Annotated in this window: 56 protein-coding genes; 48 read left to right on the plus strand and 8 right to left on the minus strand. The window is 36.7% G+C overall.

The features are described from left to right. The 13 genes from E7Z81_RS09785 to E7Z81_RS09845 all read left to right on the plus strand — a co-directional run. On the plus strand, positions 1 to 279 hold a 279-nt coding region (locus E7Z81_RS09785; protein WP_292747102.1), incomplete at its 5' end, for a transposase. A gap of 127 nt (positions 280 to 406) precedes the next feature. Further along, complete coding sequence (locus E7Z81_RS09790) at positions 407 to 976, plus strand: hypothetical protein (RefSeq protein WP_292747106.1); 570 nt, start codon at positions 407 to 409, stop codon at positions 974 to 976. A 127-nt stretch (positions 977 to 1,103) separates the two neighbouring features. Further along, positions 1,104 to 1,346, plus strand: coding sequence for a hypothetical protein (locus E7Z81_RS09795; RefSeq protein ID WP_292747109.1), 243 nt, complete (start codon positions 1,104 to 1,106; stop codon positions 1,344 to 1,346). A 52-nt stretch (positions 1,347 to 1,398) separates the two neighbouring features. Further along, entirely contained in the window at positions 1,399 to 1,869 is a 471-nt protein-coding gene (locus E7Z81_RS09800; RefSeq protein WP_292747112.1) for an SseB family protein, read from the plus strand. 173 nt (positions 1,870 to 2,042) lie between these two features. Beyond that, complete coding sequence (locus E7Z81_RS09805; RefSeq protein WP_292747115.1) at positions 2,043 to 2,276, plus strand: hypothetical protein; 234 nt, start codon at positions 2,043 to 2,045, stop codon at positions 2,274 to 2,276. Between the two features lie 10 nt (positions 2,277 to 2,286). Next, a complete protein-coding gene (locus E7Z81_RS09810) occupies positions 2,287 to 2,457 on the plus strand; it encodes a hypothetical protein (RefSeq protein ID WP_292747118.1) in 171 nt (56 codons plus the stop codon). Positions 2,458 to 2,466: 9 nt separating this feature from the next. After that, a complete protein-coding gene (locus tag E7Z81_RS09815; RefSeq protein WP_292747121.1) occupies positions 2,467 to 3,117 on the plus strand; it encodes a hypothetical protein in 651 nt (216 codons plus the stop codon). 144 nt (positions 3,118 to 3,261) lie between these two features. After that, positions 3,262 to 4,176 (plus strand): HIRAN domain-containing protein, encoded by a 915-nt coding sequence (locus E7Z81_RS09820; RefSeq protein WP_292747124.1) that lies wholly within the window; start codon positions 3,262 to 3,264, stop codon positions 4,174 to 4,176. A gap of 86 nt (positions 4,177 to 4,262) precedes the next feature. Next, positions 4,263 to 4,982, plus strand: a complete 720-nt coding sequence (locus E7Z81_RS09825) for a CPBP family glutamic-type intramembrane protease (protein ID WP_292747127.1) — start codon at positions 4,263 to 4,265, stop codon at positions 4,980 to 4,982. A gap of 25 nt (positions 4,983 to 5,007) precedes the next feature. Beyond that, positions 5,008 to 6,474: an AAA family ATPase gene (locus E7Z81_RS09830; protein WP_292747130.1), complete on the plus strand. Its 1,467-nt coding sequence runs from the start codon at positions 5,008 to 5,010 to the stop codon at positions 6,472 to 6,474. Beyond that, on the plus strand, positions 6,464 to 7,537 hold the full coding sequence (locus tag E7Z81_RS09835; RefSeq protein ID WP_292747133.1) for a zinc ribbon domain-containing protein: 1,074 nt from the start codon (positions 6,464 to 6,466) through the stop codon (positions 7,535 to 7,537). Before E7Z81_RS09830 ends, E7Z81_RS09835 begins: the two co-directional genes overlap by 11 nt. A gap of 57 nt (positions 7,538 to 7,594) precedes the next feature. Then, entirely contained in the window at positions 7,595 to 7,861 is a 267-nt protein-coding gene (locus tag E7Z81_RS09840; RefSeq protein ID WP_292747136.1) for a winged helix DNA-binding protein, read from the plus strand. An 8-nt stretch (positions 7,862 to 7,869) separates the two neighbouring features. Next, positions 7,870 to 8,703: an HIRAN domain-containing protein gene (locus tag E7Z81_RS09845; RefSeq protein ID WP_292747139.1), complete on the plus strand. Its 834-nt coding sequence runs from the start codon at positions 7,870 to 7,872 to the stop codon at positions 8,701 to 8,703. On the opposite strand, the gene E7Z81_RS09850 is transcribed toward E7Z81_RS09845, so the two are convergent. Next, positions 8,695 to 8,985, minus strand: a complete 291-nt coding sequence (locus tag E7Z81_RS09850) for a MarR family transcriptional regulator (RefSeq protein WP_292747140.1) — start codon at positions 8,983 to 8,985, stop codon at positions 8,695 to 8,697. The two genes, E7Z81_RS09845 and E7Z81_RS09850, sit on opposite strands and share 9 nt — an antisense overlap. A gap of 176 nt (positions 8,986 to 9,161) precedes the next feature. Between E7Z81_RS09850 and E7Z81_RS09855 the strand changes: the two genes are divergently transcribed. From E7Z81_RS09855 to E7Z81_RS09890, 8 genes are read left to right on the plus strand one after another with little or no spacing between them, the layout of a single operon-like run. Next, positions 9,162 to 10,094 carry an SseB family protein gene (locus E7Z81_RS09855; protein ID WP_292747141.1) on the plus strand — a complete coding sequence of 311 codons (933 nt, stop codon included), beginning with the start codon at positions 9,162 to 9,164 and terminating at the stop codon, positions 10,092 to 10,094. 33 nt (positions 10,095 to 10,127) lie between these two features. After that, positions 10,128 to 11,036, plus strand: coding sequence for an SseB family protein (locus E7Z81_RS09860; protein WP_292747143.1), 909 nt, complete (start codon positions 10,128 to 10,130; stop codon positions 11,034 to 11,036). A gap of 26 nt (positions 11,037 to 11,062) precedes the next feature. Beyond that, positions 11,063 to 11,692, plus strand: coding sequence for a hypothetical protein (locus E7Z81_RS09865; RefSeq protein ID WP_292747145.1), 630 nt, complete (start codon positions 11,063 to 11,065; stop codon positions 11,690 to 11,692). 1 nt (position 11,693) lies between these two features. Next, complete coding sequence (locus tag E7Z81_RS09870; protein WP_292747148.1) at positions 11,694 to 12,005, plus strand: zinc ribbon domain-containing protein; 312 nt, start codon at positions 11,694 to 11,696, stop codon at positions 12,003 to 12,005. A 4-nt stretch (positions 12,006 to 12,009) separates the two neighbouring features. Beyond that, positions 12,010 to 13,128 carry a zinc ribbon domain-containing protein gene (locus E7Z81_RS09875; RefSeq protein WP_292747151.1) on the plus strand — a complete coding sequence of 373 codons (1,119 nt, stop codon included), beginning with the start codon at positions 12,010 to 12,012 and terminating at the stop codon, positions 13,126 to 13,128. A gap of 2 nt (positions 13,129 to 13,130) precedes the next feature. Then, positions 13,131 to 13,583 carry a GNAT family N-acetyltransferase gene (locus tag E7Z81_RS09880; RefSeq protein ID WP_292747154.1) on the plus strand — a complete coding sequence of 151 codons (453 nt, stop codon included), beginning with the start codon at positions 13,131 to 13,133 and terminating at the stop codon, positions 13,581 to 13,583. Further along, on the plus strand, positions 13,580 to 13,873 hold the full coding sequence (locus E7Z81_RS09885) for a hypothetical protein (protein ID WP_292747156.1): 294 nt from the start codon (positions 13,580 to 13,582) through the stop codon (positions 13,871 to 13,873). Before E7Z81_RS09880 ends, E7Z81_RS09885 begins: the two co-directional genes overlap by 4 nt. Further along, positions 13,870 to 14,163 (plus strand): hypothetical protein, encoded by a 294-nt coding sequence (locus E7Z81_RS09890; RefSeq protein WP_292747158.1) that lies wholly within the window; start codon positions 13,870 to 13,872, stop codon positions 14,161 to 14,163. Before E7Z81_RS09885 ends, E7Z81_RS09890 begins: the two co-directional genes overlap by 4 nt. A gap of 24 nt (positions 14,164 to 14,187) precedes the next feature. Here E7Z81_RS09890 and E7Z81_RS09895 read toward each other — a convergent pair whose 3' ends face one another. Both E7Z81_RS09895 and E7Z81_RS09900 read right to left on the minus strand, forming a co-directional pair. Next, positions 14,188 to 14,541, minus strand: a complete 354-nt coding sequence (locus E7Z81_RS09895; RefSeq protein WP_292747161.1) for a hypothetical protein — start codon at positions 14,539 to 14,541, stop codon at positions 14,188 to 14,190. 39 nt (positions 14,542 to 14,580) lie between these two features. After that, positions 14,581 to 15,675, minus strand: a complete 1,095-nt coding sequence (locus tag E7Z81_RS09900) for a cation diffusion facilitator family transporter (RefSeq protein WP_292747164.1) — start codon at positions 15,673 to 15,675, stop codon at positions 14,581 to 14,583. A 107-nt stretch (positions 15,676 to 15,782) separates the two neighbouring features. On the opposite strand from E7Z81_RS09900, the gene E7Z81_RS09905 reads away from it, so the two are divergent. The 17 genes from E7Z81_RS09905 (at position 15,783) to E7Z81_RS09985 (ending at position 32,095) form a co-directional block, all read left to right on the plus strand. Continuing rightward, positions 15,783 to 16,322 (plus strand): glutathione peroxidase, encoded by a 540-nt coding sequence (locus E7Z81_RS09905; protein ID WP_292747167.1) that lies wholly within the window; start codon positions 15,783 to 15,785, stop codon positions 16,320 to 16,322. 126 nt (positions 16,323 to 16,448) lie between these two features. Beyond that, positions 16,449 to 16,874: a universal stress protein gene (locus E7Z81_RS09910; protein WP_292747170.1), complete on the plus strand. Its 426-nt coding sequence runs from the start codon at positions 16,449 to 16,451 to the stop codon at positions 16,872 to 16,874. 8 nt (positions 16,875 to 16,882) lie between these two features. Next, positions 16,883 to 17,269 carry a hypothetical protein gene (locus tag E7Z81_RS09915; RefSeq protein ID WP_292747173.1) on the plus strand — a complete coding sequence of 129 codons (387 nt, stop codon included), beginning with the start codon at positions 16,883 to 16,885 and terminating at the stop codon, positions 17,267 to 17,269. A 42-nt stretch (positions 17,270 to 17,311) separates the two neighbouring features. Beyond that, positions 17,312 to 18,382, plus strand: coding sequence for a glycosyltransferase (locus tag E7Z81_RS09920; RefSeq protein ID WP_292747176.1), 1,071 nt, complete (start codon positions 17,312 to 17,314; stop codon positions 18,380 to 18,382). 4 nt (positions 18,383 to 18,386) lie between these two features. Further along, complete coding sequence (locus E7Z81_RS09925) at positions 18,387 to 19,448, plus strand: glycosyltransferase family 2 protein (protein ID WP_292747179.1); 1,062 nt, start codon at positions 18,387 to 18,389, stop codon at positions 19,446 to 19,448. A gap of 44 nt (positions 19,449 to 19,492) precedes the next feature. Continuing rightward, positions 19,493 to 20,596: a glycosyltransferase gene (locus E7Z81_RS09930; RefSeq protein WP_292747182.1), complete on the plus strand. Its 1,104-nt coding sequence runs from the start codon at positions 19,493 to 19,495 to the stop codon at positions 20,594 to 20,596. 5 nt (positions 20,597 to 20,601) lie between these two features. Further along, positions 20,602 to 21,546: a hypothetical protein gene (locus tag E7Z81_RS09935; RefSeq protein WP_292747184.1), complete on the plus strand. Its 945-nt coding sequence runs from the start codon at positions 20,602 to 20,604 to the stop codon at positions 21,544 to 21,546. Positions 21,547 to 21,560: 14 nt separating this feature from the next. Beyond that, entirely contained in the window at positions 21,561 to 22,802 is a 1,242-nt protein-coding gene (locus tag E7Z81_RS09940) for a glycosyltransferase (RefSeq protein ID WP_292747186.1), read from the plus strand. Positions 22,803 to 22,815: 13 nt separating this feature from the next. Then, positions 22,816 to 23,928 (plus strand): glycosyltransferase family 2 protein, encoded by a 1,113-nt coding sequence (locus E7Z81_RS09945; RefSeq protein ID WP_292747189.1) that lies wholly within the window; start codon positions 22,816 to 22,818, stop codon positions 23,926 to 23,928. 1 nt (position 23,929) lies between these two features. Continuing rightward, complete coding sequence (locus tag E7Z81_RS09950; RefSeq protein WP_292747191.1) at positions 23,930 to 25,027, plus strand: glycosyltransferase; 1,098 nt, start codon at positions 23,930 to 23,932, stop codon at positions 25,025 to 25,027. Positions 25,028 to 25,088: 61 nt separating this feature from the next. Then, the gene (locus tag E7Z81_RS09955; protein ID WP_292747194.1) at positions 25,089 to 26,411 is read left to right on the plus strand and encodes a UDP-glucose/GDP-mannose dehydrogenase family protein; all 1,323 of its coding nucleotides are present in this window, start codon (positions 25,089 to 25,091) and stop codon (positions 26,409 to 26,411) included. Position 26,412: 1 nt separating this feature from the next. Next, entirely contained in the window at positions 26,413 to 27,702 is a 1,290-nt protein-coding gene (locus tag E7Z81_RS09960; protein WP_292747197.1) for a glycosyltransferase, read from the plus strand. Positions 27,703 to 27,888: 186 nt separating this feature from the next. Beyond that, positions 27,889 to 28,713 (plus strand): amino acid ABC transporter substrate-binding protein, encoded by an 825-nt coding sequence (locus tag E7Z81_RS09965; RefSeq protein ID WP_292747200.1) that lies wholly within the window; start codon positions 27,889 to 27,891, stop codon positions 28,711 to 28,713. A gap of 31 nt (positions 28,714 to 28,744) precedes the next feature. Further along, the gene (locus E7Z81_RS09970) at positions 28,745 to 29,395 is read left to right on the plus strand and encodes an amino acid ABC transporter permease (RefSeq protein ID WP_292747203.1); all 651 of its coding nucleotides are present in this window, start codon (positions 28,745 to 28,747) and stop codon (positions 29,393 to 29,395) included. Positions 29,396 to 29,407: 12 nt separating this feature from the next. Further along, positions 29,408 to 30,091: an amino acid ABC transporter ATP-binding protein gene (locus E7Z81_RS09975; protein ID WP_292747206.1), complete on the plus strand. Its 684-nt coding sequence runs from the start codon at positions 29,408 to 29,410 to the stop codon at positions 30,089 to 30,091. Positions 30,092 to 30,357: 266 nt separating this feature from the next. Beyond that, complete coding sequence (locus tag E7Z81_RS09980) at positions 30,358 to 31,029, plus strand: zinc ribbon domain-containing protein (RefSeq protein WP_292747209.1); 672 nt, start codon at positions 30,358 to 30,360, stop codon at positions 31,027 to 31,029. A gap of 97 nt (positions 31,030 to 31,126) precedes the next feature. Beyond that, positions 31,127 to 32,095: a glycosyltransferase family 2 protein gene (locus tag E7Z81_RS09985; protein WP_292747211.1), complete on the plus strand. Its 969-nt coding sequence runs from the start codon at positions 31,127 to 31,129 to the stop codon at positions 32,093 to 32,095. Here E7Z81_RS09985 and E7Z81_RS09990 read toward each other — a convergent pair. Further along, a complete protein-coding gene (locus E7Z81_RS09990; protein ID WP_292747215.1) occupies positions 32,085 to 32,957 on the minus strand; it encodes a hypothetical protein in 873 nt (290 codons plus the stop codon). The two genes, E7Z81_RS09985 and E7Z81_RS09990, sit on opposite strands and share 11 nt — an antisense overlap. A gap of 36 nt (positions 32,958 to 32,993) precedes the next feature. Here E7Z81_RS09990 and E7Z81_RS09995 point away from each other — a divergent pair, with 36 nt between their 5' ends. After that, entirely contained in the window at positions 32,994 to 33,572 is a 579-nt protein-coding gene (locus E7Z81_RS09995; RefSeq protein ID WP_292747218.1) for a flavin reductase family protein, read from the plus strand. A gap of 3 nt (positions 33,573 to 33,575) precedes the next feature. On the opposite strand, the gene E7Z81_RS10000 is transcribed toward E7Z81_RS09995, so the two are convergent. Continuing rightward, positions 33,576 to 33,860 (minus strand): hypothetical protein, encoded by a 285-nt coding sequence (locus E7Z81_RS10000; protein ID WP_292747221.1) that lies wholly within the window; start codon positions 33,858 to 33,860, stop codon positions 33,576 to 33,578. 131 nt (positions 33,861 to 33,991) lie between these two features. Between E7Z81_RS10000 and E7Z81_RS10005 the strand changes: the two genes are divergently transcribed. From E7Z81_RS10005 to E7Z81_RS10020, 4 genes are all read left to right on the plus strand, one after another. Further along, positions 33,992 to 34,465, plus strand: a complete 474-nt coding sequence (locus E7Z81_RS10005) for a MarR family winged helix-turn-helix transcriptional regulator (RefSeq protein ID WP_292747224.1) — start codon at positions 33,992 to 33,994, stop codon at positions 34,463 to 34,465. Continuing rightward, positions 34,458 to 35,849: an MATE family efflux transporter gene (locus E7Z81_RS10010; RefSeq protein WP_292747227.1), complete on the plus strand. Its 1,392-nt coding sequence runs from the start codon at positions 34,458 to 34,460 to the stop codon at positions 35,847 to 35,849. Before E7Z81_RS10005 ends, E7Z81_RS10010 begins: the two co-directional genes overlap by 8 nt. A 199-nt stretch (positions 35,850 to 36,048) precedes the next feature. Further along, positions 36,049 to 37,500: a hypothetical protein gene (locus E7Z81_RS10015; protein ID WP_292747229.1), complete on the plus strand. Its 1,452-nt coding sequence runs from the start codon at positions 36,049 to 36,051 to the stop codon at positions 37,498 to 37,500. A gap of 71 nt (positions 37,501 to 37,571) precedes the next feature. Beyond that, the gene (locus E7Z81_RS10020) at positions 37,572 to 38,024 is read left to right on the plus strand and encodes a hypothetical protein (RefSeq protein ID WP_292747232.1); all 453 of its coding nucleotides are present in this window, start codon (positions 37,572 to 37,574) and stop codon (positions 38,022 to 38,024) included. Positions 38,025 to 38,064: 40 nt separating this feature from the next. Here E7Z81_RS10020 and E7Z81_RS10025 read toward each other — a convergent pair whose 3' ends face one another. After that, complete coding sequence (locus E7Z81_RS10025; protein WP_292747235.1) at positions 38,065 to 39,111, minus strand: LicD family protein; 1,047 nt, start codon at positions 39,109 to 39,111, stop codon at positions 38,065 to 38,067. Positions 39,112 to 39,423: 312 nt separating this feature from the next. Here E7Z81_RS10025 and E7Z81_RS10030 point away from each other — a divergent pair, with 312 nt between their 5' ends. Genes E7Z81_RS10030 through E7Z81_RS10045 form a run of 4 tightly spaced genes read left to right on the plus strand, consistent with a single transcriptional unit; the run spans position 39,424 to position 43,841 of the window. Then, positions 39,424 to 40,209, plus strand: a complete 786-nt coding sequence (locus E7Z81_RS10030) for a GNAT family N-acetyltransferase (RefSeq protein WP_292747237.1) — start codon at positions 39,424 to 39,426, stop codon at positions 40,207 to 40,209. A gap of 50 nt (positions 40,210 to 40,259) precedes the next feature. After that, entirely contained in the window at positions 40,260 to 41,000 is a 741-nt protein-coding gene (locus E7Z81_RS10035; protein WP_292747240.1) for an aspartate/glutamate racemase family protein, read from the plus strand. Positions 41,001 to 41,005: 5 nt separating this feature from the next. Further along, positions 41,006 to 42,820 (plus strand): aminotransferase class I/II-fold pyridoxal phosphate-dependent enzyme, encoded by a 1,815-nt coding sequence (locus E7Z81_RS10040; RefSeq protein ID WP_292747243.1) that lies wholly within the window; start codon positions 41,006 to 41,008, stop codon positions 42,818 to 42,820. Between the two features lie 13 nt (positions 42,821 to 42,833). After that, on the plus strand, positions 42,834 to 43,841 hold the full coding sequence (locus tag E7Z81_RS10045) for a LicD family protein (RefSeq protein WP_292747246.1): 1,008 nt from the start codon (positions 42,834 to 42,836) through the stop codon (positions 43,839 to 43,841). Between the two features lie 260 nt (positions 43,842 to 44,101). On the opposite strand, the gene E7Z81_RS10050 is transcribed toward E7Z81_RS10045, so the two are convergent. Continuing rightward, entirely contained in the window at positions 44,102 to 45,130 is a 1,029-nt protein-coding gene (locus tag E7Z81_RS10050; protein ID WP_292747249.1) for an NADH-dependent flavin oxidoreductase, read from the minus strand. A gap of 83 nt (positions 45,131 to 45,213) precedes the next feature. On the opposite strand from E7Z81_RS10050, the gene E7Z81_RS10055 reads away from it, so the two are divergent. Next, positions 45,214 to 45,648 (plus strand): hypothetical protein, encoded by a 435-nt coding sequence (locus tag E7Z81_RS10055; RefSeq protein WP_292747252.1) that lies wholly within the window; start codon positions 45,214 to 45,216, stop codon positions 45,646 to 45,648. A gap of 48 nt (positions 45,649 to 45,696) precedes the next feature. On the opposite strand, the gene E7Z81_RS10060 is transcribed toward E7Z81_RS10055, so the two are convergent. Then, positions 45,697 to 46,659, minus strand: a 963-nt coding sequence (locus tag E7Z81_RS10060; protein ID WP_292747255.1) for a hypothetical protein, incomplete at its 5' end; no start/stop codon positions are given.

Here is a 46,659-nt window from a genome sequence, read left to right on the forward strand (position 1 = left end):
AATTTGATTTTTCCCCTATCTGAATTCATAAATAAATTAAAAAAGAAATTTGAATGGTACAAGCCAGAAGCTGAAGGAGTAGTGTTTGTTGATGCCAAAAATACCAGTAAAACATGCCACAAATGCGGCCATATAAATGAAAATTTAGATGTGAAAACACGAGATTGGATTTGCCCGAAATGCGGTGAAAAATTAGATAGGGATGTCAATGCTGCTATTAACATACTTAACCGGTGGAACCCCGGGGGATTGCCTAGAAAGCACTCAATAAACGATTGAGTAATAAAAACAAAACTCTAGGAATCCTCGCCTTCTTCAAGGCGAGGTTGTTCAAGAGGAATTCCTATCCATCAAGAAGGAAGCCTATGTCAATCACAGGCAAAAGGGAAAATCCCATAACATCTCCATGAGGGAATCACTGCTTAGCGAAGACGAATATGATGAATGCAAGGATGACCTGGATGAATTGCTTAGAAAAATAAGATTCAGAATAGTTCTCGAATCAATATCAAACAATAAAACTTCAACTGTTGCTGCACGAAATGCCGGCGTTAGTCTTGAAGAGGTGTATGACTGGTACTTTAAGGGTCGTGATGGTGTGGAGGAATATGTTGATTTCTATGAGGATTTCCACCACAGTTACGTAAGGCCAAGTGCCGTGCCGATTCAGGAAAAATTGGACAATGAAAATGCCTCCATCGACAATCTCATCAGAAGCAACAAGCATCTCTTTACCAAAAGGGATTTTGATATATGGCTGAAAAACGGAATCGTTAATGTTGGAGTATTCCATTTGGAAAAGGATGACACTGAAGAGAATGATGATGACACAGAAACCGATGATAATAATAATGAAGTAAAAGAAATAAACATCAACAAGTTCAGAAAAGCCAAAAAGTCAAGGTCATCTTTAGGAAAAATCATAGAAGAAGACTATGACGTGGAAGAGCTTAAAAGGCAAATCCTTAAAAAATGATAGGTGATTAACATGACAAAAACAGCCATCACACATAAATTTAAAAGTATCCAGATATTGAGAATATTCAAAAATAGACCTAAAACTGGTTTAAGATTTCCTACATACGGATTTGGAGGCTAATATTATGGAAGGTTTTTTCAATATTCTTATAATAATCCTTTTTATATTCGGAATTATTTCACTATGCTCTTCCCTGTTTAATGACACTCCGCAGAATTATACTAAAAAGAAATCATACAGCAGAAGGTCCACATATTCCCGAATTAATGATGAAGAGGAATATCATGACTATGATCCGAGCTGGGATGATGCATACTTTGAAAAGACCGGCATCGAGCCATGGTTTGATGACAACGGTAAAAGATAAGGAGGTTTTAATGTGTTAACAGGGTTAAAATATTCAAATTGGGGGTTTTACAATGATCTGTCCTAGATGCGACGGAAATTTCCGCAACAACAAGCCATGCGACACCTGCGGGATTACATATGAAGAGCTTATAAAATCAATACGCCATGACGAGATGAAAAAACTTTTCGTCAAAATAGGCGACATGATTGAACACCATGAAGATTTCACTGTTGAAGAGTCTCTTCTTGCCGTTGAGCTTAAAAATTCTTCACTGCTGATACCTGCAAAGATTGTTGACGGCGCTTTAGGCGCAATGACGGTTGAGGATGAAAAAAACAGAAGATTCATCACACTGTATACTGACATTGAGGAATATGAAAATGCGAAAACTGGCATAGAACCTCTTACCAATCCATTCAGTGAAATGGTTCATCTTTTGGATGATCGATTGGAGGGTTTTGTGATAAACAAGGATAGTGTAGCATGTGAAATTCCGAAAAATTTTCTAAAGAAATATTTTGCAGATGATTTAAGAACTTAAACCTGTAAGAGCTCGATGATAATATGGACGGAATAGTTATAAATCCCCAAAGCGATAATATACTACTAACAAAACTTGGCAATATTTCAAATGTTTTCAGTGGAAGGTGAGGCATAATGGATTCAGAAATACAACTAAGCATACAGGAGATAGTCCTCGATTACGAGGCACTGGTGAGATTTGAAGAGAGAATAATCACATTGGAGGAGATAGACAGGCTTGATGAGGAGGACTCAGAGGAATTTCTCGAAGACGTTGAAAGAATGGCATCCAAATACATTCCGAACTATCTTGAAATTCTCCCCGACAGGTTCTACTCCCCCAATTCATCAACAAAACAGAAAGCAATGATACTGAGCAATATGCTTCAGAAAAACTTCAAGGAAATATTCTATAAACTTGTATGAGGTGAACAATATGATTACATGCGACGTTTGCGGAAGACTGAATGATTCATCAAATGCGATATGCGCATACTGCGGCTCTGATTTGTCAGACAGTCCCGACTGGGACACATACGATGACGACATGCTCAACTTTGATGAGGCAGATGAAATGGGATACGCTGATTCTGACTTTTATGAATAAAGTGATTAGATGCCAACATGTCCTGGCTGCGGATCTCTAATAATGGAAGGCGACCCATACTGTTCCCACTGCGGAGCACATCTTTCATGGAATAATAATGACAGTAAACACGACCAGATTGACGGCGGATTCAACAATTATGTAAGAAGGCCTACAGGCGGCAACAGCGATTCCGAAAAGATTGATGAAGTTTTAAACAGCATGCATCTTTTTGATGCAAAAAAGAGACTTGGACTTAAAAGAAAGCTTTTGGAGTTTTACTCTGCCAGGGACTGCATCAACCTTAACTGCGTTGTCAACAACGGCGACTGCATATTTGCATTTACACGCAGTAACGGGTATGTTAAAACCGTTGACGAGTTTCACTACTACATGGACGATCCATTTCGAAAATCAATATTCGAGGATGCCTATTCACGCAACAGCTATGACGGGCTGTATAAAAATCCCAAGTTCAAAAGCTCTGTCGAGTCCAAGGGTATGGAATTTTTAGGATGTTACGGCGGATACAAGATTGAATACGATATGGCAAAGGATGAATTCAGGATGATTGATGAGGTTGAAGTCCAGGCATATTTCAGAGTCAACGGAAAACGAAGAATATTTGATTTGGATTTAAACACATTGACACTTTCAGACACATTCAGTGAGATTGACTGAGGTGGGCAAATGGCAAAGAAATGTTATTACTGCTCATATCCAAACAGTGACGATGCAGTTAAATGCGTCAGCTGCGGAGTGGAGCTTAAAAAGTACTGGGTAAATGAAACTTGTTGATGAAAGGTAATTTAAGGAGGAAATACGATGGGTGATGAATACGAACCGTACCAGTGGCAGGTGGGAGATCCCGCAGACTGGGGTGACAGCGTAGGCGTTCCGGACATTCCATATATGGGATATCTAAATAATGGCAATGACGATGATGAGTGTGAAAGGCCAGCTAATAAAAGCAGGGTCCGGCAGTTGTCTGATGAGGCATGGGATTATGTATGTGAGGAGAATTATGATGCTGCACTTTTAAAGATAAACAGTGCTCTTGATATTGATGACCGCCATCACAATGACTGGAACCGGAAGGCAATAATATTGGAAGGCCTTAACAGATACGAGGATGCATTTAGATGTTATGACGAGTCACTTAAACGTGGCGGGTCCAGTGTTGTTCGCTCCAACAAGGCATTCTGCATTAAATCCTATCTTTCAATCAAACTTATGAAAAACGAGATAACCCAGGATGAGCTGAACCTTATAAACGAGGCTTTAAAGATTCTTCCGGACAGTGAAAACAGCCATGACTTTTTATACTGCAAGGGTGAAATTCTCGAAAAACTGGCAAAACCGGTTGATGCCCATATATGCTTTCTTCTGGCGGCAAAGATGTATGATGATGTTGAAAAAGTGGAAAATCAGCGCAAAATCATTAAAAACTCCAGAAGCACACTGATTTGTGTTACCGGAACACAGCACTATAAGGGTTCAATGCCTTTAAAACCGGGCGTTATACTGGATTTGATTAAGGAGCCTGAAAACAGATATGACAAGGATGCAATCAGGGTTGAAATCAACGGTGAAACTGTGGGTTATGTTGCTAACTCAGATGCCACAACCGTTGAGGGAACCGTTAAGGCGTCAATGTTGGATATGCCTGAAAAATCTGCAATGGCGAAAGTGATGTTCATGTTCGCTTCAAGGTTCATCATTGCAGAAATTATTCAGTGAATAATTTCCAGGTTTTTTCCAAACATGCTGATATTTTCATGAACAAATAAAAATATTTATATCTTTTTTTTAATTAATTTATAATTATGACAGACTTTTTTAAATTCGAAACTGTAAAGGAAGACTTGCCGTTCTATAATGGTGTCCCGGAAATTCCGGCGTGGAGTTGGATTCTGTTGCTTGCAGGCCTAGTTGCATATGTCATGCTTGTCAAGCACATTCCAGTTGAACTTAACTACAAAATTTTCCCTATTGCCCTGATGCTTTCAACAACATTACCTATCCTGATTGTTGCAAGGGGAAACTACGGATACTTTTTTAAAAAAATAAGCATGGGAGATGTCAAATACATCATCCTGACAGTTATTTTAAGCTTTATATATTCAATAGTTTTTGGTGCCATTTTCTATATGGCAGAAGGTATGCCTCAGAGTATGCTTCAGTTAATGGGATACGAAATATCAATCAGCTATACTATTGAAGTTATTCTCCCTTTATTTATCCAGCTGATGGGTGAAGAGCTTTTCAAGGTCATCATAATCCTTATAATGATGCTTATACTGTATAAATTTTCAAAAAACCGTAAGGCATCCCTGGCCGTTTCAGTATTTGTTGCACTTGTGCTTTTCGGGCTCATGCATGCAGGTGAATACGGCTCATTCCTTCGTGTTATTGTAGTTCAGGGAATCGGATCAATATTTGATGTGCTTTTATATCTTAAAACCAAAAACGTATTTGCATCATACCTGTCACATCTTTTGTTTGACATTATTTCACTGAGCATAACCGGCCAATTATTATTTTAAATATGATTAATTATAAAATGTTAATATGATGTTGGAGTGGACAATTTGTAATAAATGCGGTAAAATCCTTGACAACTCACAGACTGCATGTCCGTCATGCGGAAGTGAAGTCGAAAAGGTGGGAATGGATTATCTGAGAGATTATCTGAACAATTTCAGGTTTCTGGTCAATACTGTAAATGTATTCTATGACTTTTCACCGTCAATGGAAAGAATGGAGAAGACCAACCTGGTAAGCGTTGTTCTGGATGATTTTTTCAAATGGTTCAGCTATCTCGGACTGGGTGATGATGTAATAACAGACAACGAACTTGAGTTTATAAACTCACTTCTTAACGTTAACTACACCAAGGATGATATTTTAAGCCTTACTGATTTAAAGGCGGGTGATGAAATCCCGTTGTCATTTGTTGCGTTGCATGAAATCGACCTTTTCGGGGCGAAGTATGACATGACTAACATAAACTCATGCGCCCAGCTTTATGAATGCTACAAGTTTCTTGGAAAGTTTTTCATAACAGTTGATGACGAGCTCAACGATGAAGTCCTTGAGCTTTATACATCATACATCCGAAAGCTTGAGGAATATATGGCTGAAAATGAAATAGACACAAATCCTGAAATACAGCCGATTGACATTCCCCAAAGCATTGAGGAAACCGAACCCGAAAAAACACTTGACGAATACATTGAAGAGCTAAACCGCCTTGTAGGTCTTGAAAAGGTTAAAAAGGATGTCAATTCACTGATTAATCTTGTAAGAATCAGGAAGCTCAGGTCAGACCGTGGCATAAAACAGCCTTCCATGAGTCTCCATCTGGTGTTTTCAGGTAATCCCGGAACCGGAAAGACAACTGTTGCAAGACTCTTATCCAAAATATATCATGCAATGGGACTTCTCTCAAAAGGCCATCTCATCGAAACCGACCGCTCAGGACTTGTGGGAGGATATGTGGGCCAGACCGCAATCAAGACTCAGGAGGTTATACAGTCTGCTCTCGGCGGAATACTTTTCATCGATGAGGCATACTCACTTAACCAGTCAAGCGAAAACGACTACGGAAAAGAGGCAATAGACACACTCCTAAAGGCAATGGAGGACAACCGTGATGATTTCATCGTTATTGTTGCGGGATACCCCGGTCTTATGGACAACTTTTTAAACTCAAATCCGGGTCTTGAATCAAGGTTCAACAAATTCATCTACTTTGACGATTACGATGCAGAGGAGCTCTACAACATATTCATGCTCATGGCAGGTGACGCAAACCTGAAACTTGACGAGGCGGCTGATGAATACATCAGACAGTACTGTGAGAAGATGTATGAAAACCGCTCAAAGAACTTTGCAAATGCAAGAGCTGTAAGGAATCTTTTCGAAGAGGTTCTCACCGCTCAGGCAAACAGGCTTGCGCCTAAAACAGACATTAGTGATGATGAACTTAACACTTTAACTTATGAGGATTTTTTGGTGGATGACAATGACATCTAAGATATGCAACAACTGCGGAAGCGAAGTGGATGAAAGCTCAAACTTCTGTCCCAACTGCAAGTCACAGTCCTTCAGAAAAAAGGCGGAAATCATTGAAGCAGATGACAGTGTAGTGCACAGGCTGTTTTACTGGAACTTCAACAACCGGTATATACTGGCAAAATCAAAGGTGCTCGGCGCATTTGTGGCAGTTACATTCATTATAGGGTGTTTTGCAACACCATTTCCTCTTGTTGTAGCTGCAATAGGTCTTGTAATAGCTTTGGCATTTTATGCCGGAGGATATCTTATCAGAAGAACAATTCTGAAACCTTCAGATGCACAGCTCGGATACAATGATTTCGGATTTGGAAGAGATGTTATAAACACTCTTTTTTACTGGCAGGACAAGAGGTCCGGTGAGTTCATCCTCTCAAAAACCAAAATCATTACTGTGGTAATATTCATTTTATGTGCTATATGGGCAACTACCGCTTCCATAAGTCTGGCATTTATGGTGGTTTTTGCATCAATATTCACAATTCCCGCATTTGCTGTAGGTTTTGTAATTCACAAGTTAACATACAAGCCTTCAACAAATCCTAGAATGATTAAAACCGCAAAAAAACCTAAAAGGGAAATCCCTAAAAAGGAACCTGAAGTCATTGAGGATGCATCCCGGGACGTTACAGATTCAGAGCTTTTAAGATACAAAAGGGAAATCGAAAACTTAAAAGAGAAATACGATGCAAAGGACGAGGCCGCAAGAAAGCTTATCGAAAAGCGTTTCGCACCGCCGCAGCTTACCTATACAAGGTTCATCACATCTGTGGACAATGCAAGGGATCTTTTCAAAAGTCAGGCTGCATCCGCACTGAACATCATTAACCTTTCAAGCGACTTTTCACCAAGAATAAAAAGCGAGCTTGACTCAAAAATAGAAATTCTCAATACAATCATTGCAAAGCTGGACGATTTGACAAACGAGCTTGTTGTAAGCATGGACGAGTCAAAAGAGGAGGATGTCCATAACCTTATTGATGATATGGATGATTTGATAAATTCCGTGGATACCTATAAATAACATTGTAGATAAGTATATATAATTTGGACTTAACAAGTTAATAATGTGGTCGATAATATGGATGATGAAACATTGAAGAAATTCGCATACGTAAACATATCAACCTACCGGGTAAGGGCTGTAAAGGCCCTTAAGGACGAGGACAAGACTCCAAGCCAGATTGCTCAGGATGCAGGAATCAGGATGAACCACATTTCCAATGTCCTAAGGCAGCTTAAAAATTATGAGGTTGCCGAATGCATAAATGAGGAAAGCAAAAGAAACAGAATCTATCGCCTTACAAGTGCAGGAAAGGAAATAGTGGACTATCTTGACAACGAGTAGTGATTCAGATGACATCCCAGAAAGACATTTCAAAGGAAACTCTTGACGGATGGACTAAAAAACAAGAAAAAAAGCAGGATAATATTTCAGAAATTTTAAGCCAGGAAGCGCTAAGGCTCAAATCAAAAAGAAGATACAACGAGGCACTGACCCTCATAAACCTGGCCATAGAACATGATGAGCTCAACAGTGAATACTACAATTTAAAAGGACTTATTTTACAGGATTTGCATAAGTTTCGCCAGTCTCTTGAAGCATTCGACAAATCCCTGGAAATTCAGGAAAGCGAAGAGGTAATGCTCAATAAGGTAAATGCTCAATACGGCTGGGCAAACTCACTTAACGACAAAAATCAGGCTTTGGAATTAATAACCGAAGCAATTGAAAACGCAGCATATCTGACCATGGATATCGACATGGAAAAGTTCTGGTATCTTAAGGGAAGCATACTGGACTGTCTTGGTGATAAAATTGCATCCAGAAAATGCTACATGATAGCTGAAAACATGACTGATGAGATATCTCAGCTTGACAAACATACCGATTACATTAACACAACTGATGATGCTCTCATATGCATTACTGGAACACAGTTCTATCAGGGACTTGAGCCTTTCAGTGAAGGTCTTGTGGTTGATCTGGTAAGGGACAGTGAAAACGAGCACGACCCCGATGCGGTGCGTGTTGAAGTCGGCGGGATGGCATTGGGCTATGTTGCAAACAGTCCTCATACGATGATTGAAGGTGTTAAAAGCGCCAGTGAAATAAAGGATATGAAATTTAAAAAAGCAGAGGTGAAGTTCCTCTATCTGTATGAGTATGTCATTGCAAAACTAATCTAGCTTCTGGTTGTCGATTCGATTAAGCACTTCAAGTGCCAGTGGTGTGTTTTGATATATTCTTCCCTTGCTTGCATTTTCATTTACGCAAACAACAAGATTTTTTTCTTTCAAATCATGAAGGGCATTGGATACCTGGGTGGTTCCAAGTCCTGTGGAGCGTGCTATTTCTGAAGGCATCAGAAAACTGCTTTCAAGAGTCTTCAGAGTTTTGTATCTTGTAGAGGATATTTTAATGAAACCTACCATATTCCATATTTCTTCTTCATCATATTGTTGTGACATGGTTAATTTTATGTTTGGGGTTAAATACAACCTTATTTATAAGATTGTATATGTCTTGTAATATGGTTGTTACTTCCTTGTACATTTGTATACCGCTTTAACAACAATCAATATACATTTACGTTTATAATATATTAGTAACATATATACTAAACATATAACAGGTGATGTAATTTATGGACAATTCACAGATTAAAAACAAACATTTAGGATATCTTTTGGAACATGTTAAACTGTATTTGGATGACAATGAAAAAATCCCGCTGGATTTGCTTCTGCATCTTTTCGGAGAGCTCAGGGTTTCCAACCTGCTGCTTCCGCTGTATTATGAGGACGGAGACGTTGTCTTTGAAAACATCACTTCAGATGACGGAAACACATACCTCCCTATTTTCACAACTCAGGAAGAGTTTGAAAAGCATACAGATGAGGAAAGCCCTTATGAAGCATGGGACCATGATTTTGACATGTATCTTGACATTGTAGAGCACAGCAATCTTGACGGTGTTGTTATTGACATTGAAAGCCTTGCCGTGAAACTGGACAACGAGTTTCTCTCACAGATTCCAACAGGAACTCCGGTAAAGTTCGGTGATGGCGAAGCCCTCAGCGATAAAGAATACAAGGAAATCTTTGAAAGCGTTACAAACGATGAGCTAATTGAATTTTTAAAATCAGACTTTAGCCGTAAAGATCTTGAACCGTTAATGGTTGAGCTTTCAAATGCACGTCTTTTAAATGCAGTGTTCAGTGATGAGCCTCTTGACGCATCAGCACGTGACGGAATCATAAGATGCAGTGACGTCGGCGGATTCGATTTGTTCTACATTGACGATGACCCGATTCATCTGGCTGTTCTTTTCACAAGCAAGAAGGAAATGCAGGAATCATTCGAAGGAACAGATTTAAACATATACGGTCAGGTAACAGTTCTCACAGACCTTTTCGATTTTGTTCTCAAAAACGACATGGACGGAATCATAATCAATCCGAATTCACTTGACTTCTATATACTGCGTGAGGAAATCATCTCACAGGCAAGGGGATTCGAACTCATAGCCGAAGACGACAGGTTTAAGGAAAGCCTTGAATACGCATTCCTAATCTAAAAGATTTTTAATCATCCGATACATAATACTTTAATGATGATAACACACAAACACCTAAGGAATGTAATTGAAGACATATATTCAAACGGAAACGAAGTGACTGAAATCCTTCTCACACGTCTTATTAACGAATTCAGATATTCCAATCTATATATTCCCGCTAAAAGGGAAAACGGCAAGCTGAATTTCATTATATATGATGATGAGGATTTAAAAATCACTCCGCTTTTCACTGACCTTGATGAATTCCGCAAGTTCTACAAAAGCGCAGACATTGAGGTTCTAAACAACTCCTTCGAGCTTTATCAAAACATACTGAAAACTTCAGATATCGAAGGATACATCCTCAATCCCGCTTCAGAGAAATATCTATTCAAAAAGGAATTCATTCTTGGCATCAAGAACATACCAAAGACTAATTTTTACTCAACCAATGCCTACAGCGAAGACGAACTTAAATCAATTATGGAAAGTGTCAACAATGATGATCTTGAAGGATTCATATCAAATCCACAAAACATCGGAGACTACGAGGCGCTTTTCGAAAGGCTTTCAAACTCAAGACTATTAGCACTTATGATATCAGACACTGACCTTGCACCATACATGAAGGACGGCGTCATAAACCAGCAGAATACAGGCCCTCTTGCCACCATGTATATGGACAATGTAGGGGGAAGCTATGCCGCTCTTTTTACCTCTGAAAGCAAGATAAATGACGTTAATGTCAGGGGATATAAATATTCACAGCTTGTAAATCTTGCAACCCTTGTGAACTTTGTTCTGTGCGAGGATATGGAAGGAATAATTCTCAATCCCGGAAGCGACAATGTGCTTATATCAAGGCTTAATCTTCTCATGTATTCACTGGGCTTTGAAAGGTTTGCTAATGACGAGAGACTGTGCGAGTCAATGTACTACTTATTTGACATTAAAATTTAAAACGATAGAAAACAATAGGTAATATTATGTCCGAGTTATCTGAACTGATTAAAATCAACAAGAATATTGAAGCTCAAAATGAGGAAATCATCCGACTTTTAAAAAAAATAGCCGGTGAGGACGGCAATGTCTCCGCACCGGCAGTCAATGTGATGAAACCCTATCCCGAACATCCCTTTGACTTTGACACTCTGGGATATGATGATCTTATTGATGAGGAGGAAGCTGAAGAGGAAGAGGAGATTACAGAACCTCATTTTGACGTGCCCCTTGATGTGGGTGAAGTCTATCTGATGGAAGACAAAAACCCCTACAAGATATCCATCAAAAATAATGAAACTATCATCGATAATTTAAACACTTTGGCAGGACCTAAGGATTATTATTTAGCAGAACTTGTAGCAAATGAATTGATGAAAAATAATTCAAGTTTTGAAGTATCTACAGTTATACTTCCAGAGTCAGTTATTGGAAACTTGCCAAAAACACTGGAACGCTGCATAGGTGAAGGAGCCAAAAAGGTCTACGGACCATGGAAGGCAATGATGGAACTTCTCAACGCACCTGACTATCTCCAGCACGAACTCCAGCTTGATTTCTACAAATCCGAAGAACACCTCATTGAAAGGGTATTCAAAGAAATTGGAAGTGAATAGCATGACAAAATTCTGTCCGTTCTGCGGTGAAGAGCTTGTTGATGATGCAAAGTTCTGCAAAAACTGCGGAAAGGATGTCTCATCATACACTGCACAGGGCACCGGTAATTTCACACCTGTACAGACAAGTGAAAAGAGCCATACACTGGCAATCGTTGCAGGATATATTTTAGCCCTGCTCATACCTCTTGGAGGAATAATAATCGGGATATATCTTATTACACGTGATGAAAGCCAAGCAAAATTTCATGCAAAACTAATCATTGCCCTGGCGGTAGTGGTATGGTTTATCAGCTTCATGATAATGTGGTGATCAATTGAACCTTAAAAACCTCTCCAGATATACACGAGTCGACATTGAAAAGACAAGGCTTGTTCAGGCGGCCCTTGAAAAAGAGGATATTGTAGAGCTTAGAAGCTATCTTATAAAAGCTGATGTGTGTTTTGACGCCGCATTCAGTGAACCTCTGGTCAAGTTCTGCCCCAAATGCAGGAAAAAATATCCCGAAAGCGAAAACTTCTGCCTTGAGTGTGCAGAAACTCTAAAAGAAATCAGGGACGTTAATGTAAAAGACATTGAAATAAAACCGAAATTCATCTGCAGGGGTTCAAGAACACTCAATGACTTTGGCCAAATTCTAAGCGACGAAAACCTTGAGATGATTGCATCAGCTGATTTCGACATCGAAAAGATTGCTCTTAAAATCAAAAGATCCGCACTTAGAAGACTTGATAAAACCATTAAAGAGAATGACATTCTTTTATCAGAGCTCGGCATTCTCGACAAGATTATTCTTTTTGCAAAATCATTCGTTGAGATGGAATACAAGTCATACGGACCCGAGCTTGGAATATACCAGTTCAACAAAATATTCATAGACGACAGACAGCTTGATGTTTTACAGATTACTACTTTGATTCATGAGCTTACACACTTTCTTGTAAAGGAAATTCTCACACAGATATTGTGCGTGATGCTTGACTCTAAAAAAACAACCGAACTGGAATCAGTAGTAACATTCATCATGTCCTATTCGCCGTTAAACCAGCTGGTTGATGAATATGCGGCACATACCGTTGAGGGAAGATTCACATTATACGGATATCAGGACTACTCATCATTTTTAAGCATTGAAAAGACAATTGATATTGCCAGAGAAGATATAGAAATGCTCAAGACTATCGGAAACAGCTTTGCAAACGTCATTAAAAACATTCTCGAATCATTCATCAACGATAAGCTTTTAGGTGAAATCAAAGACAAGTTCAGAGCTGAAATCATGGACCAACCGGACTATAACAATCTCAGACTTGAAAACTGCACACTCTTAAATAATGAAGGATTTAAACAGGCCATAATCCTTATCCTTGCTGAAGGATTTGCAGTTGCAATGGACAATGTCGAAACCCTTGAAAGCTACAACAGGATGTGGTGATTATGAAGGCAATGCTGAAGACATTTGATGAGCTTTCAAACCTGGAGCTCTATGATATATTAAGATTAAGGTCCGAGATATTTGTCGTGGAGCAGCAGTCAATCTACAATGACCCTGACGGATACGACATCGACGCATATCATTTAATAATTGAAGATAACGCTTCAGTTGTTGCAGCGCTCAGAATTCTTCCTGAAAAAACAAGGTTTGAGGATATATCAATCGGAAGACTTGTGGTCAAAAAACAGTACAGAGGCAAGGGTCTTGCAAGAAAGATAATGCAAATAGCCATAAAATTTATTATTAATGATTTAAAAAAAGATACAATTAGATTATCAGGTCAGACATACCTGAGCGAATTCTACACATCTCTGGGTTTTTCGAAAGTTTCAGCCGAATACCTTGAAGACGGAATTCTTCACAATGAATTTCTATATGAAAACGTGATATCATGAATGTAAAACAAAAGATTCTTGACTTGAACATGCAGCACACAGATAACGAAACAGCGATTGAAGATTTGCTGATTACCATTGTAACCAACTTTCAGCTTTTCGAGCCATGCAAATATCTGGCCGAAGATGAGGAATGGCTCAATATTGCAATGATTTCAGTGGAGGATGAAAGCCTCTCACAGGCAATGTCTATCAAGAAAAGCGAAATTGTAATGCTTGGAATATTCAACCCTGCCGAAATAGAAATGGCAAAACAGATAAAAACCGAACCTGAGGACTTTTACCAATGAAAGAACTGCTTTTTTACCCGGACTTTGACGTTGATGAAACAACCAGACAGATTACTGAAATAATGTCAAAATGGTCAATCCAGCTTCTTGACATAAACGGCCCCACATGGGTGGTCTATGACTATGACATGGATATTAAATACATAATAAGGTTTCTCATCAATTTCGATGATCTTGAAACAAGGATAAAGCTGGAAGACTTGAAGCTTAATGTCATACATCACATTGAGAGCCTGAGGGATGAAACCACATACAGGGACAATCTTGTAAATTCTGTATTTCTGGATTAAAAAAAAGAAAAGAAAGAATTAAATTTAATTAATTCTTGTGTTATAATATCTTACACCATCACTGTCATAAGTGTACCATCTGTTAACCTCATCATCGTATTTTTCACCAATAACAGGAACATAGGAGTCACTTTGAGGATTGTATACTTTATAGGTTGCGTTTGTGTTGTTTGTTCCATTTAATTTTGAATTATCACCGACGACAGTGGTATTGTTACCTGCCTTGTCAACGTCAATGACTGTCTTGTTGGTATTGTTTGTGGCATTTTTAGTAATGTCCACATTTGATGAATCTGAAACATAAACAAAAGCTGCAACAGCTATAAGTGCTATAACAAGAACTGCAATAGCAATTAAAATTATATTTTTGGTTTCCATTAAAATTCACCTACTTAATATTTATATTTAAACTAGTATTTAATCTGTAATGTCGTAATCATCAATTATGACATAATTATAGTTAGGATGTCTTGATTTTATTTCATCAAGTACCTTCTGCTTTATGGCGGCCCTGTCGGCATCAAAATCAACAATCAAATCAAAGGACACTGTATTGTCCTCTTCATATACTATAAAACCGTGGGTTTCGATAATCTCATCATACTGGGAGATGATGTCATCTAAATCGTCACGGATGTCCTTGTACTTGTCGTTTTTGGCATATACGCCCACAGCAACCAGAGGTATTGAGAACTCCTGATATATCTTGTACTGGAGCTTTGTTGTAAGTCTCTGAATATCCACGGTTGTAAGTGAATCGTCAATTTCAACATGCACTGAAGCCTGAATGTTTTCAGGTCCGTAATTGTGTATGAATAGATCATATGCGCCGTATACTTCTGGAACTTCACACAGTGATTCCTTGATTTTCACTGACAGCTCATGGTCTGCTCTTGCACCGAGCATGCTGTCCAATGTTTCTTTAAGCATGTCATAACCGGCTTTGAGAATCACGAATGAGATGAGCACACCCAGGATTCCTTCAAGTGATATGTGGAAAAACAGGGATATGATTGCAGCAACAAGTGTTGAAAGTGAAAGTATTGAATCGAAAAACGCATCGCTTCCTGAAGCTACAAGAGCCTGGGAGTTAATCTCTTCACCGACACTTTTAACGTATCTTCCAAGCATGAACTTGACGGCAACAGCAACCGCAATGATTACAAGAGAAACGGTAGTATAGTTTGTAACGTCAGGATTGAATATCTTTGGCCATGACTCCATAAGGGATGTGAATCCTGCCCAGAGAACAATAGCCACAATGATAACTGATGAGAAATACTCGATTCTTCCGTAACCGTATGGATGGTCCTTGTCAGGTGCCTTTCCGGAAAGCTTGGCTCCGATTATAGTAATTATTGATGACAATGCATCGGTAAGATTGTTGACCGCATCCAATGTAATCGCAATGGAATTGGTTAAAATACCGATTGTGGCCTTGAAGGCAACTAGAATAAGGTTTACTACAATTCCGATTATACTAGTTCTTACGATTTTAGCTTGTCTTGTCATGAAATTATATTTGAATTTAATTATAATTAAATCATTTGAAAAAGTACTATAAAAAAATTTAAATATGTTCATTCTACAATATATTTTTAAATCGTGGAGGAATAGCCATGAGCATATATGATTTTGAAGTGAAAGACGGTGAAGGAAACCCGGTTTCCCTAAGCCAATACAAGGATAAGGTACTATTGATAGTCAACTCAGCAACCAAATGTGGTTTCACACCACAGTACACAGAACTCAACGAAATTTACAATGAATTTAACGAACAGGGCTTTGAGATTCTGGATTTCCCATGCAACCAGTTTGGAAAACAGGCTCCGGGAACAACCGAGGAAATCACAGAAGTATGCCGATCAAAATGGCTTGTTCCATACACAATCTTCGACAAGATAGATGTAAACGGCGAAAACGCATCACCATTATTTGAATATCTCAAAAACGAACAGCCATTTACAGGTTTTACAGGCAGCGGTGCAGGCAAACTCAAGCTTGTCGTCAAGATGATAGACAGACATTACAAGGACAACAATAACATCAAATGGAATTTCACCAAGTTCCTTGTTGACCGCCAGGGTAATGTCGTTCGCAGATTCGAACCTACAGAAGACTTGAATGATGTAAAAGAAGCTATCCAAGCTCTTTTATAATCTACTTTTTTTTGGAAACTTAACATCACAGTATTATTCAGACATTTGAATATGTTCTAATATAAAAAAACATTATTAACTATTAAAGACATATATATTTTTACTTAAGATTGGGTGCAAGAATATATGTATAACAAGATTTTATTACCTACTGACGGTTCAGGCTATGCCGAAGAGGAAGTCGACAGAGTAACAAAACTGATTGCAGATGACGGTGAAATAATAGTCCTGTCCGTTGCTGGAAAAATTACCTCCGGTGCATTTCAGGGCAGAACAAAAGTCAAAAAAATCAACGCCAGAATGAAAAAGGAAGCCGAAGAGGCAGTAGCTAAAATGGAAGCCAAATTCGAAGATGGCCTAAATGTAAAAACCATGGTCAGGACTGGTTTTCCGGCAGAAACAATAAACAAGGTGGTTGAAGAGGAAGGAGTCGATTTAATCGTAATTTCAGCTTCCGGAAAAAGCGGACTTCAAAAATTGGTAATAGGAAGCGTAGCGGAAAAGGTTCTTAAAACAGCTGACATTGACGTTTTACTGATACACAACAAATAGGTGATGCAATGGACACTAAACGATTGGCGATATATGTTATCATAATTATTTTAATAGCCGCCGTCGGTTCATTCCTATACATCTCAGGAAATTCACACAACACCAAAGTGGAGGTTACAAGCAACAAAACACTCCAGAACGGAAAGTTCGTTGAAATTCTTCTGACTGATGAATACAGGAATGTATATCCGGGCGAAGTTGTTGATATAAAGATTTTGGATGATTCCGGATGGGCAAACAAGTACCAGGTAACCACAGACGACAACGGTGAGGCAAACGTGGAACTTGTCACATTTGAAAACGGTAACTACACCATTCACTGTGACTATAACGGAACAATGTTCAACAAGGAATCCCACACAGTTTATGATTTGGTTATTGATGACGGCTACTAGCTTTCATCATTTTTTTAATTTATTTTTTTAGAGGATTTTTTCATGGTTAAGGTATCTGTTGTAATTCCTGTTTATAATGTTGAAGACTTTCTTGGCGAATGCCTGGACAGTATTGTGAACCAGACACTTGAGGATATAGAGATAATATGCGTCAATGACGGTTCACCGGACAATTCACTTGACATACTTAATGAATACGCTTCACGTGATAAAAGAATAACCGTAATAGATCAGGAAAACGGAGGTCATGCAGTTGCAACAAACCGTGGAATCGACATGGCTCAGGGAGAATACCTTTTTTTAATGGACTCAGACGACATACTTGACCTTAAAGCATTGGAGCTTGCATACAATAGATGCATCCAAAAGAATGTTGACTTTGTTATCTTTCAGGCAATAAACTACTACATGGACAAGGACGAGCTGATTGAGGAGGAAAACTACAGCATGAACGCACTGGCCGATTACGTCGGTGAGTCAGTATTCAATTATAGGGACATCAGGGATTATGTCTTTGACATTACAGTAACACCATGGTCAAAATTATACAATAGAAAATTCATCGAAAAAAACAATATCAGATTCCCCGAAGGACTGGTGTTCGATGACAACGTATTTTTCTATGACGTTCTTTTTGCAGCAGAGAGAATCACATTTTTAAGAAAGCATCTCTTTAAAAGAAGATGGTATCCCACATCATCAACAAGGGCAGGGGACCTGAGGTTTTTAAACTACATCGACATATGCAACCTGATATGGGACGTATTTACAAGATACGGCGAGTTCGACTACTACAAAGACGAGCTTTTTGACAAAAAGGTGTCAACCGTATACTACTGGTACAAAAACATAAAACCCGAATTCAAGGAGACATTTTTTAAGGAGATGAAAAAGGACTACCAAAAACTTGCAGATGATGAGAAGTTCTTAAAATACTTCCTTGAAAATCTTGATGAGAGAAAGACAAAGATATTTGAAAGTGTTCTTGAATCAGACATTCATGAGGAATTTGACCTTCATATGGAAAACTATGAACTTGAAAAGGAAAACGCACACCTGAAGGATTTGATGGACTCATCAATTCCCAAACTGGTAAAATCAAAGCTAAGGTGATTAAATGTCAAAGATATCTGTTGTAATGCCCGTATACAATGCAAGCGAATATTTGAAAGCGTCAATAGACTGCATACTCAACCAGACATATCAGGACATTGAACTCGTATGTGTGGATGACGGTTCAACAGACTCATCACTGGAGATACTGAAAAGCATTGCCGATGCAGACTCAAGGGTAAAAGTCTTTTCCCAGACCAACCAGGGAGGAGGCGCTGCACGTAATTTCGCCCTGAAACATGTGACAGGCAAATATCTCTACTTCATGGATGCCGATGATATTCTTGATTTGAATGCATTTGAAGAGCTTGTTGCAATCGCAGATGAAAAGTCACTTGATTTTATAATATTTAAAGCAACAAACTACGACTCAGACACAGACACATACTATGACACCGATTACTATTCAATGCCTAAACTTAAAGCCTTTGTAAATGATAAAGTATTCGGCTTTGATGATTTGCATGAGCACATTTTCGATATAAGCGTTACCCCTTGGTGCAAGTTCTACAATCTGGAATTTGTAAACAAGTCACAAGCCAAGTTTCTTGAGGGATCCATTTTCCATGACAACCAGTTTTTCTGGGAAGTCTTATTCAACGCCAAAAGGATGTATTTCAAGGACAAGGCATACTACACAAGAAGGCGACACTCCGCATCATCCACCGGAGCGGGAGACGAGAGATACGTCAACATTATCAATGTGGTGAACAATATTATCAAGTTATTTGTAAAATACGGACATCTGGATACATATAAGAACATACTGTACAACAAAAAGGTCCAGTGGATATATGCAAGATACGTTGATATCCATGAGGAGTACAGGCAGATGTTTTATGATGAGATGAAAAGGGATTTCACCTCAATCGAAGACAATGCATTTGAAGGATGTCTAACAGGCGATAACAGATTTATTTTTGAAAGTGTAATAAACTCCAAAACTAAAAATCATTTCGATTTGCTTTTGAAAAATCATGAGCTTAAAAAAATCAACGCTCAACTTAAAAATAGCAAAAAATTACCTAATTTTATTAAATACCGTCTAAAAAAGATAATCAAATAAGTATTTAAATACTTGTAAGGATAAAAATTAAAGTGAGGTTTTTTATGGTTAAAGTATCTGTTGTTATTCCCGTTTATAACGTAGAGGATTTTTTAGGTGAATGTCTTGACAGCATCACCAACCAGACATTGACCGATATAGAAATCATATGTGTCAATGACGGTTCGGCCGACAGGTCACTGGATATACTGAATGAATACGCTTCCCGTGACGAGAGAATAACTGTTCTCGACCAGGAAAACGGAGGACATGCCGTTGCAACCAACCGTGGAATGAAACTGGCAACAGGCAAATACATATTCTTCATGGACTCCGACGATATTCTCGAGCTTACAGCACTTGAAGACACATACAAGATTGCCGAAGAAAGACAGGTCGACTTTGTAATATTTCAGGCAATCAACTACTACATGGATACAGGAGAGCTTGTTGAGGCCGAAAACTACAGCATGAACGCCCTAGCGGATTTTGTGGGCGACAGGGTATTTAACCATAAAGACATTAAGGACTATGTTTTTGACATTACAGTAACACCATGGTCCAAGCTCTACAACAGGGAATTCGTGATGAAAAACAACATAACCTACCCTGAAGGACTGGTATTTGACGATAATGTATTTTTCTATGACACACTCTTTGCAGCAGAGAGAATCACTTTTCTAAGAAAGCACCTCTTCAAGAGAAGATGGTATTCATCATCATCTACAACATCCGGTGCAAAGCACTTCATAAACTACGTTGACATCTGCGATTTGATATGGCAGGTATTTTTTAAATATGATGTATTCGATGATTTTAAAGAAAAGCTGCTTGCCAAGAAATTTCACACAAATTTCCACTGGTACCAGCTGATCAAACCTGAATTCAAGCAGCTATATCTTGACAAGCTGCGTGAAGACTACAAGAGAATTGCAAGCGACAGTCAGTTTAAGGAATATATCATGAAGGATCTGGAGCCTTATGACCAGAAGCTGTTTGAATATGTGCTTAAATATGAGGACTGCGATACATTCGATGTTGCATTTGAAAACTACCGCCTCAGAAGAAAGAACGCAAAGCTTAAAAACAGATATGATGAAGTAAGAAAGATACATGATGATTTGATTAATTCCAACAGCTGGCAGAAGACACAGCGCCTGAGAAAGTGATGATTATGGTTAATTTATCCGTTATAGTTTCTACAAATAATGAAGATATTGCCTCTTCAATGGATATCATCCGCAGCCAGAGCCTGGATGACATTGAAGTGATATGCATTGATGAAGACGTTAATGCAGACGGAGTCCGGACAGTGAAAGGCATAGATGAAATCGCCGGAAAATACGTATATTTCATGAATGCACCAAATGGTCTCGACAAGAATACATTCAAAGAAGCATTCGACATGTGTGAAGATAAAAACCTTGACTTTCTCCAGCTTACAGATGAATTCGAAAGTGAAGTTTGCTTTTTCAATGAATTTAAAGCACGCACATTTAAGATGGACATTTCAAGGGACACCAAATTCATAAGCACAAGGCTTTTAAAAAGAATAGGTGAAATCAGCCCTGACGATTACCTGTTATTCTGGGACTGCATATTCAACTGCCAGAGATTCTCATTTTACGGAAAAAACATCAATATAAAAAGACCCGAATTAAGTTATGATGACAAGGTGAATCTCATAAACTCATCAAACATGGTGTTTACCAAATTCACAGACCATAACTTTATCGGAAAGTACAAGTTCAAACTCTTTGACTGGAGAATTGAACTTCTCTACTCCGCCTGGAAAAGCCTTGATGATGATTTGAGGCAAAGTTATTATGAAGCTTTAAAAGAAGATTTCACCCAGATGATCTATCACTGGAGATTCACCGATTTTGCCGAATATGTAAATCCGATAAACAAGCTTTTCTTTGACGATATAGTATATTCAAAGACCTATGAAGATTTTGAAAAGCTGATGGTACAGTATGATATACAGCTTGACAGCGAAGAGTTTAAAAAGGAAAATCAAATACTTGAAAAGAACATTAAAATACTCAAAAAGGAAAACGAAAGCATATTCAACTCCACCAGCTGGAAGATAACCAAGCCATTAAGAGGATTAAAATAATTTTAAGTGATAAAATGCCGAAGATATCAATTATAATGCCCGTTTATAATGGTGCCAAATACCTGGAAAAGTCACTGGAAAGCGTTTCCAGGCAAACATTCAATGATTTGGAAGTAATCTGCGTTGACGACGGCTCAACAGATAACTCCCTAGAAGTGTTAGATGAGCTTAAAGCAAAATATGATTTCATAAAAGTCATATCACAGGAAAACCAGGGCTCAGGAAAGGCACGTAACACAGGCCTTCAAAATGCCGGAGGAGAATATATTGCATTTCTTGATGCCGATGACATCTATGTTGACGCAAATGCCCTTAATGAGATGTATGGCATTGCAGAGAAAAACGATGCGGATGTTGTATCAGCAAATATAGCTTTCATAAAAAAGGATTATTCACTTTATAAAAATCGCCATTACGAACGTGGGGATTACATGTACTTTAAAGAGTCCGGTGCAATCAATCCCGATGATTACGGCATACCATATGCATTTTATAAAAACATCTTCAAGAGGCAGTTTTTAGAAAAGCACAATATTGTATTTCCAGACCTTCTAAGAGGTCAGGACCCGGTATTTCTCTCCGAAGTCTTTGCAAATGCAGATGAGATTTATGTATGTCCTTTAGACTTTTACGGCTATAACTATTCCGTAGGGGGCGGTGTAAATCATAAGATGAACAATTACCTTAAAAAGAAAAGCTATGTACAGCACTTCAGGGATGCATGCGATATTCTGGCTGGGGCGGATTTGAAAAAGACCTCAGAGGAGTACAAGCTGCACCTTACAAAATACCTCAACTGGAAGAAAAACAACAGGAACGAGGATTTATTCAAAATATACGGTGAAATATTTCCTGACAACATTGATTATTTTGACAAAAGCGATGAAAATTACATAATATTCAATGTTGCGGCTCAGTCTTATCTTTTATATCACTCAGACGATGAGGAGAACTTTAAAAATGTCAGAAAGTCCATGCTTGATATTGATGAAGACATTCTTCCAGGCCATGTTAAAGAGAAATATGACCTCATCGTCTCATCAGATTCACTTGCAGATTATAAAAAGTCATATCATGATGTGAGAATGGAAAAGCTGGAGACACAAAACAGGAAACTTAAAGACAGGATTGATGAATTAACTGAAGAAAACGAAAAGCTTGAAGGAAAGCTAGAATCACTTAAGGATGATGTGAAAACTGTAAGGTCTTCATCCACTTTCAAACTGGCTAAAAAGGTCAAGGATATTTTAAAATAATGAGGTTATCAAAATGGTTGACGTTTCTGTAATTATTCCCGTTTACAATGCAAGCGATTATCTTGAAGAAGCAATCGGCACAATACTGAACCAGTCCATGGAGGACATTGAAGTAATATGTGTAGATGACGGATCTGAGGACAATTCACTTGAAATTCTCAAAAAAATTGCCGAAAAGGATTCAAGGGTTCAATATTATCATCAGGAAAACCGTGGAGGAGGCGCTGCAAGAAATGTGGCACTGCCTCATGCAACCGGAAAATACATCTATTTCATGGATGCTGACGATATAGTTGATTCAAATGCCCTTAAGGAATGCTATGACATTTGCGAAGAGAAAAATCTGGACTTTGTTCTTTTCAGGGCAATGAACTACGCCGAAGATACAGGGGAATACTTCAAGACAGATGACTACAGCATGGATGAACTCTATGACTTTGTAGGTGACAGGATTTTCAACTTCCATGACTTGGGAGATTTGATGTTCAAGGTATCAGTGACACCATGGTGCAAGCTCTACAACAGGGAGTTTGTCATGAGCACAGGAGCCCAGTTTGCCGAAGGACTTATTTTCCACGACAACATATTCTTCTGGGACGTCTTCCTTTCAGCTGAAAGAATCTTTTTCTATGACAAATATCTCTATACAAGAAGAAGGCATTCCGCTTCATCAACAGGTGCCGGTGACAAGCGTTACATAAGCACAATTACAATCAACAATATGATTATACAGAAGTTCATTAACCACGGACTGTTTGAAAAGTACAAGAAATACCTCTATGACCACAAGATTTATCTCATTTTCCACAGGTACAATACAATCCAGGAGCAGTTCCGTCCGTACTTCTATGAGCATCTTAAAGAGGACTTTTCAAAGATGCTTGATGATGAAAGATATGAGGAGTTCATAAGCATAATAGTGCCGAACAACAAGAAAAGGTTTGAGATGGTCGTGAATTCAGAGGAGTTCAGGGAATTTGACCTTTCACTGCAGAACCTTCAGTTATCCATCAGGAAAAACGATCTTGCACGTAAAAACAAAAAGCTGAAAAAAGAGGTTAAGCGCCAGGAAAATCTCCTGTCCAGAAAGCCGGTTTCACTATTCTTAAAACTTAAAGGTAAATAACATGTCTTTTAAACCTAAAGTATCAGTAATAATGCCTTCACTTAATGTGGGCGAATATATAGAACAATGTATAGAAAGTGTCGCAAATCAGACTCTGGAAGATATTGAAATCATCTGTATCGATGCAGGCTCAACAGACGGCACACTTGAAATCCTTAAGGAATATGAAAAAAAGGATTCAAGGATAAAGCTTTTGGATTCGGATAAAAAGAGCTATGGATATCAGATGAACATGGCAATTTCACATGCTGAAGGAGAATATATCGGAATTGTTGAAACCGATGACTATATATCAAAGGACATGTTTGAAAAGCTCTATGATCTTTCAAAAGGCGAAATTGATGTGGTAAAGAGTAATTTCTATCACGTTGAGGAGTCAGGAAAAATAAGAAAGGATACCGGTAAAAGGAATCATGTGGCTGAAAAAAAGACATTCACCATTGAGGATTTCCCGGCAATCATCAAGGCTCATCCGTCAATATGGGCCGGAATATACAGAAGGGAATTTCTTTTAAATAATGATATCAGATTCATTGAGGAACCCGGCGGAGGATGGGTTGACAATCCGTTTTTTTATGAAACCGCATTCGGCGCCGAATCAATCATATACACGGATGAGGCTTATTATTATTACAGGGAGTTCAATCCCGCATCATCATCAAACAATCTCTCAGATTATACAATACCTATTAAAAGAATGCTTGACAACCTTGATGTCGTCAATCGCTACAGCAAAAAATCAGACGGCATTCTCAAGATGGTGTATATGAGGGCCTTCGCATATCTCCGAAACATCCAGAGAAGAGAGTTTTTCACAGAAAACCTTGAAGAGGTCAGGCCTCTTTTACATGAAATGATGCTTAGGATGGACGGGGATTACATAAATGCACACTCAGACATTGCAGATAAGATGGAGTACTACAGGTACCTTTCACCTTTACGACTTTCAAGTGAATTTTCAGACAGTGAATATGAAAATTTATTAAAAGAGAATGATTTTTTATATGAACGTATAGCAAAACTTGAAAAAGCCAATAAAAAACTTAAAGATGGAAATAAACAGCCATCTATTAAAAACAAATTAAAAAAGTTATTTTAGTTAAACTTTTTAATTAAAAAAAACATAATTTAATTATTAAATTAAAAATTTTTGGGATATTATGAATATTACTGTTATCGGAACCGGTTATGTAGGACTTGTTACAGGTGCCTGCTTTTCCAAGATGGGAAACAAGGTATACTGTGTGGATATTGTTGAAGAGAAAATTGAAGGTTTGAAAAACAACATCATGCCTATTTTTGAACCTAATCTGGAGACACTTGTTAAAACCAGTCAGGAAAAGGGTGATTTGATATTCACCACCAACATCAAAGAAGCATTGGATGACACCAACATGATTTTCATTGCAGTTGGAACTCCAATGGCTGAAGACGGAAGTGCAAACCTGGATTATATTTTCTCTGCAGCTTCAGATATTGCAAACAATATTACAAAGGATTCAATTGTGGTCATAAAGTCAACAGTTCCTGTGGGAACAGGTTTCCAGGTAAGAGACCATATCAACAGTATTTTATCTCAAAAGGGTTCTGATGTTGAAATAAAAATTGCTTCCAATCCGGAGTTTTTAAAGGAAGGTCATGCAATCGAGGACTGCCTGCATCCTGACCGTATCGTTATCGGTGCAGAAGAAGATGAAGTCTTTGAAACCATGAGAGATTTATACTCACCGTTTGTTTTAAACCATGACCGGTTTGTTATGATGGACATCAAATCATCTGAAATGACCAAATACGTTGCAAACGCAATGCTTGCAACAAAGATATCATTCATGAACGAGATAGCAAACATCTGTGAGGTTACCGGTGCAAATGTCCAGAACGTGCGTAAAGGAATCGGATCAGATAAAAGAATTGGTTATGACTTCATATATGCAGGATGCGGATATGGGGGAAGCTGTTTTCCTAAAGACGTTCAGGCACTTATCAATACTGCACAGGTTCACGGATACGAACCTAAAATACTCTCCACAGTAGAGGGAGTAAACAAAAAACAGAAAACAGTTCTCTTTAAAAAGGTCATTGACAGGTTCGGAGAAGACCTCACAGGAAAGACATTCGCAATATGGGGACTTGCATTCAAGCCTGGAACCGATGACGTAAGGGAAGCCACATCACTTGTGGTTGCATCACACCTCATAGACCACGGAGCAAAAATCAGGGCATACGATTCACAGGCAACAGAAGAGTTCAAAAAGGCAATCGATGACAAGTACCTTGATTCAATTGAATTTGCAGACCTCAGATATGACGCACTTGATTCATGTGATGCACTTATACTGATTACAGAATGGAAGGAATTCAGAAACCCTGACTTTGATATTCTCGCAGAAAAGCTCAATCATAAGGTAATATTCGACGGAAGAAATATCTACGACAAAAAGATACAGAATTTAGGATTTGAATTATATCAGATAGGATGTTAATATGGCTCTAGTATCAGTAATTATCCCTACATACAATGTGGAAGACTATATAGGCGAATGTTTGGACAGCATATGTAATCAGACCTTGAACGATATTGAAATCATCTGCATTGATGACGGATCTGACGATTCCACTTTAGATAAGTTAAATGAATATGCATCTAAAGATGACAGAATCAAAGTGATATCACAGGAAAATAAGGGTCCTTCTTCTGCACGTAATGCAGGTTTGGACAATGCTTTAGGGAAATATATCTATTTCATGGATTCAGACGATTATCTTGAACTGAATGCTCTTGAAAAGTTAACTGATATTGCTGAAGAAAATTCACTGGACCTAATTATATTCAAACTGATCAATTTTGATGATGGCAGCGAAGAAAAGTATGAGACAAGATACTATAATATAGAAGCATTAAGCGATTTGAAAAATACTGTATTTTCATATAAGGACATTCCTGATAAAATATTTCATATCGCAGTATCACCGCCGGGCAAATTATTTAAAAGGGATCTCATTAAGGATATACGCTTTATTGAAGGTGTGATATTTGAAGACAATATCTTCTTCATTGAAGCACTGTTCAATTCCACAAGATTATATTTCTATGATGAATATCTCTACAACAGACGTGTCAGGCCGGGGTCTCTTATGACCTCCAAAAAGAATTTTGCAGACTACATTTTTGTTTCAAACAGGCTTATAGACATAACCAAGGAAAATGGCATGTTTGATGCATGCAAGGCTTCACTTTTTGACAAGATTATCATCAACAACTATTCAAGATTCAGCCAAAGTCAGGGTGAAAGCAAACTTGAATACTTTGACAAGCTCAAAAAGGATTTCCTTGCCAAAAAAGAGGAATATGCAGATGACAATGTATTTGAAATAATCCCGTCAAGACCTAGGGAAATATTTAACAGCTGCATAGAGTCTGAAAATGCAAGGGAGTTTGACCTGTCAGTTAAACTTATAGATAGTGAAATCCTACTCCAAAGAACAGAAGATGCACTTGAGACTAAAAAAGATCAGTTCAGAAATTACAAAGAGGTAACAAAAGCCCAACTCAGGTCTCTCAGACATGATAAAAACCAGCTTATCAACAATTCTAAAAGACTGTCAGCCAAAGTCAATGAGCTGTCCTATGAACAAAAGCTTCTTGTTAAGGAGAACAAAACCTACAAGCAGGAAAATAGGCATCTCACAAAGGTCAACAAGGAACTTATGAGTTCAACAAGCTGGAAAGTTACAAAACCGTTGAGGCTTGCCGGAAGGGTAGCCAAAAAATAGCTTAACTTTTTTTATCCATTTACCTTCCGCACCTGATTAAATTTTATATATTTACTATTTTTTTTACATTAATTATTACTTTTGTTTATATTTCCAAAGACATATGATTAAATTAATATATGTAAAAATAAAAAATAAATATTGTAGAAAAATTCTACATTGTTATAACAATTTTGGTGTTTAAAAATGAATAAAAAGATAGGTTTTATTTTAGCTTTAGTCCTCGTATCTTTAATGATGCTAGGTTCTGTAAGCGCTGGTTTATTTGATTTTATGGGTGGAAATTCAAATCAGACCGCTAACGATGAGAATACCTTCATTGTAGGTTTTGACGCAGAATTCCCTCCATACGGATATAAAGACGATAATGGAAGCTATGTTGGTTTCGATTTAGATTTAGCAAAAGAAGTTTGTGAAAGAAACAACTGGACATTTAAAGCACAACCAATCGATTGGGATGCAAAAGATGCTGAATTAGAATCAGGATCTATCGACTGTATCTGGAACGGTTTCACCATTGACGGCAGGGAAAACGATTACCTCTGGTCCAACCCATACTTTGACAACAAACAAATATTTGTTGTAAAATCAGACTCAGGAATCAAATCCATTGCTGATTTAAAAGGTAAAACTGTAGAAACACAAAAAGATTCATCTGCATTAGCAGCTCTCCAGGGCGACAATAAAACTATTGCAGACACTTTCGCTACATTAACTGAAGTTGCTGACTATAACACCGCATTCATGGACCTCGAATCAGGTGCATGTGACGCAGTTGCTATGGATATTGGTGTAGCAGAATATGATATCGACCAAAAAAATAATACCGATGCATTTTCCATCCTGGATGAATCCATCACTACCGAAAAATACGGTATTGGATTCAAAAAAGGTAACACCGATTTAAAAGACACAGTACAAAAAACTTTAGATGAAATGTTTAAAGACGGTACTGTTTTAAAAATCGCAGAAAAATACGGTATTTCCGAAGATGCTTTAATCCAAGGTTAAATAAATTAGTTTAGAGGGGAGAATTAGTTATATGATATTAAGTACAGTAATTGAACAATTACTAGGAGGTATGGTTACCTCAATTGAGATATTTCTATTAACTCTCTTATTCTCTCTTCCTTTAGGTTTGGTTATTGCCGGAGGAAGAATGAGTAAGTTTGCGCCGCTCAGGTGGCTCATGAAGATATATATTTCAATCATGAGAGGTACTCCATTGATGTTGCAGTTAATTGTAGTATTTTTCGCACCGTACTATGTATTCGGAATCAATCTTTCAGCGGATTACAGGTTCATAGCCGTAATCATAGCATTTACAATCAACTATGCTGCATATTTCGCTGAAATCTACAGAGGAGGAATTGAATCAATTAACAGCGGACAGTATGAAGCGGCTCAGGTATTGGGTTACAGTAAAATAGAAACATTCTTCATAATAATCATGCCACAGGTATTTAAGGTCATTCTTCCTTCAGTAACTAATGAAGTGATTACTCTTGTAAAAGATACTTCCTTATCATTTGTAATTGCAATTCCGGAAATGTTTACAGTTGCTAAACAGATTGCAGCTGCAGACGCATCTATATCTGCACTTCTCGTAGCAGGTATTTTCTACTACATATTCAACATTGTCGTTGCATTTGTAATGGAACATCTAGAAAACAGAATGAATTATTATGAATAGGGGGAGTATTAAATGAGTTTACTTGAAATCAAAAATCTTAAAAAAAGCTTTGGTGACAATGTGGTTTTAAAGGATATTTCCCTAAGTGTTGATAAAGGGGAAGTATTGGCCATTATCGGACCTTCCGGTTCAGGTAAATCCACACTGCTTCGATGCATTACCGATTTAGAAGAGGAAGACAGCGGAGAAATAAACTTTGAGGGAACTTTCGGACTTGTATTCCAGAATTTCAATCTGTTCCCGCACCATTCCGTAATGAAAAACATTACCAATGCACCTATACGTGTACAGAAAAGAGACAAGAAAGAAGTGTTTGAGCATGCGCGCAAACTGTTATCTCAAATGGGTCTTGAAGACAAGGAAGACGCTTATCCTTGTGAGCTTTCAGGAGGTCAGCAGCAGAGGGTTTCAATTGCAAGGGCTCTTGCGATGAATCCGGACATACTGTTTTTTGACGAACCTACCTCAGCACTGGATCCTGAACTGACAGGTGAGATTTTAAATGTAATTAAGGATTTGGCTGCTCAGAACATGACAATGGTCATTGTAACTCACGAAATGGCCTTTGCACGTAATGTTGCAGATACAATCATCTTCATGGACGGTGGAGTGATTGTTGAAGAAGGAACTCCAGAAGAGGTATTTTCATCCGACAACCCGAGGATGAAGGATTTCCTTGGAAAATTCTACGATTAAATTTTTACAATTTAATCAACTATTTTTTTATTTATTTTAATTGCATCAATGACTGATTATTTTAATAGTGTTTTACCCAAATTATAAAATAATCATTTGTTCTTTTTATATTTTTGATTTTTATCACATAGCTTAAAAATGTTTTTTCTCTCACCTACATTTCACTGACAATTTTTATCATTTTCGATAATTTTTCATAAAATATATAAAATATTGTTACTATAATAGTATTAATTAAAGATTAAAATGCTAATAGGTGTTGATATATGAAATGTCCAAATTGTGAAAGTGAAAATTCAGATACTGCAAAATTCTGCAAAAAATGCGGTACTGCATTGAATGCGGAAACAGGTCCCAACAGTCATGAGACCCTGGTAAAGTCCATGAACGAACAGAAATCATCCAACAACAATACTAAAATAATAATTATAGCATTGGCCATTGTTGCAGTTGTTCTGGCAGGTGCATTCGTATACATGTTTACAGCCGGAGACTCAGCAAGCAATTCAGCCAACAATGTCAACTCAGCATCAAATAACGCATCACAGGTTGATACTGACGATGCCAACAGTGACAAAGCTGTCTCTGCATCCAAACCGGCGCAGTCTGCGAAATCTTCCATGAAGATACAGGGAGGTAGTTTCTCCACAGGAAGTGCGGATGCGGACAAGACTTATGCGCAGATATATGTAGGTACAGAACATTCAGGTGAAAGCGTTATCGTTCAGATATTCTATTCAAGAGACGGAAACAGCTTAAACAATGGTAATATGGTGCCTGCTAATGTACATTCAGACGGTTATCTCTACATTACCAGTGCTGATGCATATCTGTACTATCCGGATTATGCTACAATCAAATTATATGATTCAAACAGTAATCTTTTAGATACCCAAAGTGTTTCACTCACACCAACAAGTGGAACCCAGTACTTCTAAAATCATATAATTTTCTTTTTCTTTTTTTAAACTCAAAAGTTTATATAATAATAACAAAATAAAATAATCATGTTTTTAATATTTAAAAGGAATTAATATGAAAGTTTCTGTAATAATGCCTGTTTTCAATGAGGAGAAATATGTCAGAAAAGCCATTGAAAGCGTTCTGGGTCAAACTCTTGATGATTTTGAACTGATTGTTGTAAATGACGGGTCATGCGACAGCACCCTGGACATCATCAGACAGTTCACCGATTCAAGAATCAAGTTGATCAACCAGGACAATCAGGGTCCCGGCGCTTCCAGAAACAATGCATTGAGACATGCCCGTGGAGAATATATCATGTTTCTGGATGGTGATGACTGGTACTGTCCCGATGCCATCGAAACGGCATACAGTGAAGCCAAAAGCAGAGATACCGACATTTCAATCTTTCAGATTATCAAGTATGACGGCAAGTATTCCAAAAATGACTGGTTCAACCTTGACAATTTCGACGAAACCTTTGAAGATAGGGTTTTCAATCCCCATGACAGCGGAGATTTCCTATTTGATATATCTGTAAGTGCTTCTCAAAAGATATTTCGAAGGGACTTTTTAGAAAGGATAGATGCAAGATTTCCTGAGGGCATATTTTTTGAGGACATGCCGTTCTTCTTTTATACCTATCTTAAAGCGGAAAGGGTTTCCATTATCAAAAAGCATCTTTATGTGAGACGAAAGCATGAGGGGTCAACTACCGAACATGTCGGCGGGAAGTTTCTTGATACAGTTCCGGCAGGCCAAATTCTGATGGACATTTTCATTGAAAACGGATGGTATGATATGTATAAGTTTGACCTTATTGCATTCAAGATAAACGGTCCCCGCTATGCCCTGATGGCAATCGATGAAGAATATAAAAAGCCCCTCTACACTCTGATTAAGGAAGACTATGAAAAAATAAAAGCCACACCATATTATGGGGACTATCTTGAAAATCTGGGTCCTGTAAAAAGGAAGTTTTTCACAGACATCATAGCTTCAGGGAACTATGATGACTTTTTAAGACTGTCTAAAAAATAACTTCATTCCAGATGAAATCTTTGCCGGCCAGACTGGTGATAAGTATTGATGCTGTGCTTATTAAAGCAAATATTGCTGTGACCTCTATTGGTGTGAATGAAATGAATCCTAAAAGCAGTACTAATTCTGCAATATAAAACACTCTTTTTGAATGACTTACTTTAACATAGCTCAATATTCCTAAAAGCACCGGAGTCAATATTATTGCTAAAATAAAGAGTATTGACATTTCAAGGCTTACCATTCCATATATCGGCTTATTTAACAATCCCATAAAGAGATACATTTCAAGGACTGTGAGGAAAAATCCCTGCACTCCTCCGCAGATTGCCTGGGACAGGGTATGTTTTTTCAAAAGCACCCTTGACCATATAACCATAGGATAAAGAATTCCAAAAAGTGAACCGACTGGTCCGAGAAGCAGTATCAGTGCTGCAACAGGACCGCTCAGACCGGTTGTGTGGACACTTATTTTCCACTGTGTAGTAAACAGTAAAACAACACCGGTGTTTACTGAATAGCACAGAAGAAGCAGTGTTAGGAAATTGTCCAGATTTAAAAATATGCATATGAGAAATCCTATAAAATAGCTTACAATTCCTACAATCAGAGGCATATAGCGGTCGCTTCTGTTTGATATGTCCCTGTCAGTGTTCAACTTTTTTGCCCAGAACAGTATGATGGCCAGAGGTAAAAGGGAAGAAAAAACAAGTGAAATCAATTCCAGGACAATGAATTTTGAAACATCAAAGCTTCCGTTTTCAAATGACAGAACTGCACATATGATTAAAAATAAAGGTATTGTTATAATCGGCGGATTTGTTATTGTTGAAATTGATTTAGCTATCTTTAACCTGTTCATATAATTATATATACTATTTTTCAGTTAATAAGTATTATGAAAGTTAATTTAAAACCACGTTCAATGATGTATCCTTCACCTGCCGTTGTTGCAACCGCCTATGACAGTGAAGGCAAAGCCGATGCATGCACACTGGCATTCGCTGCAATGTGCTCCCACAGGCCTCCGGCAGTGATGATAGCGATAAACTCCACTTTAAAAAGAAAAACATTGAAAAGCATTCTTGAGACAAAAGAGTTCTGCATAGGTTTTCCAAGCGCCGAACATGCTGCACAAACAGATTATATGGGAATATTTTCAGGTTATGACACTGACAAGATTGATGATGTGGGATTCACCCATAAGAAAGCAGAAATGGTTAACGCTCCTGTTATAAATGAGTTTAAAGTTTCAGTTGAATGCAGGGTGATGCATGTTTCAGAAGTGGGAAGCCACACCCAGATTACCGGTGAGGTAGTAAATATCCAGGCCGATGAGGATATTTTAAATAATAAAGGCAAGGTTGATTTTGAAAAACTTGATCCGTTGGCATATGATGATGTTGGATATGACTATTACCGGATGGGTGAAAAAATAGCTGATGCTTTTAAAATCGGATTAAAATATAAAAAATAGGGTTTATGATGGGATTTGTTTGAAAATCAAATCATAAACTCCGTCTGTAAATTTATTTAGATATTTGGTTACAATATCTCTTGAAAGAATTATTGTAACAGCTAAAATGAGCAGTGTTATGCATATGCAGTATGCCTTCAGATGATGTTGGAAAATACTTTTAAAGGGACCTTCCAAAGATATCCTGAAGTAGCAGTGCAGCAGATGAATAATTTTGTTTAAATTAGTGTCAAGTATTATATTAATATAGCTTAAATTATTGTAAAGTGGCCGACAATATTGTTGCAACTGCAATTGTTGTCAGTGCAACATTTATATATGATGACAAATTAATAATAAGTTAGAAATCATTTTTTACACATTTATTCAAATTACGATAATGAAAATTTAATGATTTTATAATTTTAAGTAAAGATAATATGACACTTGAAGAATTTAAGAAAATCGATTCTTCAATGCTTCCGGTTGGAAAACTGATACCCATGATTGCAAGGAGTCAGACAATATACATCAACAACAACCTTGCATCACTGGAAATTAACGCCACACAGCTTCATCTGATGTTTGAGATATCACACCAGAACCATATCAATCAGGAAAAAATATCACAAAGATGCAACATCAACAAGGGTTCAGTTGCAAGATCAATAAAGAAACTGGAAGATAAAGGATTGATTATAAGAGAGATAGATGAAAACAATCGTCGTCAAAACAAGATTTCACTGACAGAACACGGAGAAAAAACCCTAAAAAAAGCAATTGAGATTCTAGACAATTGGGAAGAGAAAGTATTTGACAGTGAATACATTGAAATGGACGTATTGCAGAAGGTATTGAAAAAGATGGCCATTAAAGCCATAGAGCTAAACAAAAAAGGGGAGAAAAATGAGTAAAACTAAAAGCAAAAACATTGAAATGATTACAGGAGACCCTAAAAAGGCAATCATCAAGCTTGCACTTCCTATGATGCTTTCGATGTTACTAATCATGATGTACAATATTGCAGACAGTATATGGGTAGCCGGTCTAGGTGCCGACGCACTTGCTGCAATAGGATTTATCACACCACTGTTTATGGTGCTTGTCGGACTTGGAAACGGAATAGGAGCAGGTGCAAACTCTCTCATTGCAAGGTCAATCGGTGCTAATAACTATGACGGAGCAAACAATGCGGCACTGCATGCAATCGTTTTGTCAGTAATCGTTTCAGTAATATTTACAATAATCATTGAAGTGTTTATGGTTCCTATCCTTCAGTTCATGGGTGCCGGAAGCACAATTCAGTATGCGATGGCCTACAGCTACATCATATTCGGATTCCTGTTCATATTCGTATATTCAGGTGTGGCATCAGCAATATTCAGATCAGAAGGTGACATGAGACGTGCAACAATAGCTATTGCAGTTACAGCAGTACTCAACATTATACTTGACCCTATTTTCATATATATTCTCAACCTCGGAATAGCAGGTGCTGCATGGGCAACAATCGTCTCAGCTGTAATGTCATGTCTTGTAATGAGCTACTGGATTTGGGGTAAAAAAGACCTGTACCTTGACTTATCCCCTAAAAATTTCTCATATTCATCAAAAATTATGATTGACACATTGCAGGTTGCAATTCCTTCAACACTGGAAAACATCGTATTTTCAGCTTTGGCAATTATCATCAATTCCATGCTTGTTATGGCCGCTGACACAACAGCGGTTGCAGTATATACTGCATCAATGAGAATTGTACAGCTAGCTATGATTCCGCTTATAGGATTTGGAACAGCAGTGCTTACAGTTGCAGGAGTGGCATTCGGTGCGCACAACTACAAAAACCTTCAGACTGCACATTCCTATTCAATTAAAATAGGATTTGCAGTATCCATAATATTGGGAGCTATAATGTTTATATTCTCAACACAAATTGCTACAATGTTTTCATACACTGAAGCAAGCGCATCCCTTTCACCGCAGATTGCAACTGCAATATCAGTACTGAGCCTCTTTGTTCTTGCAATTCCTCACGGAATGATGTCATCCATGATGTTTCAGGGTGTCGGAAAAGGAACATATTCACTGCTGATTACACTTTTAAGGTCCCTGATTTTAGAAAGTGTATTTGCATATCTGTTCTGTTTCATATTCGGATGGGGACTTACAGGAATCTATGCAGGTGTGGTATTCGGCTGTTTTGTAGGAGGAACCGTCGGATACATCTGGGCGAAATTCTTCATCAGAAAATTCAAACAGATTTCAATCAAAAAATATGCGCCACAGGCGGAATAATAATGCAAGAATGCCATGGCTTCTTTTAGTCATGGCCAAATTGCAAATTTTTGATAAAACCATTTTTTAATTAAAAGCATACTTATTTTAAAAAGTTTTTTTTGGGTTTACAAATTCCTTTTATTATAACAAGAGTTTAATGGACAAAATTTATTAATTATTAAACATTAAACTATTAATAATGTTTTAGGTGCATTTTATGAAGGAAAAATCCGTTGATGAATTAATCATTTCATACTTGTTTCCACCATCCAAGGATATTGCAGGAATGATATTGGCAAAGAGATTTATGGTTGAAAAGAAGCCTTTTGATGTTATCCAGGCTAACATAAAAAGTGAAAATGATTTTGAATTTAAAAAACTAGTTGATGAATACATCAATGAACAAATCCTAATTGACAGCAACTGCAATCCTAATTTTCCAAAATGCATCTTCCCATTTATTGATAAATCTATGGAAATCCTGGATAAAAGAGATACCTATAAGAAAATAAATACAATAGTTTGGAAAATTGCCAACAATTTTTTGGCTCTGGAATACAAGCTCAAACATCCTGAAGTATACTGGGCCGCTGAATTTTCAGATCCACTATTATTCGGCATCTACAATCAGAGATTGGATAATGATAAAAATAAAAACATAAATGATATGGAATATCTCAGTAAAATCAATGAGGCAATTAGTCAACTCAACAAAACTGAGAATACGGATTTTCCCATTATTGAAGACAATACCAATGTTCATTTTTTAGTTGAATACTTAACATATCTTTTTGCTGATGAAATAATTTTTACAAATAAAAATCAGATGGATATGATGTTAAATCAGTTTCCTGTTGATGTGAAATCTTTTGTTGAGGATAAATCCGTAATTAAACCTCACCCTACCCTTCCTGAGGAATATTATCATGTCATAAATTCTGATGATGATTTTGATTCATCCAAAATCAATATCGGATATTTTGGAAATATCTACAGCAAAAGGCATTTTGAAATAGTTTATAATGCCTTTGAAATCTTAAATCATAAGCATAAAGATAAGCTGGAGTTTCACTTTTATGTATATGAAAAGGATTTCGTTTTACAGTTAACCGAAGGGCTTGAAATCTCAAATAATCTTCATATAAAAGATGCCGTTGATTTTCTCGAATTTTTGAATTTGACTACAAAACTTGATGTGCTCATCGTCAATGATTTGATTACTTCTGACTGCTTTGATGCAAACCCGTATCTTCCTTCAAAAATTTCGGATTATGCCGGTTCCGGAAGTGACATATGGGCAATCTGTGAGAAGGGAAGTACACTTAGCAGGTGTGACGTCAAATACAGGTCATACATTCACGATTTGAAATCAAATGTTGATACGTTGGCTGAAATACTGAAAGACCACTCATATGATGATGATTTTTCGGTTTCTGACAGCTATGAATATTATATGCAGAAAAGACTGACTCGATTAAATGTACTCATTGATACGGAACACAAAAAAGCAGAGAAAGCAAAGAATGATGTTAAAAAATTTAAAAAGGCAAATTCAAAATTAAAAAAGGACAATTCCAACATTAAACAGGAAAATGAAGAAATATTGTCTTCAAATAGCTGGAAACTAACTAAATCATTTAGAAAAGTAGGCAGTATAATAAAAAAGTAATTTAATCGGATTGCTGTGATGAGAAAGATTAAGTCAATCATCTTTTATACTTTTTTTAACATAGTATATCTATGGAATTCATACTTAACAACAAGAGATATTCTATAATCAACCATGAGCTTTACATCAACTATCTGATGGTTGACAGCTATTTCAGGGACAATCATTCCAAATACGACTATGACATCAGCTTTGATTTCATTACACCTATTCTTGAAAAGGACAAGGTTGAATTTGATGACATTCTTGAAGGTACTGCAGTTCTTGAGGAGCTGATTGAAAAAGAGGAAATCAATTTCATAGCCAACGGCGTCAGTATTGATGAACATGTAAACGGTAATTTCAGGATAACTTATCAGGATTTGGAATTCGTTAATGTTAAGGTTGGGGAAGCCATCCCGTTGCTGATTGCACTTAACTCACTTCTCACATACAGGCCAATTGTCACACTGGCACAGATTAAAGAGGAGCTTGACTATTTTCTTGAAAAATTCAGAAGTTATGAAAATGATGATGGAATGTAATTATAATTTTAAAAAAATAAAATATTGAAGTTTAATGAACTCAATATGTTTCATTTACTTCTTTTAGTCTTTTTAGAGACCTTTCGAAAATCTCGTCATTATTAATATTGTATCTGAGCTTGTTTACCCTGCTGTGTGCATGGACTGTTTTTGGAACTGACATGTAATCCCCGTAGATTGTCTTTAAGTGATGGTCATAGTCATGAGGCACAGGAAATACCTTATCTCCGAATTTTGTCTCTTTCAATGGGAACAGCTTGTCGTCTTCTAAAAGCATCAGGTCATATAGGTTATATGGGCCGCATGCCCCTTCAACTCCAGGCAATATATATTTCTGTCTGTCGAAGGTCAAATCAAGCTTGTCATAGACTATTTTAAGCCTTTTATCTTCATCCATTTCATCATAGATGTTTTGGAAGAGTTCCTTTTTGGTTAAAAAGTAATGGCGCTGATATTCCTCACTAGTTATATCAGGTTTTGTTTTTATGTAGTCATATGGGAAAACATCTATGCCTGCAAGGATAGGGTAATCTCCATTTGGAAGATAATCCCTTAAAAAAATCAAAAGAAAACTTCCGATTATTTCTCCTTTGAACTTGCGCTGCTTGTATTGGAGCTTGATGATGTCATCGATTTTGTGTTTTTTGACTTCTTCGTGGATAATCTTGTCAAACTTGAGGTAGTCTTCCCTCATCATTCCTATATCAGTATCATCATCCCATGGGATGAAGTAGTTATGGCGTATTCCTCCCAGAAGAGTTCCGTAGTCAAGCCACCAGTTAAGGTCGTTTGCCTTGCAGATGTTGTTTACGAACTCAAGAAGTTCAGTGCAGAGAAGATGAATGTTTTTTAGAATTCCTATTGATTCATGCTTGTAGTCCAAAAAAAGCACGTTAAACAAATCGTTTGTGGAGTCCATGTACTTTTTTTGAAGTTCCATTTCATCACGCAGCTGCTGAATTTCTTTTTTTAAATCATTGCTAACCTGGTTTTTATTGTTTTTGTTAGGTAAAATATATTTTTCATACTGTTCCTTGTAAAACCTGTAGCTGTTACTTTTATTTAAAAAATAATTTTTAATTCCCATATAATCACGAATAAAATATTTAAATATAGTATAATTTTTAAAAATAATAAAATAAATAGTTTTTGACAGAAAATAAGTTTATTCAATAAATCTGTTAATCAATAACAGTGTATTTTCAGTTGAACCATCATCAGCTCAAAATCAGTAAATGATTGAGATAATACGCTTTAAATTGCTTCTTTGATATAATTATCCTCATTGAAAACCGGAAAACAGATATTTTCCTTATAACTACTAATTTTAATATTTATCTGAATTGAGGCATTGATTTTCAATTTAAATATTTATATTAGATAAATCTAATTAATATTAATGATTATTCAATGCAATAAAGATAATATAAGCCAAGTTTTCGAATATATCGGTGATGATTATGAGAAATGCTTATACCTGTATATAGATCTTGTAAAATATGGAATTGAAAATGAAAACTTTAACATTTGGATACAGTATAGTGACAATGAAATAGTCTGTCTGGTTTCCCAATATTATACAGGAATGCAGATATACAGTAAAGATTATGATTTGGATGCTTTGGAACTTATGGATTTTTTAACTGAAAAAGACCCTGATGTAATTTCCGGAATGGAAAAAAGCATGCTGAAGATAAAAGATGCGTTCAGCGAATATCATGAAACCATAGGTTTCGTTGGAAGATTGAAAAACTTAACTTATCCTCCAAATCCAAATGCCTATTCCGCAGAAGATGATGAAATCGAAGAAATAGCACGATTGGTCAGTCAGGATGAAAACATAGGAAAACATTACGGATTTGAATCAATATATAAACAGTTTTGCGATAGAAGAGAGGACGGTTTCGGACGCAATTTTCTTGACAGGGATGAAAACGGAGAAATAATATGTCATGTCGCCACATCTGCCGAACTTCCGGAATTGGCAGTAATCGGAAGCGTAATCACTTCACCCAAATATCGCTCAAAAGGTTATTCCAAGAAAAATTTATCTGCATTATGCAAACAATTGCTTTTAGAAGGTAAAAATGTTTTTTCATATTTTAATTACCCTCCATCAGTTAAAATGCATTTGGGTGTTGGATTTGAAAAAATAGGCCATTGGGTTAAATTTAAAAGACCGTAAAAACATAAAATATAACATATTTTAAAAACAATAAAACAGAGGATTATTCTATGAACTCCAATACTTGGGAAAACAGGAAAGAAAATGAAGTTATTGGAATTGTTGGCGGGTTTGGCTCTTATGCAACATTGAATTTTTTTAAACGGATTTTAGATTCTTATCCTGCTGAAAAAGAATGGGACAGACCAAGAATATTAATAGACAATTACTGTACATTGCCCAGCAGAGTAAGAGGAATACTATATGGAGAAAATGTTGATAAAATAATAGATGGCCTCTCCCATTCCGTAAACAGTTTAATCAATGCCGGTGCAACAAAGATTATCATTTCATGCAATACTGCACATTACTTTCTAGATGACGTATATCTCAAAGTCCCTAAATGCAAAGGAATAATCATAAACATTATAGAAGAGCTGGCTATTTATCTGAACAAACATGAAGTGTCTGAAATAAGTTTAATAGCTACAGAAGGAACCCTTGAATCAGAATTATATCAGAAAACATTTGATGAATACAACATCAAAATCAATGCTCCCGACAGAAATGATTTTTCAAAAATGTCAGAACTAATAGAAGTGGTAAAGCAGAATAAGCCTATAGATTCCCAGGTAAAATCCCAGTTCATTGATTTGCTTAAAAAACAAAAAAACAAATCAGTTATTTTGGGATGCACAGAGTTTCCGGTGATCTATAATGAAGTTAAACAGGATTTGGAAAAACTGGACATTACCATATATGATCCTTTAGAGATTGCTATTTTAAAAATCAAAGATAAAAATCAATTGTGATAATTATGGATGCAGTAATATTGGCCGCCGGAATGGGCAGGCGTTTAAAAAGCTTAACTAAAGACAAAACTAAATGCATGTTAACAGTGAATGACGTTACATTAATTGAAAGAATGCTGAAACAATTGGACAGGCTCGGCCTGAATAAAATTATAATAATTGTAGGATATCAGTCCGATAAATTAATCGATTTCACATCTCATTTGAATATAAAAACCAAAATCGAATATGTCTTCAATGACATCTACGATAAGACAAATAACATCTATTCACTCTTTTTAGCAAAACATTATCTTGAAAATTCAGACTGTCTGATATTGGAAGCGGACCTGATATTTGAAGACGGCATTCTGGAAGATTTAATCAATGATTCCAATCCAAATCTTGCATTGGTCGACAAGTTTGAATCATGGATGGACGGAACAGTCGTGACAATTGATGAAAATAACACTATCCTCAATTTCTATGCGAAAAATCAGTTTTCATTCAAAGACATAAAAGATTACTACAAGACAGTCAATATCTATAAATTTTCACAGGAATTTTCAAAACATTACTATGTTCCTTTCCTTGAAGCATATATCAAATCATTAGGTTACAATGCATACTATGAACAAGTATTAAAAATCATCACTAATTTAAATGAAACCGACATGAAAATCAAAAAGCTCACAGGCGAAAAATGGTATGAAATAGATAATGTACAGGATTTAGATATAGCAAGGTCAATATTTGCCAAGGAAGATGAAAAAGTTGATTTGATATCCAAAAGGCATGGAGGATACTGGAGATATTCTGCATTAACAGATTATACAAACTTTTCCAATCCTTATTTTCCTCCAAAGACATTAATATCAGAAATGAAATTCAACTTTGAGGAATTGCTTAAAAGCCGTCCCTCACATATTGACGTGAATACATTGCTGGTTTGCAAATATTTCAATATAACTCCCGAAGAGATATGCATCGCAAACGGCATTCATGAAACAGTCAAATATCTAACAGAATATTATCTAAATGATGATTTTAAAATAGGGCTAATGGATGATGAATTTAACAGTTATGTGCCTGAAAAAAATCGTGTAATATATAATGGCTTTAAAGACGATTACAAATATGATTCAAATGACATCATAAGCTATTTCGGCAATGAAAATATAAGCATGCTCATATTAGCCAATCCCGATAATATTTCAGGAAATTACATTTTCGAACGTGACATGAAAAAACTAATAAATTGGGCTGATGAAAACAATATTCTTCTGGTTATTGACGGGTCTTATATTGATTTTGTCGATGCCGAGCATAATTCCTCATTTTTGACTCAGGAAAATTTAGACAAATATGCCAACCTGATTATGATGGAAGACATATCCTGTTCCTACGGAATATCCGGTTTGAGCCTATGCGTTTTGGCATCTCAAAATGCAGACCTGATCAGGCATATTAAACAGAATCTGCCTAAAAACAATATTGATTCCTTCAGCGAATTCTATCTGCAGATATTTGAAAAGTATAACTTTGAATATGAAATGAGTCTTGTTAAGTTCAAGAATTCCAGAAAGCAATTCATTGAATCACTGAATAAACTTGAAAACATTTCAGTTATCACTTCACAGTCATGCTTCATAATATGTGAAGTTTCAGGTAAATCAAATAGCAGGGAACTGTCAAAAATTCTTTTAAATGATTATAATATTCTTGTTAAAGACTTATCACTCAGTGAACCTTTCAAAGGTAAATCTTTAATGAAGATAATGATAGGAAATGATGATGAAAATAATGAACTCATTAATAAATTAGCTAAAATCTTAAATTAAATTAGGTGTACTTATGTTCTTTAAAAGAGATTCACAAAAAGATGAATTGAAAAATGAAATAGAAGAGTTAAAAAAAGAAATAGCAAGCTGTAAAAAAGAAATAAAAAGTTCCAAAAAGCAGATTTCCAGATTAAAATCAATGCGAAAAAATGACGAAAAAATTTTTGAAACTCATCATGACTATTTCACAACATTATTTTTGGATTATGAATTAAAACCTAAAGGAATATTGAAAGATATGCAGGAATTATCTCAGGAAATTCTGGATTTTGAGGTAAATGTATGCAATAAACACGACTTGACATACTGGATATCAGCAGGAACCCTTCTGGGTGCACATAGACATAAGGGTTTTATCCCCTGGGATGATGATATGGATATGGGACTGATTAGAAAGGATTATATTAAATTATGTGAAGTTACACCTGATGAAATAAAAAATAACAATGCAGAGGATTTTTTCACATTCAGGGTTCATCCGATGGTAAGGGAAAACTTTGTATTCCCATTCACCAGATTGGAATGTGTAACTGAAAATAAAGACTTTTTAGCAGGAATTGATATTACTCCATATGAATATTCCAAAACCAATGAATTTGAACTTAAGGAATTTAGAGATTTTAGAGATGAATTCTTTATAAGATTATCCGGTGGTGAAAACATAGAGACTATCGTGGATGATATGTATGAAAGGTTTAATCTGGATTATGACAGCGGTGATTATATCATCAAAAATCCGACATATATCAGGCATGCGAGACATTATAATAAGGAAGTTGCCTGTTGGGATATTGATAGATTCCTACCCGTAGGAAAAATAGAATTCAACGGAAAAAAATATAATTGCCCTAGAGATCCGGGTTATTTTCTTGTAGCTGATTATGATGATTTCATGCAAATCCCTAAAATTCTAATAGACCAGCATTATAGTGTAAATAAGTTAAGAAGAATTGAAAATATTGATGAGATTTATAAAGATGTGATTGAAAAAGTAAAAGAATGCAATGAAAACTTTGAATAATTAATCTTTTAACTTATTATAAGCAGTTTTCCCTATCGACCTGCGGATTATAGAATCCGGAGAATTCCTGCACAGTAATGTTAAAATTTAGTAATTTCTTAAATTATTTAATACCAAATAAAATATAGGATTAATAATATTGTGAAAGAAATGTAGATGGAACATGATTAAAAATCATATTAAAATAAGATATTCATTTAAATTAAAGAAAAAGTAAATTAAAATAAAAGTTAATGTAAAAAGTATGATTTTACTTAACACTATTTTACATTTAATTTAGGTGTTCTGTATATGAAACAGGTAGCTGTTTTTTTCCAGTAACAGTTGTTGCATGTTCTGCACTTAACCTCACCGTCTCCCTCAATCTGCCAGTCAACAAGGAAACTCGGGTCAGCAACGAAAGGCCTTTGCATGGAAATGAAATCAACCTTGGTTTTGTTTAATATGTTATTAATCTGTCTTTGGGTCTTGACTCCACCACCCATAATGACTGGAATATCCACATTGTCAATAATTCTGCTTGAATCCATAGCCAGCAACTTTTTTTCATAATTCTCGCTTGAAAAATACTGTGGTGAACGTGGACGGGTAATCTGAAGTGAATCAGCACCATGCTTTTCGAGAAGTTTTGCAATCTCTATTGTTTCATCAAGTGTCATTCCTCCCTTTTGAATATCAAAGGCGTTCAATCTGCAGTTGATATGCAGGCCAGTGTTCTGCTTGATGACCTTAATCATCTCAAGAACAATTCTCAAACGGTTTAATGTATTGCCCCCATACTTGTCGGTTCTCTTGTTGAAGTACGGATTGATGAATCTTGACAAAAAGTAATAGTTTCCCAAAGCTATTTGAATACCGTCAAAGCCGGCGTAATCCAATTTCTGAGCTGCAATAATATAATCGGTCTGGATCTTTCTTATATCATCAATGGAGATATCCTCGACACTCATATTCTGCTGTGCCTTTTTGTTGAACTGTACAAAACCGACCTGTGCAAAAATAGGAACGTCATATACATGGACCATGTCAGTCAGGTCCTTTGCTTCACGTACAAAACGTGTGTAGTTCATTGTCTGGGAATATTTGGAAAAAACATCACGGGGATAAAGTGAATAGAGCTCTGTTATGATTAAACCGACACCGCTTGCTGCAATATTTTCATAACGGTTGTATATTTCAGGAGTAAGGTTTCCCTGCTGTTCCCTTTCGGACTCCCACAGTCCTGTTCTTACAATTCTACTGTTTAACTTAAATTCACCGAAATCAACATTATCAAACAAATCTTTCATAATTAATATAATAGTTCTTTGAATATAAATAGCTTTTATATAATGAATTATAAAATATCAAATAACAAATGGGGGTTAGAGAAATGAAGAAATATCTTGCGGTAATCCTGATTGCAATAATAGCTATCGTCGCCATTATAAGCGTATACTCACAGACAGAAACACAGCCTTCAAATGAAACAACACTGAGCGTATATATGGACTCATCAAATGTCAGCAACCTTGCAGATAACATCAAAACCCATTCCATATTTTCAGGCTATGACAATGAAACACTGACATGGCTTGAATCACTGAATCCGGATTATACGGTCCTATCTAACAATGACACATATGTCGTGATGAGCGAATCTGACGCTTCAAAAATTCCAATGGAATTTGCAACAGACGTGTCAATAACATGCACATTCAAGTGTAATGTTTTGGAAAAAAGGTCACTTGGAAACGGTCTGAAAGATATTCTATACGTTGACAATGTAGAATACCTTACACAAAATATAACATACTTTGATGTTTAAAAAAAAATAAAAAAAGGTTAGGAAAGTTAATTTCCTAATCTAAACTTCTTATAATATCATTAAGATACTAATGATTAAAACTGCAAACAAAGCAAGAAAGCTATTTTCTGAATTATTAGCCAATTCTATATTTTTATTTACATCCAATTTTCCATTAGTTTTACTGGTGTTTTGATCATCACCTGAACTTGGCAAATCGCTTAATGCATTTGCGTAATCAAAATCATCACTTAAAGGATTGTAGTTTTGATATTGATTTCCTGATGCATCTTCCATCAATGGACAGTAATATGCTGCAGTAGCGATATATAAACCGTGTGAACAGGATGATATTTCCCCTTCAAAGTACTCTTCAGTTTCATTATCGTCTGTAAAGTTGTCTTCTGAGGAATATGTATCATTGGAATAATTGCCTGCACTGTTATATGCGGTTTCTTTAGCAGTAGTGTAATAAATATGATATTTTATTGTATAATTTTTATAGAATGTATCATAGTAATCATGTAATACTTTCCAATCTTCTTTACTAATGCCGTATTGACCGCCTTCACCTGAGAAATCCTCACCTTCGTAGTCTTCCCAGTCTTCATCGTCCAGGTCATCTTCGTCGTCGTAGTCTTCCCAGTCTTCATCATCTAGGTCGTCCTCGTCGTCGTAGTCTTCCCAGTCTTCATCATCCAGGTCATCTTCGTCGTCGTAGTCTTCCCAGTCTTCATCATCCAGGTCATCTTCGTCGTCGTAGTCTTCCCAGTCTTCATCGTCCAGGTCATCTTCGTCGTCGTAGTCTTCCCAGTCTTCATCATCCAGGTCATCTTCGTCGTCGTAGTCTTCCCAGTCTTCATCGTCCAGGTCATCTTCGTCGTCGTAGTCTTCCCAGTCTTCATCATCTAAGTCGTCCTCGTCGTCGTAGTCTTCCCAGTCTTCATCATCTAGGTCATCTTCGTCGTCGTAGTCTTCCCAGTCTTCATCATCTAAGTCGTCCTCGTCGTCGTAGTCTTCCCAGTCTTCATC

Origin of the sequence: Methanobrevibacter sp. (genome assembly GCF_015062935.1) — an archaeon.
Lineage (GTDB): Archaea > Methanobacteriota > Methanobacteria > Methanobacteriales > Methanobacteriaceae > Methanocatella.

What these genes read in the sequence shown, in the direction of transcription:
- E7Z81_RS09790 (WP_292747106.1), top strand. Translation starts at nt 407, where the DNA reads ATGAGGGAATCACTGCTTAGCGAAGACGAATATGATGAATGCAAGGAT.
- E7Z81_RS09795 (WP_292747109.1), top strand. Translation starts at nt 1,104, where the DNA reads ATGGAAGGTTTTTTCAATATTCTTATAATAATCCTTTTTATATTCGGA.
- E7Z81_RS09800 (WP_292747112.1), top strand. Translation starts at nt 1,399, where the DNA reads ATGATCTGTCCTAGATGCGACGGAAATTTCCGCAACAACAAGCCATGC.
- E7Z81_RS09810 (WP_292747118.1), top strand. Translation starts at nt 2,287, where the DNA reads ATGATTACATGCGACGTTTGCGGAAGACTGAATGATTCATCAAATGCG.
- E7Z81_RS09815 (WP_292747121.1), top strand. Translation starts at nt 2,467, where the DNA reads ATGCCAACATGTCCTGGCTGCGGATCTCTAATAATGGAAGGCGACCCA.
- E7Z81_RS09820 (WP_292747124.1), top strand. Translation starts at nt 3,262, where the DNA reads ATGGGTGATGAATACGAACCGTACCAGTGGCAGGTGGGAGATCCCGCA.
- E7Z81_RS09825 (WP_292747127.1), top strand. Translation starts at nt 4,263, where the DNA reads ATGACAGACTTTTTTAAATTCGAAACTGTAAAGGAAGACTTGCCGTTC.
- E7Z81_RS09830 (WP_292747130.1), top strand. Translation starts at nt 5,008, where the DNA reads ATGATGTTGGAGTGGACAATTTGTAATAAATGCGGTAAAATCCTTGAC.
- E7Z81_RS09835 (WP_292747133.1), top strand. Translation starts at nt 6,464, where the DNA reads ATGACATCTAAGATATGCAACAACTGCGGAAGCGAAGTGGATGAAAGC.
- E7Z81_RS09840 (WP_292747136.1), top strand. Translation starts at nt 7,595, where the DNA reads ATGGATGATGAAACATTGAAGAAATTCGCATACGTAAACATATCAACC.
- E7Z81_RS09845 (WP_292747139.1), top strand. Translation starts at nt 7,870, where the DNA reads ATGACATCCCAGAAAGACATTTCAAAGGAAACTCTTGACGGATGGACT.
- E7Z81_RS09850 (WP_292747140.1), bottom strand. Translation starts at nt 8,985, where the DNA reads ATGTCACAACAATATGATGAAGAAGAAATATGGAATATGGTAGGTTTC.
- E7Z81_RS09855 (WP_292747141.1), top strand. Translation starts at nt 9,162, where the DNA reads ATGGACAATTCACAGATTAAAAACAAACATTTAGGATATCTTTTGGAA.
- E7Z81_RS09860 (WP_292747143.1), top strand. Translation starts at nt 10,128, where the DNA reads ATGATGATAACACACAAACACCTAAGGAATGTAATTGAAGACATATAT.
- E7Z81_RS09865 (WP_292747145.1), top strand. Translation starts at nt 11,063, where the DNA reads ATGTCCGAGTTATCTGAACTGATTAAAATCAACAAGAATATTGAAGCT.
- E7Z81_RS09870 (WP_292747148.1), top strand. Translation starts at nt 11,694, where the DNA reads ATGACAAAATTCTGTCCGTTCTGCGGTGAAGAGCTTGTTGATGATGCA.
- E7Z81_RS09880 (WP_292747154.1), top strand. Translation starts at nt 13,131, where the DNA reads ATGAAGGCAATGCTGAAGACATTTGATGAGCTTTCAAACCTGGAGCTC.
- E7Z81_RS09885 (WP_292747156.1), top strand. Translation starts at nt 13,580, where the DNA reads ATGAATGTAAAACAAAAGATTCTTGACTTGAACATGCAGCACACAGAT.
- E7Z81_RS09890 (WP_292747158.1), top strand. Translation starts at nt 13,870, where the DNA reads ATGAAAGAACTGCTTTTTTACCCGGACTTTGACGTTGATGAAACAACC.
- E7Z81_RS09895 (WP_292747161.1), bottom strand. Translation starts at nt 14,541, where the DNA reads ATGGAAACCAAAAATATAATTTTAATTGCTATTGCAGTTCTTGTTATA.
- E7Z81_RS09900 (WP_292747164.1), bottom strand. Translation starts at nt 15,675, where the DNA reads ATGACAAGACAAGCTAAAATCGTAAGAACTAGTATAATCGGAATTGTA.
- E7Z81_RS09905 (WP_292747167.1), top strand. Translation starts at nt 15,783, where the DNA reads ATGAGCATATATGATTTTGAAGTGAAAGACGGTGAAGGAAACCCGGTT.
- E7Z81_RS09910 (WP_292747170.1), top strand. Translation starts at nt 16,449, where the DNA reads ATGTATAACAAGATTTTATTACCTACTGACGGTTCAGGCTATGCCGAA.
- E7Z81_RS09915 (WP_292747173.1), top strand. Translation starts at nt 16,883, where the DNA reads ATGGACACTAAACGATTGGCGATATATGTTATCATAATTATTTTAATA.
- E7Z81_RS09920 (WP_292747176.1), top strand. Translation starts at nt 17,312, where the DNA reads ATGGTTAAGGTATCTGTTGTAATTCCTGTTTATAATGTTGAAGACTTT.
- E7Z81_RS09925 (WP_292747179.1), top strand. Translation starts at nt 18,387, where the DNA reads ATGTCAAAGATATCTGTTGTAATGCCCGTATACAATGCAAGCGAATAT.
- E7Z81_RS09930 (WP_292747182.1), top strand. Translation starts at nt 19,493, where the DNA reads ATGGTTAAAGTATCTGTTGTTATTCCCGTTTATAACGTAGAGGATTTT.
- E7Z81_RS09935 (WP_292747184.1), top strand. Translation starts at nt 20,602, where the DNA reads ATGGTTAATTTATCCGTTATAGTTTCTACAAATAATGAAGATATTGCC.
- E7Z81_RS09940 (WP_292747186.1), top strand. Translation starts at nt 21,561, where the DNA reads ATGCCGAAGATATCAATTATAATGCCCGTTTATAATGGTGCCAAATAC.
- E7Z81_RS09945 (WP_292747189.1), top strand. Translation starts at nt 22,816, where the DNA reads ATGGTTGACGTTTCTGTAATTATTCCCGTTTACAATGCAAGCGATTAT.
- E7Z81_RS09950 (WP_292747191.1), top strand. Translation starts at nt 23,930, where the DNA reads ATGTCTTTTAAACCTAAAGTATCAGTAATAATGCCTTCACTTAATGTG.
- E7Z81_RS09955 (WP_292747194.1), top strand. Translation starts at nt 25,089, where the DNA reads ATGAATATTACTGTTATCGGAACCGGTTATGTAGGACTTGTTACAGGT.
- E7Z81_RS09960 (WP_292747197.1), top strand. Translation starts at nt 26,413, where the DNA reads ATGGCTCTAGTATCAGTAATTATCCCTACATACAATGTGGAAGACTAT.
- E7Z81_RS09965 (WP_292747200.1), top strand. Translation starts at nt 27,889, where the DNA reads ATGAATAAAAAGATAGGTTTTATTTTAGCTTTAGTCCTCGTATCTTTA.
- E7Z81_RS09970 (WP_292747203.1), top strand. Translation starts at nt 28,745, where the DNA reads ATGATATTAAGTACAGTAATTGAACAATTACTAGGAGGTATGGTTACC.
- E7Z81_RS09975 (WP_292747206.1), top strand. Translation starts at nt 29,408, where the DNA reads ATGAGTTTACTTGAAATCAAAAATCTTAAAAAAAGCTTTGGTGACAAT.
- E7Z81_RS09980 (WP_292747209.1), top strand. Translation starts at nt 30,358, where the DNA reads ATGAAATGTCCAAATTGTGAAAGTGAAAATTCAGATACTGCAAAATTC.
- E7Z81_RS09985 (WP_292747211.1), top strand. Translation starts at nt 31,127, where the DNA reads ATGAAAGTTTCTGTAATAATGCCTGTTTTCAATGAGGAGAAATATGTC.
- E7Z81_RS09990 (WP_292747215.1), bottom strand. Translation starts at nt 32,957, where the DNA reads ATGAACAGGTTAAAGATAGCTAAATCAATTTCAACAATAACAAATCCG.
- E7Z81_RS09995 (WP_292747218.1), top strand. Translation starts at nt 32,994, where the DNA reads ATGAAAGTTAATTTAAAACCACGTTCAATGATGTATCCTTCACCTGCC.
- E7Z81_RS10005 (WP_292747224.1), top strand. Translation starts at nt 33,992, where the DNA reads ATGACACTTGAAGAATTTAAGAAAATCGATTCTTCAATGCTTCCGGTT.
- E7Z81_RS10010 (WP_292747227.1), top strand. Translation starts at nt 34,458, where the DNA reads ATGAGTAAAACTAAAAGCAAAAACATTGAAATGATTACAGGAGACCCT.
- E7Z81_RS10015 (WP_292747229.1), top strand. Translation starts at nt 36,049, where the DNA reads ATGAAGGAAAAATCCGTTGATGAATTAATCATTTCATACTTGTTTCCA.
- E7Z81_RS10020 (WP_292747232.1), top strand. Translation starts at nt 37,572, where the DNA reads ATGGAATTCATACTTAACAACAAGAGATATTCTATAATCAACCATGAG.
- E7Z81_RS10025 (WP_292747235.1), bottom strand. Translation starts at nt 39,111, where the DNA reads ATGGGAATTAAAAATTATTTTTTAAATAAAAGTAACAGCTACAGGTTT.
- E7Z81_RS10030 (WP_292747237.1), top strand. Translation starts at nt 39,424, where the DNA reads ATGATTATTCAATGCAATAAAGATAATATAAGCCAAGTTTTCGAATAT.
- E7Z81_RS10035 (WP_292747240.1), top strand. Translation starts at nt 40,260, where the DNA reads ATGAACTCCAATACTTGGGAAAACAGGAAAGAAAATGAAGTTATTGGA.
- E7Z81_RS10040 (WP_292747243.1), top strand. Translation starts at nt 41,006, where the DNA reads ATGGATGCAGTAATATTGGCCGCCGGAATGGGCAGGCGTTTAAAAAGC.
- E7Z81_RS10045 (WP_292747246.1), top strand. Translation starts at nt 42,834, where the DNA reads ATGTTCTTTAAAAGAGATTCACAAAAAGATGAATTGAAAAATGAAATA.
- E7Z81_RS10050 (WP_292747249.1), bottom strand. Translation starts at nt 45,130, where the DNA reads ATGAAAGATTTGTTTGATAATGTTGATTTCGGTGAATTTAAGTTAAAC.
- E7Z81_RS10055 (WP_292747252.1), top strand. Translation starts at nt 45,214, where the DNA reads ATGAAGAAATATCTTGCGGTAATCCTGATTGCAATAATAGCTATCGTC.